The 55623-nt window shown below is 70.1% G+C and carries 53 protein-coding genes (2 of these 53 cut by a window edge); 21 read left to right on the top strand and 32 right to left on the bottom strand.

Annotated features, from left to right (window positions below):
* The 8 genes from ACIA8F_RS10150 to ACIA8F_RS10115 all read right to left on the bottom strand — a co-directional run.
* Window positions 1-903 carry the 5' portion of a hypothetical protein gene (locus tag ACIA8F_RS10150; RefSeq protein WP_399377812.1) on the bottom strand. The gene continues 123 nt to the left of window position 1, outside the view, so only the first 903 of its 1026 coding nucleotides appear in the window; it begins with the start codon at window positions 901-903; the stop codon falls past the left edge of the window.
* 51 nt (window positions 904-954) lie between these two features.
* On the bottom strand, window positions 955-1986 hold the full coding sequence (locus tag ACIA8F_RS10145; protein ID WP_399377811.1) for a serine hydrolase domain-containing protein: 1032 nt from the start codon (window positions 1984-1986) through the stop codon (window positions 955-957).
* An 88-nt stretch (window positions 1987-2074) separates the two neighbouring features.
* Entirely contained in the window at window positions 2075-3172 is a 1098-nt protein-coding gene (locus ACIA8F_RS10140; RefSeq protein WP_399377810.1) for a glycosyltransferase family 4 protein, read from the bottom strand.
* Window positions 3169-3705, bottom strand: coding sequence for a dCTP deaminase domain-containing protein (locus ACIA8F_RS10135; protein ID WP_399377809.1), 537 nt, complete (start codon window positions 3703-3705; stop codon window positions 3169-3171). The genes ACIA8F_RS10140 and ACIA8F_RS10135 overlap by 4 nt, the downstream gene beginning before the upstream one ends.
* Window positions 3702-4238 (bottom strand): dCTP deaminase, encoded by a 537-nt coding sequence (gene dcd / locus ACIA8F_RS10130; RefSeq protein WP_399377808.1) that lies wholly within the window; start codon window positions 4236-4238, stop codon window positions 3702-3704. The genes ACIA8F_RS10135 and dcd overlap by 4 nt, the downstream gene beginning before the upstream one ends.
* Window positions 4235-5455: a bifunctional metallophosphatase/5'-nucleotidase gene (locus tag ACIA8F_RS10125; protein ID WP_399377807.1), complete on the bottom strand. Its 1221-nt coding sequence runs from the start codon at window positions 5453-5455 to the stop codon at window positions 4235-4237. The genes dcd and ACIA8F_RS10125 overlap by 4 nt, the downstream gene beginning before the upstream one ends.
* Window positions 5452-6771 (bottom strand): UDP-N-acetylglucosamine 1-carboxyvinyltransferase, encoded by a 1320-nt coding sequence (locus tag ACIA8F_RS10120; protein WP_399377806.1) that lies wholly within the window; start codon window positions 6769-6771, stop codon window positions 5452-5454. Before ACIA8F_RS10120 ends, ACIA8F_RS10125 begins: the two co-directional genes overlap by 4 nt.
* A gap of 4 nt (window positions 6772-6775) precedes the next feature.
* A complete protein-coding gene (locus tag ACIA8F_RS10115) occupies window positions 6776-7216 on the bottom strand; it encodes an ATP-binding protein (RefSeq protein ID WP_399377805.1) in 441 nt (146 codons plus the stop codon).
* Between the two features lie 176 nt (window positions 7217-7392).
* On the opposite strand from ACIA8F_RS10115, the gene ACIA8F_RS10110 reads away from it, so the two are divergent.
* Together ACIA8F_RS10110 and ACIA8F_RS10105 are read left to right on the top strand one after the other, a co-directional pair.
* Complete coding sequence (locus ACIA8F_RS10110) at window positions 7393-8670, top strand: helix-turn-helix domain-containing protein (protein WP_399377872.1); 1278 nt, start codon at window positions 7393-7395, stop codon at window positions 8668-8670.
* Window positions 8667-9221, top strand: coding sequence for a flavoprotein (locus tag ACIA8F_RS10105; protein WP_399377804.1), 555 nt, complete (start codon window positions 8667-8669; stop codon window positions 9219-9221). The genes ACIA8F_RS10110 and ACIA8F_RS10105 overlap by 4 nt, the downstream gene beginning before the upstream one ends.
* A gap of 110 nt (window positions 9222-9331) precedes the next feature.
* Here ACIA8F_RS10105 and ACIA8F_RS10100 read toward each other — a convergent pair whose 3' ends face one another.
* The 5 genes from ACIA8F_RS10100 to ACIA8F_RS10080 all read right to left on the bottom strand — a co-directional run bounded on the left by ACIA8F_RS10100 (window position 9332) and on the right by ACIA8F_RS10080 (window position 14372).
* Window positions 9332-9715, bottom strand: a complete 384-nt coding sequence (locus ACIA8F_RS10100; protein ID WP_399377803.1) for a hypothetical protein — start codon at window positions 9713-9715, stop codon at window positions 9332-9334.
* A 113-nt stretch (window positions 9716-9828) separates the two neighbouring features.
* On the bottom strand, window positions 9829-11529 hold the full coding sequence (locus ACIA8F_RS10095) for a relaxase/mobilization nuclease domain-containing protein (protein WP_399377802.1): 1701 nt from the start codon (window positions 11527-11529) through the stop codon (window positions 9829-9831).
* A complete protein-coding gene (locus ACIA8F_RS10090) occupies window positions 11526-11882 on the bottom strand; it encodes a plasmid mobilization protein (protein ID WP_399377871.1) in 357 nt (118 codons plus the stop codon). Before ACIA8F_RS10090 ends, ACIA8F_RS10095 begins: the two co-directional genes overlap by 4 nt.
* Before the next feature lie 874 nt (window positions 11883-12756).
* Window positions 12757-13455: an ATP-binding protein gene (locus ACIA8F_RS10085; protein ID WP_399377801.1), complete on the bottom strand. Its 699-nt coding sequence runs from the start codon at window positions 13453-13455 to the stop codon at window positions 12757-12759.
* Entirely contained in the window at window positions 13452-14372 is a 921-nt protein-coding gene (locus ACIA8F_RS10080) for a hypothetical protein (protein ID WP_399377800.1), read from the bottom strand. Before ACIA8F_RS10080 ends, ACIA8F_RS10085 begins: the two co-directional genes overlap by 4 nt.
* Before the next feature lie 568 nt (window positions 14373-14940).
* Between ACIA8F_RS10080 and ACIA8F_RS10075 the strand changes: the two genes are divergently transcribed.
* From ACIA8F_RS10075 to ACIA8F_RS10065, 3 genes are all read left to right on the top strand, one after another.
* Window positions 14941-15192 (top strand): helix-turn-helix domain-containing protein, encoded by a 252-nt coding sequence (locus ACIA8F_RS10075; protein WP_399377799.1) that lies wholly within the window; start codon window positions 14941-14943, stop codon window positions 15190-15192.
* Between the two features lie 277 nt (window positions 15193-15469).
* A complete protein-coding gene (locus ACIA8F_RS10070) occupies window positions 15470-15706 on the top strand; it encodes a helix-turn-helix transcriptional regulator (RefSeq protein ID WP_399377798.1) in 237 nt (78 codons plus the stop codon).
* A 57-nt stretch (window positions 15707-15763) separates the two neighbouring features.
* Window positions 15764-17023 (top strand): tyrosine-type recombinase/integrase, encoded by a 1260-nt coding sequence (locus tag ACIA8F_RS10065; protein ID WP_399377797.1) that lies wholly within the window; start codon window positions 15764-15766, stop codon window positions 17021-17023.
* Here ACIA8F_RS10065 and ACIA8F_RS10060 read toward each other — a convergent pair.
* The 3 genes from ACIA8F_RS10060 to ACIA8F_RS10050 all read right to left on the bottom strand — a co-directional run bounded on the left by ACIA8F_RS10060 (window position 17008) and on the right by ACIA8F_RS10050 (window position 19758).
* On the bottom strand, window positions 17008-17592 hold the full coding sequence (locus ACIA8F_RS10060) for a hypothetical protein (RefSeq protein ID WP_399377796.1): 585 nt from the start codon (window positions 17590-17592) through the stop codon (window positions 17008-17010). The two genes, ACIA8F_RS10065 and ACIA8F_RS10060, sit on opposite strands and share 16 nt — an antisense overlap.
* Window positions 17593-17697: 105 nt before the next feature.
* Window positions 17698-18228 carry an SMI1/KNR4 family protein gene (locus ACIA8F_RS10055; RefSeq protein ID WP_399377795.1) on the bottom strand — a complete coding sequence of 177 codons (531 nt, stop codon included), beginning with the start codon at window positions 18226-18228 and terminating at the stop codon, window positions 17698-17700.
* A 327-nt stretch (window positions 18229-18555) separates the two neighbouring features.
* A complete protein-coding gene (locus ACIA8F_RS10050; RefSeq protein ID WP_399377794.1) occupies window positions 18556-19758 on the bottom strand; it encodes a magnesium and cobalt transport protein CorA in 1203 nt (400 codons plus the stop codon).
* Window positions 19759-20010: 252 nt separating this feature from the next.
* On the opposite strand from ACIA8F_RS10050, the gene ACIA8F_RS10045 reads away from it, so the two are divergent.
* Together ACIA8F_RS10045 and ACIA8F_RS10040 are read left to right on the top strand one after the other, a co-directional pair.
* Window positions 20011-21180: a winged helix DNA-binding domain-containing protein gene (locus tag ACIA8F_RS10045; RefSeq protein ID WP_399377793.1), complete on the top strand. Its 1170-nt coding sequence runs from the start codon at window positions 20011-20013 to the stop codon at window positions 21178-21180.
* Between the two features lie 316 nt (window positions 21181-21496).
* Window positions 21497-23047 carry an AMP-binding protein gene (locus ACIA8F_RS10040; protein WP_399377792.1) on the top strand — a complete coding sequence of 517 codons (1551 nt, stop codon included), beginning with the start codon at window positions 21497-21499 and terminating at the stop codon, window positions 23045-23047.
* Window positions 23048-23314: 267 nt separating this feature from the next.
* Here the strand turns inward: ACIA8F_RS10040 and ACIA8F_RS10035 are convergent, their stop codons facing one another.
* Complete coding sequence (locus ACIA8F_RS10035) at window positions 23315-23803, bottom strand: glutathione peroxidase (RefSeq protein ID WP_399377791.1); 489 nt, start codon at window positions 23801-23803, stop codon at window positions 23315-23317.
* 41 nt (window positions 23804-23844) lie between these two features.
* Window positions 23845-24711, bottom strand: coding sequence for a hypothetical protein (locus ACIA8F_RS10030; protein ID WP_399377790.1), 867 nt, complete (start codon window positions 24709-24711; stop codon window positions 23845-23847).
* Between the two features lie 276 nt (window positions 24712-24987).
* Here ACIA8F_RS10030 and gcl point away from each other — a divergent pair, with 276 nt between their 5' ends.
* The 3 genes from gcl to ACIA8F_RS10015 all read left to right on the top strand — a co-directional run bounded on the left by gcl (window position 24988) and on the right by ACIA8F_RS10015 (window position 28857).
* Window positions 24988-26769, top strand: a complete 1782-nt coding sequence (gene gcl, locus ACIA8F_RS10025; protein WP_399377870.1) for a glyoxylate carboligase — start codon at window positions 24988-24990, stop codon at window positions 26767-26769.
* Window positions 26770-26920: 151 nt separating this feature from the next.
* A complete protein-coding gene (locus tag ACIA8F_RS10020; RefSeq protein WP_399377789.1) occupies window positions 26921-27916 on the top strand; it encodes a phosphotransferase family protein in 996 nt (331 codons plus the stop codon).
* Between the two features lie 83 nt (window positions 27917-27999).
* Window positions 28000-28857, top strand: coding sequence for a hypothetical protein (locus ACIA8F_RS10015; protein WP_399377788.1), 858 nt, complete (start codon window positions 28000-28002; stop codon window positions 28855-28857).
* On the opposite strand, the gene ACIA8F_RS10010 is transcribed toward ACIA8F_RS10015, so the two are convergent.
* The 3 genes from ACIA8F_RS10010 to ACIA8F_RS10000 all read right to left on the bottom strand — a co-directional run bounded on the left by ACIA8F_RS10010 (window position 28785) and on the right by ACIA8F_RS10000 (window position 31085).
* Window positions 28785-29606 (bottom strand): aldo/keto reductase, encoded by an 822-nt coding sequence (locus ACIA8F_RS10010; RefSeq protein ID WP_399377787.1) that lies wholly within the window; start codon window positions 29604-29606, stop codon window positions 28785-28787. The two genes, ACIA8F_RS10015 and ACIA8F_RS10010, sit on opposite strands and share 73 nt — an antisense overlap.
* A 20-nt stretch (window positions 29607-29626) precedes the next feature.
* Complete coding sequence (locus ACIA8F_RS10005; protein ID WP_399377786.1) at window positions 29627-30838, bottom strand: JmjC domain-containing protein; 1212 nt, start codon at window positions 30836-30838, stop codon at window positions 29627-29629.
* A 91-nt stretch (window positions 30839-30929) separates the two neighbouring features.
* Window positions 30930-31085, bottom strand: a complete 156-nt coding sequence (locus tag ACIA8F_RS10000) for a hypothetical protein (RefSeq protein WP_399377785.1) — start codon at window positions 31083-31085, stop codon at window positions 30930-30932.
* A 744-nt stretch (window positions 31086-31829) separates the two neighbouring features.
* On the opposite strand from ACIA8F_RS10000, the gene ACIA8F_RS09995 reads away from it, so the two are divergent.
* Window positions 31830-33188 carry a hypothetical protein gene (locus ACIA8F_RS09995; protein ID WP_399377784.1) on the top strand — a complete coding sequence of 453 codons (1359 nt, stop codon included), beginning with the start codon at window positions 31830-31832 and terminating at the stop codon, window positions 33186-33188.
* On the opposite strand, the gene ACIA8F_RS09990 is transcribed toward ACIA8F_RS09995, so the two are convergent.
* The 4 genes from ACIA8F_RS09990 to ACIA8F_RS09975 all read right to left on the bottom strand — a co-directional run bounded on the left by ACIA8F_RS09990 (window position 33158) and on the right by ACIA8F_RS09975 (window position 37944).
* Window positions 33158-33691, bottom strand: coding sequence for an NUDIX hydrolase (locus ACIA8F_RS09990; protein ID WP_399377783.1), 534 nt, complete (start codon window positions 33689-33691; stop codon window positions 33158-33160). The genes ACIA8F_RS09995 and ACIA8F_RS09990 overlap by 31 nt on opposite strands.
* A gap of 743 nt (window positions 33692-34434) precedes the next feature.
* Window positions 34435-35892: a catalase gene (locus ACIA8F_RS09985; protein WP_327309190.1), complete on the bottom strand. Its 1458-nt coding sequence runs from the start codon at window positions 35890-35892 to the stop codon at window positions 34435-34437.
* A gap of 253 nt (window positions 35893-36145) precedes the next feature.
* The gene (locus ACIA8F_RS09980) at window positions 36146-37036 is read right to left on the bottom strand and encodes a 2-hydroxy-3-oxopropionate reductase (RefSeq protein ID WP_399377782.1); all 891 of its coding nucleotides are present in this window, start codon (window positions 37034-37036) and stop codon (window positions 36146-36148) included.
* A 74-nt stretch (window positions 37037-37110) separates the two neighbouring features.
* Window positions 37111-37944 carry a TIM barrel protein gene (locus tag ACIA8F_RS09975; RefSeq protein WP_243339126.1) on the bottom strand — a complete coding sequence of 278 codons (834 nt, stop codon included), beginning with the start codon at window positions 37942-37944 and terminating at the stop codon, window positions 37111-37113.
* A 181-nt stretch (window positions 37945-38125) separates the two neighbouring features.
* Here ACIA8F_RS09975 and ACIA8F_RS09970 point away from each other — a divergent pair, with 181 nt between their 5' ends.
* The 7 genes from ACIA8F_RS09970 (at window position 38126) to ACIA8F_RS09940 (ending at window position 44186) form a co-directional block, all read left to right on the top strand.
* A complete protein-coding gene (locus ACIA8F_RS09970; RefSeq protein ID WP_399377781.1) occupies window positions 38126-38377 on the top strand; it encodes a hypothetical protein in 252 nt (83 codons plus the stop codon).
* On the top strand, window positions 38374-38772 hold the full coding sequence (locus ACIA8F_RS09965; RefSeq protein ID WP_399377780.1) for a helix-turn-helix domain-containing protein: 399 nt from the start codon (window positions 38374-38376) through the stop codon (window positions 38770-38772). Before ACIA8F_RS09970 ends, ACIA8F_RS09965 begins: the two co-directional genes overlap by 4 nt.
* A 154-nt stretch (window positions 38773-38926) precedes the next feature.
* Window positions 38927-39442: a 2-oxo-4-hydroxy-4-carboxy-5-ureidoimidazoline decarboxylase gene (uraD, locus tag ACIA8F_RS09960; RefSeq protein ID WP_399377779.1), complete on the top strand. Its 516-nt coding sequence runs from the start codon at window positions 38927-38929 to the stop codon at window positions 39440-39442.
* Between the two features lie 8 nt (window positions 39443-39450).
* Window positions 39451-39843, top strand: a complete 393-nt coding sequence (gene uraH / locus ACIA8F_RS09955; RefSeq protein ID WP_250740538.1) for a hydroxyisourate hydrolase — start codon at window positions 39451-39453, stop codon at window positions 39841-39843.
* Between the two features lie 3 nt (window positions 39844-39846).
* Window positions 39847-40770, top strand: coding sequence for a factor-independent urate hydroxylase (pucL, locus tag ACIA8F_RS09950; protein WP_399377778.1), 924 nt, complete (start codon window positions 39847-39849; stop codon window positions 40768-40770).
* Window positions 40771-40978: 208 nt separating this feature from the next.
* Window positions 40979-42382, top strand: coding sequence for an 8-oxoguanine deaminase (locus tag ACIA8F_RS09945; RefSeq protein ID WP_266885243.1), 1404 nt, complete (start codon window positions 40979-40981; stop codon window positions 42380-42382).
* Between the two features lie 397 nt (window positions 42383-42779).
* Window positions 42780-44186 (top strand): nucleobase:cation symporter-2 family protein, encoded by a 1407-nt coding sequence (locus tag ACIA8F_RS09940; RefSeq protein ID WP_399377869.1) that lies wholly within the window; start codon window positions 42780-42782, stop codon window positions 44184-44186.
* Window positions 44187-44403: 217 nt separating this feature from the next.
* On the opposite strand, the gene ACIA8F_RS09935 is transcribed toward ACIA8F_RS09940, so the two are convergent.
* Complete coding sequence (locus ACIA8F_RS09935) at window positions 44404-45477, bottom strand: Lrp/AsnC family transcriptional regulator (protein WP_399377777.1); 1074 nt, start codon at window positions 45475-45477, stop codon at window positions 44404-44406.
* 127 nt (window positions 45478-45604) lie between these two features.
* Between ACIA8F_RS09935 and ACIA8F_RS09930 the strand changes: the two genes are divergently transcribed.
* Window positions 45605-47656, top strand: a complete 2052-nt coding sequence (locus tag ACIA8F_RS09930; protein WP_399377776.1) for an ATP-binding protein — start codon at window positions 45605-45607, stop codon at window positions 47654-47656.
* Between the two features lie 119 nt (window positions 47657-47775).
* On the top strand, window positions 47776-48168 hold the full coding sequence (locus ACIA8F_RS09925) for a VOC family protein (protein ID WP_399377775.1): 393 nt from the start codon (window positions 47776-47778) through the stop codon (window positions 48166-48168).
* A gap of 85 nt (window positions 48169-48253) precedes the next feature.
* Here the strand turns inward: ACIA8F_RS09925 and ACIA8F_RS09920 are convergent, their stop codons facing one another.
* The 4 genes from ACIA8F_RS09920 to ACIA8F_RS09905 form a co-directional block, all read right to left on the bottom strand.
* Window positions 48254-49432, bottom strand: coding sequence for a hypothetical protein (locus ACIA8F_RS09920; protein WP_399377868.1), 1179 nt, complete (start codon window positions 49430-49432; stop codon window positions 48254-48256).
* A 288-nt stretch (window positions 49433-49720) separates the two neighbouring features.
* The gene (gene aceB / locus ACIA8F_RS09915) at window positions 49721-51337 is read right to left on the bottom strand and encodes a malate synthase A (RefSeq protein ID WP_399377774.1); all 1617 of its coding nucleotides are present in this window, start codon (window positions 51335-51337) and stop codon (window positions 49721-49723) included.
* Between the two features lie 263 nt (window positions 51338-51600).
* On the bottom strand, window positions 51601-52257 hold the full coding sequence (locus ACIA8F_RS09910) for an NTP transferase domain-containing protein (protein ID WP_399377773.1): 657 nt from the start codon (window positions 52255-52257) through the stop codon (window positions 51601-51603).
* On the bottom strand, window positions 52179-52394 hold the full coding sequence (locus tag ACIA8F_RS09905; RefSeq protein WP_399377772.1) for a hypothetical protein: 216 nt from the start codon (window positions 52392-52394) through the stop codon (window positions 52179-52181). The genes ACIA8F_RS09910 and ACIA8F_RS09905 overlap by 79 nt, the downstream gene beginning before the upstream one ends.
* An 89-nt stretch (window positions 52395-52483) precedes the next feature.
* On the opposite strand from ACIA8F_RS09905, the gene ACIA8F_RS09900 reads away from it, so the two are divergent.
* The gene (locus tag ACIA8F_RS09900; RefSeq protein WP_399377771.1) at window positions 52484-53971 is read left to right on the top strand and encodes a PLP-dependent aminotransferase family protein; all 1488 of its coding nucleotides are present in this window, start codon (window positions 52484-52486) and stop codon (window positions 53969-53971) included.
* 223 nt (window positions 53972-54194) lie between these two features.
* Here ACIA8F_RS09900 and ACIA8F_RS09895 read toward each other — a convergent pair whose 3' ends face one another.
* A complete protein-coding gene (locus ACIA8F_RS09895; protein WP_254381158.1) occupies window positions 54195-54830 on the bottom strand; it encodes a response regulator transcription factor in 636 nt (211 codons plus the stop codon).
* Window positions 54827-55623, bottom strand: partial view of a sensor histidine kinase gene (locus ACIA8F_RS09890; RefSeq protein ID WP_399377770.1) — the 3' portion only. It continues 415 nt past the right edge of the window; only the last 797 of its 1212 coding nucleotides appear in the window; the start codon falls outside the window, past its right edge; its stop codon occupies window positions 54827-54829. The genes ACIA8F_RS09895 and ACIA8F_RS09890 overlap by 4 nt, the downstream gene beginning before the upstream one ends.

The following is a 55623-nucleotide window of genomic DNA, read 5'->3' as shown; positions in this document are numbered from 1 at the left end:
CAGGTACTTCGCGTCGACCACGCCTTCGTTGTGCGTGAAGACGTGACGTGCTGCCCAGGCAGCGAGGAGGCGGTCCCAGGTATCCGATGCGAGCGCGGTCCGCACATCCGGAAAGCCGGCGTCGGTGAAGAGCACGGCCATGTCCTCCAACCGCTGGAAGACGTTGCCTTTCCCGCGGAGCCGGGCATCTGCGTCATGCACGGAAGCCTTGAACAGGGAGGACGCCAAGATTTCGACGACCCCCACCACGTTCTCGATGGTGTCCACCCAGTTGTGTGAGAACACTCCCTGCTCACGAAGGGCAGCCTTGACATCTGCGGGAATCGCCTCGAGTGCGTCCAGGCGAGCGGTATCGGCCTGGAGGGCATCGAACGCGACCGACGCCGCCGGCAATTCGCCGCAGACGGGACAGTAGCGGTGCTCGCTGAAGACGGCGTACTTGACCCGGCAGCCAGGACAGGTTCGGATCCGTACCAGGCGCTCCTCGTCGATACCCGGAAGAGGGCTGGGGTAGAAGGGCTTCCCGGGCTTGTAGGAGAAGGACACCGGGCTTCTTCGCGAGCTCTTGCGGGCGAGGCCGCCGAAGATGTCCTGAAGTGACCGGCTGACGATCTGGGTGCCCAGATCCTCGGCGACGCGCAGCAGACGTTCCCGCTGCTGCCTGGTCATGAAGTCTGAATGGCCGCTGTGGTGGCCGCAGTAGACGCACCATAGCGTTAGGTCATCTGGAAGCCGTTCGTAGTCGTCTGCGTCGATACGGAAGGTCATCGTGCAGTGTGGGCACTCGCGGCCGAGGAAACCGTCGTCGTCGGTGGGTACGGTGACCTGGATCTCGAAGGAATCGCCTTGGTGCCCGAGTATGTGGGCACCCTCTGCCATACGGAACTCTTCGTTGTTCCACATGGCTGAATTGTGCCGCTGGGCGCTGACAGTTGGGGTTTTCGTACGCCTCGTCTATGAGATGGCGGAAGCGCAGTAGGCGTTGCGGATGCCGGTCAAGGGCTCGCGGTCGCGGTTGAAACGGAGCTTGTTGGTGAGGAGGACAGCCCATCTGCCCTGCTGCGGGCTGATCCACATGCCGGTGCCCGTGAAGCCGTAGTGGACCCAGATGTCCTGGTTGGGGTCGGTGCCGGGGGCGGGGTGCCAGAAGAGGCCGCGGGCGGGGGTGAGGTCGCCTGTGTGGAGGCGGAGTGAATCCTTGATCCAGGTCGGGCCGAAGGCGGTCTGGGTGGGGGCGAGCATGTGGCGGAGGAAGAGGGCGAGGTCGTCGAGGACCGAGAAGGTGCCGGCGATGCCGCAGACGCCGTCGAGGAGGCGGGCGGAGAAGTCGTGGGCGGTGCCCTTGAGGTGGGTGCCGGTGGTCTCGTCGTACTCGGTGGGGGCGCAGCGGGCCGCCTCGGCATCGGGGAGGGGGCCGAAGCGGGTCTGCGTCATACCCAGGGGGCGCCAGATGCGGTCGGTAGCGAGTTGGTCCAGGGGCTGGCCCGAGAGGTGCTCGGCGAGGTAGCCGAGGACGAGGGCGGCTCGGTCGGTGTACTCGACGGCTTCGCCCGGCGGGCGGTGGAGGGCCTCGTGGAGGACGCCGTCGCGGATGTCCTGGGGGTCGGTGCCGTAGAGGTTCTTCAGGTTGGCGCGCAGCGGCAGGCCAGCGGTGTGCGTGAGCAGGTGGTGGGCCGTGGCCCGGGCTAGGGGGTGGCCTGCGACTTCGTCCCAGAAGGTTCCCAGCGGAGTGTGGAGCTGGAGCTTGCCCTCTTCGACCAGGGTGCCGATCGTCGACCAGACGGCGAGGATCTTGGTGAGGCTGGCCACGTCGAAGACGGTGTCCAGCCGCATCGGCTCGTCCGAGTGGTCGGGGTCCAGGAGGCCGACGGCTCCGCTGGCCTCGATGCCGTCGGCGTTCCCGACCGCCCACACCGCGCCGGGGTAGACCTCGTCGCGTACGCCGGTTTGGAGGAGGTCTTCGATCCGGTCGGTGGTGTGGGTCATGGTCTCCCGATCGTCGTTGGCCCGCGGGTGGTCCGTTGGACAGGTTAGTGACGCGGCCGGGGCGGTGTCGGCTGCGCCACGGGTGGTGTCAGGCGAGCCGCCGGCCGAGGTCGGCGATGGCCGTGGCGGTGGTGCTGAGGGGGAAACGGGCGGCATTGGTGCGGCCGGATGCCCGGAGCATCTCCAGGAGGCCGGGCGTGGTGCGGAGGCGGTGAAGGTCGTGGGCGGCGGTGGTGGGGTTGGTGAAATCGGTGGCCAGGCCGGTGCCGGAGAGGGCTTCGCTGAGTCCGGGGACGGGTTGGTAGAGGACGGGGAGTCCGCAGGCCTGGGCTTCGAGGGCGACGAGGCCCATGGCCTCCAGGGTGGTGGAGGGCACGGCGAGTACGTCGTGGTCGGCGAAGGCCTTCCACAGTTGGGCGCGGCGGAACCAGCCGAGGTAGCGGACGTGGACGCCGAGCTGGCGGACGACCGGGGCGAGGTCGAGGAACTGGGCGCGCGGGGCGGCGATGCTCAGCTCGACCGAGCGGGTGGCCGCGACGGCTTGGAGGAGGGGTTCGAGGCCCTTCTCAGAACTGAGGCGGCCTGCGAAGAGGATCCGCAGGTGGCTGGCGGGACGTCGGGCGGGCCGGGGCGGCGGGCTGGTCAGGAGGCGGTCGGGGACGCCCCAGGGGATCTTCTCGATCTTGCGCCTGTCCGTCTTGGGGGCGAGCTTGAGCAGGCGGTCGGCCATGGCGCCGGTGGGGACGACGATCGCGTCGGCAGCGGAGGCGGTTTCGCGGAGAACGCGTAGCTGCGTGGTGTGGTTCTCGGCGTGCAGGAGGTCGGTGCCGTGGACGAAGGCGATCCGGGGGTGGGCGGGTAGGGCACGCAGGAGGGCGGGGGTGGCGCCGAAGGTCAGGTGGTGCAGGTGCAGCACGCTGATCTGGCGCGGGTCGATGGCGGACGTCATGGCGTGGCGCAGGTTGGTGACGTACCGGCTGAAGGCCTGACCGTCGAGGCACTTGCCGGACGCGTGCAGCAGGTCGATGCCGACCGGAGTGCGGGGTCGGGGGCCGTCGGGGGCGAGCATGAAGGCACGGGCGGGGATTGTCGGCTGGGTGCCGGCGTAGAGGTCGAGGAAGAGTTCGACGCTTCCGCCGGGGCTGGGGAACGGCAGGTCGAGAGCGGTGGCGACGATGCGGTTCACCGGCGGCCTCCGGGGTTCTCCTCGTAGAGGCGGGACGTCTCGATGCCCTCGCTGGTGCGGTACTTGAGGCCGTGTTGCTGGTAGCTGGCCGGGGAGCCGTGCGTGCGGAGGAAGACGAGCTTGCCGAAGGTCATGCCGGGCCGGACGCGTACGGGGCGGGTGGCTCGGATCTCCAGGGTCCAGCGGATCGCGTGGCCCGTGTGCCCGAGCGGGGCGGAGACGTGGACCCAGATGCCGAGGGAACCGGTGGTCCGGTCGCCGTTGAGGAGCTGGGCGTAGGCCTCGGAGCCCGTGCGCTCCAGGGTGTGGCCGAGGTAGAGGTGGCCGGGCTCCAGGACGTAGCCGTCGTCGGGGAGGGTGAGTTCGGAGAAGGCGGTGGTACTGGCGGCGTCGAGGTCGCCCTCGCAGACGCGGAGCGTGCTGCCCAGGCGCCAGTCGTACGCGTTGGGGGACAGGCGGTCCGGGTCGTACGGGTCGATGGTGATGCGGCCCGACTCGTGGGCGGCGGCGATGGCCGGTCCGGTGAGGATCACGAGGTCACCGCCGTGGCGTCGAGGTCGCGCCAGTACGAGGAGGGCTGGGGCCCGGAGGCCGCCTGGTACTTGCCCTCGTACAGGTCGATGGCGCCCTCGGAGACGAAGAACATGATCTGCCCGATCTTCATCCCGGCGTAGACGCGCACGGGGCGGGTCGGGGTGAGCATCAGCGTCCACTGGCCGTGGAAGCCGATGTCACCGATGGGTGCGGTGATCTCTACGAAGAGCCCCAGTCGGCCGACGGAGGACCGGCCGAAGAGCAGGGGGACGAAGAGGTCGGATCCCACTTCCTCCAAGGTGTGGCCGAGGTACAGCTCGCCGGGCTGCAGGACGTGGCCGCCGTCGCCGATCTCTGTGCGGCGGGTGGGGTTCGGCCGGTGGGCGTCGAGTTCCTCGTTGGTGTAGGTGAGCAGGGTCCCGCCCAGGCGGACGTTGTAGCTGTTCGGGTTGACCTGGGTCGGCATGAAGGGGGAGATGCGCAGCCGTCCGTCCTTCGAGGCGGAGGCGATCTCGGGTCCGGTGAGGATCACTGGTCGTGTCCGTTGGTCAGGATGCTCCTGATTGCCGAGCCGAGGTTGAGGCCGACGGGGTGGGATCGGCTGTCCAGACAGGTGTCGGCGAGGTAGTCGGTGGTCAGCACGCTCGTCAGACCGGCGGGGAGCGGATCGGGGAAGGCGATCAAGGGTCCCGCCCGCTCGGTGAGGTGAGTCAGCAGGGCAGTGGGGTCGTTGCGGAAGGTCGGCGCGACCTGAGCCTCGACCAGGCTGTTGTCGAACGGCTCGATGGCCAGCAGGTCTCCCACGGTGAGGACTGCGCCCAGTGGCGTCGTGCGCACGGCGGTCTCGTTGAGGACGACCGCCTCGCTGCCCAGTCCGCTGCACAGACGGCCGGCCAGTTCGCGGAGCAGGGCGTGGCGGTCGAGAGGTTTGTTCCGATAGGGCGCGACGAGACGACCCAGCGGCTCGGCCAGTTGTGCGTCGATGGAGGCGATCTGTTCACGGACGGAGGCCAGCTCGGTCGGCAGGACGGATCCCGAGGTGTCGGGGAAACTAGCGGTCCGTCCGACCCAGCCTTCGGGGGAGCGCTCGGCGACTGCGTAGCCGACGGCGAGTTCCTGGCCCTTGAGCACGAGGGTGCTGCCGACCCGTTCGGGTCCGGTGTGTTCGCTGTGGCAGTGGCCGGCGAAGACCACGTCCAGGAAGGGGCACGCCTCGGCGAGTTGGAGGTCCTGCTCGAAGCCGGAGTGGCTGAGGAGGACCCAGGAGTCGACCTTGTGGTGGTGCGCGAGCATCAGTTCGCGCAGAGTCTGGACGGGGTCGGTGACGCGGTGGGCGGACCGCTGCCCGGCCGGGATCGAGTTGAACGCCTGCAGGCCGATCACGGCCGTGACGGCGGTCCTTCGGCCCGCGATGTCCACGATGTGCAGACGTCGGAAGAGCGCGTGGCCGGTGGAGTCCTCGACGACGTTGGCGCATACGGTCCGCTGGCGGAGGCCAGCCTCGAAGTAGTGCGGCCAGCCGTGGTTCCCGGGAGCGACGACGTCGTACAGGGCGAGCAGGATGTCCTGTTCGAGCTGGCCCCGGCCGCGGCGGTAGTACCCGGTGCCCTCGAGGAAGTCGCCGCAGTCCACCAGCAGGCTGTCTGCGCGTGCCTGGTGGAGGTGCCCGAGCAGCGGGCCGCCGGCGCCGAGCGTGGAGTGGATGTCGGTGGTGGCCATGATCTGTCGTAGGGGACGGGCGGTGGTCATGGCGCGACCTCGCAGATGTCGGCGCCGAGGTGAAGGAGCTTGCCGGGCAGGTCGGCGTGGCCGCGGCGGAGCTGGTCGACTTCGCCGAGGGTGGTGATTCCGCGGGCGGTCAGCGCGGCGACCATGAGCGCGGAGCCGGTGCGGATGTCGGTGGCCTCGACCCCGGCTCCGGTGAGGCGTTGCGGGCCGGTCAGCCGGCATTCAGTGGGGGAGATCTCCTCGATCTCCGCGCCGAGCCGGGCCAGCTGGGGCAGCAGGTTCCCGTGGCGGCCGGGGTTGATGGAGTCGGCGAACAGGTGTGTGCCGGGCTGGCCGAGAGCCAGTGCCATCAGGGGAGGTTCGAAGTCGGCGTCCAGGCCGCCGGTGGCGAGCGTGGCGATGGCGCGAAGGGGACGGCCCGTCGGCCGGGCGGCGCTCCCGTCGACCAGGAGGACGTCCTCCCGTACCGCGGTGGGGATGCCCAGCCGTTGCAGGGCTGCCTGCAACGGCACCACATCCCGACCTTGGACGCCCTCGATGCGCGCGGTCCCACCGGTGGCGGCGACGGCGCAGGCCAGGGTGCCTGCCTCGATCTTGTCGCCCGGAACGCGCCAGGCCGGCATCTGGGCCGGTGAAGCCGCTGCCGGGCTCAGGTCCAGGACCTGTTCGCCGGCTCGGGCCTCCCATCCCGCCGAGCGCAGGGCGTCCAGCACGGTGAGGACTTCCGGCGACAGGTTCGGCCGACCGAGGCGCAGCGCACGGCCCGCGACGACCGTACGCAGGACGGCGACGACCGTCGCACCGCGCGACCGGAACGGCAACGTGTGGGAGACCGTTCCGGTGGCGGGTCGACCGGCCTCGACGTCATAGCCCTCGTCATGGACGGTTACGCGGTCGCCGAACGCCTCGTACACCTTGAAGTGCAGGTCCATGCCGCGCTCCCCGATCCGGCATCCCCCGGGCCAGGGCAGCCGGGCGTTCCCCTGGAGGGCAAGGAGTGCGGGCACCAGGTAGTACGACGCGCGGATCCGGGCGGCCGGGGCCAGGTCGAGTTCCGCGGGTACGACGTCAGGGGGCATGATCACCACGCTGTCGGGCCGTCCCACGGCCCGGGCGACGTGCCAGCCCGCCCCTTGGATCAAGGTGAGCATCCAGTGGACGTCGGCGCTGGCGGGGACGTTCTCCAGCTGGATGGTCCGGCGCACGGCTGCTGTGGCGGCCAGCAGCGGCAGGGCGGCGTTCTTGGAGCCGTCGACGGTGACCGAACCGGAGAGGGGGCTCCCCGGACGTACGGCGATGACCTCCGCGCTCGTCGCAAGAGCTCGATGGGGTGCCATGCGTTCAACTCCTTTGCAGGGAAGGTTGCGTGATGGATGGCGTGACCGAGGTGGGTACGGACAGATCGAGCTCGGCCCAGCAGGACTTGCCGCCGGCGCTGTGGTCGACGCCGTGCCGGTCGGCGAGTGCGTCGATGATCAGCAGCCCGCGGCCGTCCTCGGCGTCCGTCCGGGGTGGGCGTGCGTGGGGGAGGGCGGAGCTTCGGTCGCGGACCTCGAAGCGCAGTCGGCTTCCGCGCAGGCGAGCGGTCACGGAAGCGGCTCCGTTTCCCGCGTGCTGAACGGCGTTCGCCAGCAGTTCGCCGGCCACGGCTTCTGCTACGTACATGCCGTCGGTGCCGATGACCGTTCGCCAGCCTCTGATCTCGTTCATCACCTGGTGCCGGGCGCGAGCGGCGCCCTCGGGCGTACTCGTGACGGTCAGCGTGACCTCGTGCACTTCCATGACCAGCCTCCTGGAGGGGTGCGGTTCCACCAGGCAAGCGGGTCAGGAGGCAGCGGCGCGATGTGCCGCGCAGCCCCTGCATCGTTCATGCACGTTGTGCATGGTGGACAAGTTCCGTGCAGCTAGGCTCGGTTGAGCAGGCAGGATCGGTCTCGGCAGAAGGGGCCGTGGCGGAGATGGTCGACACGCAGGGCGAGGCGCACCGGATCGGTGAACTGATCCGCCGGGCTCGGGTCTTACAGGGCCGCTCACAAGCGGACGTGGCCCGCGAGCTCGGATACCACCAGTCGAAGATCAGCCGACTGGAGGGCGGACGCGGAACGGACGACATCCGGGTTCTGCGCGACGTCGCCCGCATCCTGCGCATTCCCCCGGCCCGACTCGGTCTGGCGGAGGCCGCCCCGGAAGCCGATCCCCACGATCCGGAGACAGAGGAAATGCTGCGCCGCCGTACCTTCCTTGCCGCCAGCGTCACCGCGCTCACAGCCTCGGTCGCGCCGACGGCTGCGCACCCCGCGCTCGTCCAGGCGCTCCTGCCCGGGACGCCGACGGCTCCGACGACGGAAGCACCGGAGTCCGGGGAACTACGAAACCGGGCCACGGCCATCCGGCGCCTCTGGAGCACGTGCGACTACGCGGAGCTGGAGCGGACCCTTCCCGGCCTGATCACCGATCTTCGCCGCTGCATCGCCGACTCCCCGCAGGCTGAGGAGCTTCCCCGCTTCCTGGCCACGGCCTACCAGACCTCGGCCAGCCTCCTGCTGAAGCAGGGAGACCCCGGCACGGCGTGGCTCGCCGTCGGGCGCGCGATGGCCGAGGCCGAACGCTCGGGTGATCCGCTCGTCCTCGCTGCCAGCGTCCGCCTCCATGCGCACGTCCTGGTCCGCGAACACCACGCCGGCCAGGCCGTCACGCTGATCAAGCACACAGCTTCACAACTCGCCGGTGCGTACGACCGGCAGCCCCACCACCACCTCTCCGTGCTCGGGTTGCTGCTACTGCGCGGAGTCACGGCTGCCAGCAGGGCCGGGGACCGCGCTGCCACCGCAGAGTTCCTGGCCGAGGCCAAGGAGGTGGCGAAGTACGTCGCCCTGGACCACCCCGACGCCTGGGCCAACTTCAGCCCCACCAACGTGGCCCTCCACGAGGTCAGCGCGGCCGTGTCCTTCGGCGACGCGGGCGTCGCCATCGACATCGCCCGTCCGCTCATGCGCCGCCACATCCCGGTTCCCGAGCGCCGGGCCGCCCTATGGGTGGAAGCCGCCCGTGCCTACGCGCAGCAGGGCCGCCTCGCCGACGGCTACCAGGCCCTGCGGATCGCGGAGACCTGCGCAGCCCAGGAGATACGACGCCCAGCCGTCCGGGACCTGGTCGCCGACATGGCAGCGCGCGACCGTCGGCGTACGCTGCCAGAGCTCCACCACTTCAGCCGCCGACTGGGAGTACCCGCGTGACCGAGCCGCAGCGCAAGCCCTTCCTGTACGTCGTCGTCTGCGCGGCCGGGATCGCGGGCGACGTCGGCAAGCTGATCGACGCCGCGCACGAGCGGAACTGGGACGTCGGCGTCGTCGCCACCCCACAGGCGCTTCCCTTCCTCGATGTCGCCGCGATCGAGGAGCGGACCCGTTACCCCGTCCGCTCCGCCTGGCGCGCGCCCGGGGACGCACGGTCCTTCCCACCCGCCGATGCGATCGCCGTAGCCCCGGCCACCTTCAACACGGTCAACAAGTGGGCGGCAGGCTTCGCGGACAACCTCGCCCTCGGCATCCTCTGCGAGGCGCCGGGCATGGGCACCCCCACCGCCGTCCTGCCCTACGTGAACACCGCCCTCGCAGCCCACCGCGCGTACCAACGCAGCCTCGCCGAGCTGCGTGAGATGGGCGTCCTGGTCGGGAGCTACGATCCACACCGTCCGAAGTCCGGCGGTGGCGCCGACCGCTTCCGCTGGGAGGAAGCCGTTGACCTCCTGGCTCCGTTGCTGGCGGCAGCGGCCGCCCACCACTGATCCTGCGACTGCCAGTGGGTATGGCCTGTCGGCCTTGCACATCGCGAATGCCTGCGACCGGTGACCGGGAGGTACCTGGTCACCGGCCGCAGGCTGCTGTTCCGGGCCCGTCAGTCCTCGTAGGAGAGGTAGATGCCGCCGTCCGGAGCGGCTATGGCGCACAGGCGCTCGTACTCGGCGCGGTCTTCCTCGGTCATGTGCGGGAGTACGTCCATGACCATGCGGGCTTCGGGGTGCCGGGCGAAGTACGAGAACAGGAGCTCGGTGAGGGCCTCCACGGCGGTGCCCTGTTCGAGGGCAGCCGCAGCGTTGCGGGCACTCAGGGCGGCTGTGGCTTCGAGTTCGGCGTGCGTGGCCTGGAGGGCGGTCGCCTGTTCGGCTCGGGTGAAGGGGCGCCCGTCACGGTGGGACCAGGTGCTGGTGTCGGGCCGGTGCTTGAAGTCCGAGTCCATCAGCAGGGCGATGACTTCGATGCGCAGTTCGGTTTCGGGCATGCGGAGGTTCCTTTACGGGACGGGGTTGGTGGTGATGTTTTCAATGCTCCGGAAAATCCCCGGTTTGGCTGACCGGGGATCGTCGGCTATGTAGGGAAGGACGCGTTCTGCCGTCAGCGCCGGCGGGCGGCGCTGTTCGCGGCCTTCAGAGCCGGTTGTGTGGTCGGCATGTGCCGGGGGAGTGATGCCGCGGGATCGGCAGGCAGGTACGCGAGACGGCGGAGACGCCAGACGAGGACGTCGCTGACGGAGGTGGCGCTGTCCAGCTCCCGGTGCCGCGTGGCCTCTGCGAGGAGGTGGGCCGGGTTGTGGCCTGCGGCCTGGGTATCGGCGAGGGTCGCTGCCAGGGCGGGCCAGCCCGGCTCGGCCAGAACTTGTTCGGCAATCTCGGGCAGCGCCTGGCGTAGGACGGCTGCCTGTCGTCGCTGCAGTGGCAGGGAGCGGCCTCGCTGGTGGAGCACGGACATCGGCTGGGCGGCCGCGATCTCGTAGGCGGCGCGCAGGTGTTCGGCAGCTTGATGGGCGGCTTCGGCTTGCTGGGCGTGGTGCTTCCTGGCGTGCCACTTCGCCGCCGCGGTGACGAGGAAGAACGCGGTGTCGATGAGCATGGCGGTGGTGGCGCCGTCCTCTCCGCGACCGAGGGCCGGTCCGCTGTGGACGAGGTCGTACGCGGCCTGGCGCAGGGCGTGGTCGTGCCCGCGTACGGCGCGGATGTGGGAGCGCGAGGCCCGCTCGAACGCGAAGGCTGCATCACGGAGTTCTCGTCGGGTGTGGGCGGCGGAGGTGTCGGCGAGCGCGTCGAGGACCTCGCCGGCGGCGGCGATCTGGGCTGCTGCCGTGCCGTCGTCACCGCGATCGATGAGCAGCAGTGACTGCCAGGTCGCTGCGGTGGCGCGGCGGCGCGCGTACGCCGGGCCGGTCACCGGCGGGAGAACGGGCTGCTCCGGTGAGACGCCCTCGTCCGAGGAGGGTTCTGCCAGCAGGATCCAGCGTTCGCGGATGCGGGGCAGGGAGAGGTCGGGGGCGAGCTTGGATCCCGAGTAGAAGACGGGCTCGCCGTGCTTGTTTCGGTCGTCGGGCAGGGCCACGGTGTAGCCGAGGAGGTCCCCGGACGGTGCCACGCGCTGCTTTACGAGGACACCGGCATGGGTGAGGCGGCCGAAGAACTCCTCCTCGCTCCGGGCACCGGCCGCCGCGCGTCGGACGCTCTCGCGCAGTTCCTCCCTCGGGGTGCGTTCCCCCTGGTGGCGGTCGGCTTTGTGGCGCTCGGCGCTGGTGGGGCGCTGGGCTGCGGTTCCGTCACCGGTGTTGAGGCGGCGCAGGCCGTAGTCGGCCTCGATGAGACGGGCTTCGGCCTGGGAGCGCTTGGCTTCGTTGTGGCGGCGGGGCCGGCGGCCGTCCTCGCGGACGGTGGTGGCGATGATGTGGATGTGGTCGTCGGCGTGCCGGACGGCTGCCCAGCGACAGGCGGCGGTGTCGCCCTCGGGGGCTATGCCGGTGGCGGCAACCATCCGGCGGGCGATGTCGTCCCACTGTTCGTCGGCGAGGATCGGGTCCTCGGGCGCGGCACGTACGGACAGGTGCCACACGTGCTCGGTGGGGCGCCGCGACTTAGGAAGGGCTTCGACGGGCTGGTCGAGGAGCCTTTGCAGGTCCGCGTAAGTGGCTTTCGGGTTCCGTCCGGGGTCGGGGGCGAGGCTGTCCCAGGCCGCCACGAGGTGCGGGTCGGTGTGTTCCTCGTGGGTGCCGGGGCCGTAGAGGTAGCGGATCAGGCCGATGGTGCGGGTGCCCATCTTGTGGATGCGGGGGATCATCCGGTGGGAGTCTCCGTCTCTACGTAGCGCTGGGTGAAGTCGTCCACGCGCTCGGCGGTCCGCTGGACGGCGTCGAGGACCGCCTTGGCGTGTGGGGCGTCGGCGCCGGAGTTCAGGACGGTGGCGACCTGGTTGAGGTTGTTGCCGATCAGGCCGAGAGCCCGGCGCAGCGCGAACAGCTCCCTGACCATGTCCCGGTGGGTGGCGATCTCGGCTTCGGTGTGGTCGAGGTCGCGGGCAGCCTTCAGAGCGGTGTGGGCGAGGAAGCCGGCGATGCTCATGTGACAGGCAGACGCGGCGTGGGTGAGGAGCTGGAACTCGTCGTCGTTCATGCGGCAGCTGGGCTGATGTATGCGCTTCTTCTCGGCGAGCAGGCGTTCACGCTGGCGCGCGTGCGATGTCGTGGGGGTGGTGTGCGTGCAACGGGGTGTGTGGCAGGTGTGTTGTCCCTCCGATTCGTGGTGCGATCCGGCCTTGGCCGCGTCCCGAAGGACCGGCACCCCCTGGTGCCGGTCTGCTCCCGCCACCCCTGGGGCGGGGGAGCCCAGAGCAGTGCTCCCGACGGGAGCAATGCTCTGGGTACAACTTGCTCCTCCTGAGGCTGGAAGCGAGGGCATGTGCTCGTCGTGGCTGGGACCGTCGTGCGGTGGGTTGTGCATGCATGTCCTTGAAGCGGTAGAGGCTGGTTGTGTGAAGGGGCTGTTGGGCGGGGTCGACCGGTTGGGGACCGCTCGCTCGTGACGCGAGACGCTGCCGGTGCTGTCCGGGGACCGGGCGGGGACGGTCCCCCCGTTTCGGGGAGGCGCTCGGTCCCCGGCGGCAGGGGCGTGGGGGACCGGTCCCGTCTCGGTCCCCGTAGTCGTGGGTGGGGACGGTCCCCGACGTGGTGACCTGACGGTCCCCGAACCGCCGCAGGGTGGTCCCGGATGGTGGGGACCGTGGGGACGGTCCCCACTGAGTCGGGGGACGTCAGGCGGGGGTGACCTGCGGAAACAGAGTTGGGGACCGGTCCCCGTGGTGGCCGGCGCGCGCAACGCAATCAGGGGACGGTCCCCGATCGACTGCTGTCGGTTCCCTCCCGGGGGAGGGCGCTGTCAGGCGGGGACCGGGGCCAGGTTGGGGACCGTGACAGGGACGGGGACCGGGATGGGACGGTCCCCGAACGGCTCGGGTCAGTGGTTCGGTCCCCACGATGACGGGGACCGACCTGGGTGGGGACCGTGGGGGTCAGGAGCCCGAGGGCTGGGCGCGTCGGCGGTCCGGGCCGGTGAGGATGACGCGGGTGGTCATCTCTGCCAGGCGGGAGGCGACGCGGTCTCCGACTGCGTTGCGGAGTTCCGCGATCGGCAGGTTGGTGGTGATCAGGGTCGGGAGCATCTCGGTGTAGCGGCGGTTGATCAGCCGGTACGTCAGCTCCTCCGTCCAATCGGACTGCTTGGCCGCGCCGAGGTCGTCCAGGATCAGCAGCGGGCACCGGCCGAGCTCCTGGATTTCCCGTTCGGGGTCGTGGCTGGGGCGGGGTCGGAGCTGGGCGTAGAGGTCGGCGGAGGTGACCGCCTGCCAGCGCAGGCGGACTCCGGCGGCCAGCAGCGAGCGGACGGCTCCGTACGCCTGGTGGGTCTTGCCGATGCCGGTGGGCCCGGCGATCAGCAGCGAGGGGCCGTAGGCGATGCCCCGGGTCCCGGCCGGTCCGTTCCGTCCGGCGTGGGTGACCGCCTCCACCCAGCCCAGGACTTCGGGTTGGGTGGCGAGTGCTTCGCGGTAGCGGGGCGGGATGCGACGATCGGCGAGTTCAAGGGCGGTCACCGGCTCCATCGTGGGCCCGGCGGGGGCGGCGTCGGGGTCGATGCCCTTGGCGGCGAGGATGGCCTGGAGACGGGCTGCCAGGGCGCCAGCACGCTGGGGTTCGCGGATCGCGGTGGTCACAGCTGGCCTCCGTAAGCGGCCTCGGCGTCAACGGGGTTGGTGTAAGGCTGAGGGGTTCGGCGCGCGCCAGCAGCGGCCTGCGGCGGGTTCATGGCCTCGTTGACCAAGCTGGGCAGCAGGCTCGGGTAGAGGCTCTTGAGGCGCATGCGGTCGACCCCGGCTCGGATGTGGTCCGGGTCGATGCCTTCGTGCAGCAACTTGCTGATCTCCCGGCCGACATGGCCCAAGACCTTCTCCGGAGGACGCTTCCCGCACGCGGCGGCGTACTCGGCGACCAGTTGCTGGGCCGTTGCGGTCTGCGGTGTGGCGGAGGCGCTCGCGCCTCCCAACGGAGATCCTAGATCCATGATCCTAGGTCCTAGATCCGGACCGTGAGGGCTCGGCGCAGGCTCCCGCACTTCCTGCTGATGCTCCACGGAGGGCTCACTGAACCCGTTCTGACCTGCGGATACGGGGACCATCGAAGCGGCATGAGGTGTGGGTACGAGCTCCGGGGCGGGTGCCTGATGGTGCACGGACGCCTCACGGAGCCCTACCTGCGCCAGCGGTGAAGTCAGGGGTACCCGGCCGCCGTCGTGGTAGGGGCAGTTCGGGTGCCGGACACCGCTGGGGCGGTTGACCTTCTGGTGCTTGGAGAAGGTCACGATGTGCAGGTACCGCTTGCCGTCCTCGCCTTCGTACCGGCAGATGAGTTCATTGCCGGCGAGCTGGGTGAGGTCGTCCTCGACCTCGATCGGGCCGTGTTCGGGGCGCAGGGACCACAAGAGGCCTGCGATGACGGCGGACTGGTCACGGAACCGGCCGTGGTCGTCGGCCTGGGTGAGCAGACCGAAGAACGTCCGCTCCGCGGTGATGCTGACGGCGGCCAGCGATTCGGAGCTGAAGGCTTCCGGCTTGATGGTGCGGATGCGTGCCATGCCTATCGCCCCGCCTTCGTCTGCTGCTGGGACGGCGACGCCATGGTGGGCGCAGGTGTGCGGACGGCTGCTTCGGCCGTACTGTTGGGCATAGACGTTCCTCAGATCCGTTCAGGAGTGGGCGGTTTGGACAAGGGACTCCCATCGGCTCTCGGCGCTGCAACGCTGGGAGCCGATTCCTTTGTCAGGGGTGCTTACCCAAGACAGCCACACCCAGCCCGCGGAAGTCCAGCGAATCCGCACTCGAAAAGCGTCAGAGCGCATCGCTGATCGCGAACGTCTTCACAGTAAGGGCGAATCCCCGGTTGACCAAAAAGTCGACGGCGCAGGGAGAGCGGCGAAGATCGCACCCCGAAAGCCATTGACCGGGGTAGGCGAGGCGATCTATGTTTCCGCCGCCCGGAGCCACTGATGGTGTGCGTACCTCTGTGGTCCGAGATGGGTCGTAGTTCCGCAATGGCTGTCTATGCGGGAATCGCCAGTTCGTTCTCCGCGAAACGGGCCCCAAAGTCCCATGTCTGGGCTTCCGCGATTACGAGAACCCGGGAACCCGAGCTACAACAGACGCATGCCCCGAAGAGCTACGGAAATCGGTCCCGCCGGAGAACGGACCGCCGGTGCCATCGAGCGCCTGCGCACCTCGCGCAGGTTCGCCCAGCGCGAGCTCGCTGCCCGTGTCACCGAGCTCGGCCACCCCATGACCAACACCATGCTGTCCCGCATCGAACGCACCCGCCGGCGCTGCGACGTGGATGACCTCGTCGCCATTGCGGCCGCCCTCGGTGTCTCCCCACTCGCCTTGCTCCAGCCCGCGACGTAGGGGTCCGGGGTGGGTGCGCTGTGACGCCGCCCCGGCTTATACCCGACGATCCCCGGTCAGCCAAACCGGGGATTCTCCAGACCATAGAAGTAGTCCGCTCCACCTGCCTGTCAGCAAGTGGGGGCGGACTCGTCATGCCCGATGTCCGTCGCCACAGGTTGTTGACGGAAGATCCCGAAGGTTTCGATACGTGCGAAGTGTTGCTTGTGACAGTGAATTGCTGGCGAATGTCCGTATGTCTCCCCGTGTGTCGCCGCTGGGGAGGGGTTTTCTGAACGTGCGTGAAGCCGCCGAATATCTGGGGCTGTCGCCCGCCACCCTTTACGTGTGGCGGCACCGTCGCCAAGGTCCGCCGAGTTTTCGGATGGGGCGGAGCGGACGTGTGATGTACCGGATCGAAACGCTTGACGAGTGGATCCGGGAACAGGAGCAGGCGGACTCCCGCAGTAACACTTCCCTGAATCCGGTGAATGCCGCCCCGCAGCGCCGCGCCGGGTACGCGGCCACGGCCTGACCGATCTATCCGGGCTTACCATCCGCCTTACGTCCAACCCTTACCCCGAGGAATTTTTTGGCCGGCTATATCGAAGACCGTTGGATCAAAAAGAAGAAGGATCCCGTCACGGGGAAGCGTGAGCGTACGACCCGTTACGGCAAGGGGTCCCGATATCGTGTCGCTGGAATCCCGGGCGTCCGGGACATGTCGTTCGACGTGCTGGAGGACGCCAAGGGATGGCTCCGGCGGTCTGGCATCGACAGCGAACGGGGCGAGTTCGTCGACCCGCGCGACGGCTCCATCACCTTGACGGACTTCGTCACGCGCCACTGGCGCGCCGGCGTTCGCGGCGCGCCCGGCACGGTCAAACGAGTTGACGAGCGTGTACGACTCCACATCCTTCCGCACCTCGGTGCGGTGGCGCTGCGCGACGTGTCGGCGACCGTCCTGCGCGGCTACATAGCCACGCTCGAAGGCGAGTGCTCTCCGCGGTACGCCCGGCAGATCCTCACCTCGCTGTCGAACATCTTCGAGACCGCGATCGACGACAAGCGCCTCGTCCGCAACCCGATGCGGGCCAAGACGGTGCGTTGGCCCAAGGCGCCGGACGAGGATCGTGACGCGTGGCCGCTGGCAACGGCGCAGCGGGTGCGGGACGTGATCAATCCTCGCTACCGGATCGCGGTCGTCGTCGCGCTGGGGTGTGGGCTGCGCCAGGGAGAGGTGTTCGGGCTGTCGCCGAGGGACATCGACTTCGAACGCGGTGTCATCCGGGTGCGCAGGCAGGTGCAACTTCTCTCAGGGCGCCTCTACTTCGCCCTGCCCAAGGGCGGCAAGACGCGCATCGTCGACATGCCTCGGTCGGTGGCCACGGAACTGGCCGCGTACTTCCTCGACCATCCGGCGGTCGACGTCGAGCTCCCCTGGGGCGGACCGGAGCCCGACCGGGAGAAGCAGAGCTTCCCGCTCGTCCTCACGACGACGTACGGCAACGCCATCCGCGCCAACATCTTCAACGACGAGGCCTGGAAGCCGGCCCTCGCCGCGGCCGGAGTCATTCCCGTACGGGAGAAGGGTGCGCGGTGGAAGGCTTCGCGCAAGGACGGCTTCCACGTGCTCCGGCACACCTACGCCTCGGTCCTCCTCGAAGCGGGCGAGTCCATCGTCACGCTCGCCCGGTGGCTCGGTCACTCAAGTCCGACCATCACCCTCGACCACTACGCCCACTTCATGCCGGAGGCCGGCGGCAAGGGACGCGCGGCCATCGACGCACTGCTCGGCACGGTGCCCGAGTACGTACCTGAGGGCCTCGTCTCCTCTCACGGCAGCATCTGAGAGCCCGTACCGACAGCGGTCGCCTGCGCCCGGCAATGTTCCAGCCCCGCCGTTACCTCCGCCTGGTCCGGGCTGTCCTCGGTCGCCAGAAGTTCCCCGGCCGTAACCATGGCCGCCCAGAACTCGGGAGGTGAGCCCCGCCCGTCCCGGAACCGGGTCTGCGCGAAGAGCAGGAAGATCTTCGTGAGCTCCCCGGTTCGAAACCAGGGGATCATGCCGCCAGGAAAGCCTCCGCGGGCGCAGGCGGCAGTCCACAACAGGTTGCGGATCCGCTCGCCGCGACCGTCCAGCACTTGGTCCACGACGAACACGTGCCCACAGGCGAGGAGCATGGCGACGATGTCTTCCTCTCCCGCCTCGAACTCGTCGAAGAGGGGCCGTGCCTCGTGGATTCGAGCTTCGGCGTCCGGCCGGGACACTCCCAGGGCCAGACATAGGGCCAACGCGCAGGCGTCCCAGTCACCGGTGCGCGCGGCCAGTTCGGCGAAGACCTCCTCCTCGCCCTGTCCGGCGGCCAGCATCTCGCGGGCCTCCAGAACGAGCGCGTCCCCGCCTTCCCCGTGCTTCATGGCCAGAGGCTACAGCGATGCTCGAACGCGACAGAGGGGCGCGGTGACTTGAGCGTTCCGTCATTCCCGTGATTCCGGCTGGTCGTGCAGGTGACGACGCTGGGTTCAGCGGCAGAGGTCCATGATGGTGTCGTCGAAGTCGGGGAACTCCCGGGTCGCCAGCTCGATCACGGCTGCCGCCGACCGGCGCTGGTGCGGTGCGAATCCTTGGGCGATGGCTGCCAGCTCCGGATTGTGCTGCGCCTTCCAGTCCGGCTCGTAGGACGTGGCGGCTTCCCAGGGGCCGAAGCCGTCGGCCAGTAGCCACAGGAAGTCGCCCAGGTCGCGTGCTACGACACCGGTCTCGCCCTCCGAGCCGAGGAAGACGATGGGCTGCTCGGCCAGAGGGCGGCTCGGGCGGATGAGCCAGATCGCCGCGTACCCGCCCGTGCCGTCTTGTCCGAACACGCGGAAGTCGTTGCCGTCCAGTTCGCTGTTCCCGGTCCATGCCTGGAACCAGTCGGTGGTCTCGGCAGCGGACAGGAAGGCCGGGAAGGGTTCGAAGTCGACCCCGGTCTTCCCGTCGGCGTAGTCGAATCGAACGGCCATCGCGGTGGCGAGCGCGGCGGGGAACTGGCGGTCATCGGTGGGCTTCACGGAGACAGGCTAGACAGGGGGTCGGCATCGACGCCCCACGGGCAAGGTCGTTGGACGACTGCCGGCTTGTAATCGTCGGGGGAGACAGGACAGGCCTGGTCGCGACAACGGGTGGCACAGCATCTGCTGTGCCACCCGTTGTCGTTACCCTCCGCAATCGCGTGCCGTCGAAGGTGGTCGGCGGTGCGGGAGGGCTGGCCCCAAGGTGCGGGGGAGCGCCCGGCATGGGCGGGCTGCGGATTCTCCCCAGATTCTCCCCAGGGGGTCCTGCGGGCTACTTCTCAGCGTTCGCAGGAGCTAAGTTGATCAATGGTGCTGCTGTGTGGTCTACAGCCAGTCGCGCTTCTTGAAGATGACGTACAGGCTGACGCAGACCACTGCCATCAGCAGGATCGCGAAGGGGTACCCGCCTGACCACTTCAGTTCCGGCATGTCTTCGAAGTTCATGCCGTAGATGGTTCCCACGAGTGTGGGTGCAAACAGGATGGCGGCCCAGGAGGAGATCTTCTTGATCTCCTCGTTCTGCTCGAAGCCGGCCTCGGCCAAGGCGCGCATTTCGGCGTTCTGTTGTTGGGAGACCAGGGTGGCGTTGACCGTCAGGATTTCGGTCAGGGCTTGGCGGAAGCCGTCCACGCGTTCGCTGGTGTGGGTGACGTGGTCGGCTACGTCGCGGAGGTAGCGCTGGAGTTCCTCGTCCGTGCCGTACTTGGCGAAGCCGGCCATCAGGCTGTGGAGCATGCCTACCAGGGGGCGGGTGGCGCGTTGGAACTCGACCATTTCCCGGGAGAGTTCGTAGATGCGGCGGGAGACCTCGGGGTCGCCGCTGAAGACCTCGGTCTCGATCTCGTCCATGTCGATCTGGACGCCCTCGACCACGGGGGCGTAGCCGTCGACCACCGCGTCGAGGATGGCGTACAGGGCGGCTTCCGGGCCGAGGGAGAGGAGTTCGGGGGACTCCTCCATGCGGCGGCGGACCGCCGAGAGGTCCGGGGCCGCGCCGTGGCGGACCGTGATCAGGAAGTCGGGGCCGACGAAGACGTGCAGCTCGCCGAAGTCGACCTCCTCCAGTGCGTCGAGGTAGCGGGCGGCCCGCAGCACGACGAAGAGGGTGTCTCCGTAGCGTTCGAGCTTGGGGCGCTGGTGGGCCTCCAGGGCGTCTTCGACCGCGAGCGGGTGGAGGTTGAACTCATCGGCCAGGGAGTGGAGTTCGGACTCGGTGGGGCGGTGCAGGCCGATCCAGGCCATGCCGTCGGGCTGTTCGCGGAGCCGTCGGAAGGTGTCCGCGAGGGTGGTGGGCGAGGCGACCCGGACTCCGTCGCGGTAGACCGCGGAGTCGATCACGCTGCGGTGGTCCGCGGGGGTCGGCGCCGGCGGGGCCGGCTTCGGGGCCCGTGGGGGTACGGCCGGGGGAGTGGAGGAGGGGGCGGCCGGGCGTCGCCAGCCCGCTCGCTTCGCGGGCCCGGCGCCTGCGCCGGGCGTGGAGGCGGACGGGGACGGGGACGAGGGGTGACGGTCTGGTCGCTCCGACATCGCAGGTCAGCTCCCGGTCGAACGGGTGTTTATGTGTTTGCGGGCAAGGTGCAGCATATCCGGGTGAATGGATCCTGGGGTTCGCGTGATTCCGCGTGATTTCCTGTGCATTCGTGTCAGTTCGTATGAGTTTGTACCGGTCCGTGTCCGTCCGTGCGGGTCTCTAGAGGTCCGTTCCGGTCCGTGCGCGCAGGTGGGGCCGGTTCGGAGTTGCGGACACAGGATGTCCGCATGGCTCGCTACGTTGCTGTCATGGCCTCCAAGACGACGCGTCCCGTACTCGGCACCCGTGCGCTGAACCGCGCCACGCTCGCCCGCCAGCTGCTCCTGACCCGCGCCGAGATGTCGGCGCAGGCCGCCACGGCGCACCTGCTGGGTCTCCAGGCACAGAACGTGAAGCCGCCCTACTTCCAGCTCCACGCCCGTCTCGCCGGATTCGGGCCGGCCGAGCTCGCGGGGCTGATGGAGTCCCGGCAGGTGGTCCGGATGGTCACCATGAGGTCCACCATCCACACCCACACCGTCCACGACGCGCGCACCCTGCGCCCCCTGGTGCAGCCCGCCCGCGACCGGGAGATCAACTACTTCCGCAAGGGCCTGGTCGGAGTCGACCTGGACAGGCTGGCCGAGCGCGCGCGGGCGTTCGTGGAGGCCGAACCGCGGACCATGGCGGAGATACGGGAGGAACTGCTCAAGGAGTGGCCCGGCGCCGACCCGCAGTCGCTGTCCGTCGCCGCGCGCTGCCGGCTGCCGCTCGTCCAGGTCACCCCCCGCGGGGTCTGGGGGAAGAGCGGGCAGGTCCGCCTCACCACCTTGAGCGAGTGGGTGGGAGAGGAAGGGGAGGGAGAGGGGGAGAGGGAAGGGGGAGTCGGGGAGGCGGGCGGGATCGATGACCTCGTTCTGCGGTATCTCGGGGCCTTCGGGCCCGCATCCGTCAAGGACATGCAGACGTGGGCCGGGCTCACCCGGCTGCGCGAGGCCTTCGAGCGGCTCCGGCCCGGCCTGGAGGTGTTCCAGGACGAGAACGGCGTCGAGCTGTTCGACCTCCCCGACGGGCCCCGCCCCGACGCCGGGCAGCCGGCCCCGCCCCGCTTCCTTCCGGAGTTCGACAACCTCCTCCTCTCCCACGCCGACCGCTCCCGGGTGATCGCGCCCGAGTTGAAGGGGAGCAGCTGGTCCGGCAACCAGGCCCACTGCACGCTGCTCCTCGACGGCTTCCTCGCCGGGCTCTGGAAGCTGGAGGGCGGGAGGGGAGCGGGGGCGCTCACCGTCGAGCTGTTCTCCGCCGTCTCCAAGGCCGGTAAGGCGGAGATCGTGGCCGAGGGGGAGGCCCTCCTCGCCGCCATGGGCGACAGCTCGGGCGACAGCTCGGGTGAGGGCTCGGCGGGTGGCGCCGTCCGTTTCGGGTCCATCCGCGGCTGAGGAGAGGGCTCGGCTGAAGAGCGGGCGCAGCTGAGGAGCGGGCGCGGCTGAGGAGCGGGCGCGGCTGAGGAGCGGGCGCGGCTGAGCCACCAGGGCGGGGCGGATCCCGGCCGGCCCCTTCCCGTTCCCGCCGCGCTCTGGTGGCCCGTACGTCCGACACGGCACGATGCCTGGCACGACCGAGATCACCCGCGATCGTTCTCGTTCGTGACGGGCCGCTCGACCGCCGGCCACCGGTACCGACCGCTTGCGGACGGGGCGGGCGGCGGCACGTGGGCCAGGCAGCTGTTCGGGATCAGGGACCTAGGAGAGAGCAATGCGGATTCCCATGACCGTCACGGACTTCCTCGACCGGGCGGAGCTGGGGTTCTCATCCAGCCCGGGCGTGGTGGACGAGCCCGACCAGCCGGCTCCACCGGTCCCCGATGCGACGTACGGGAGGCTCGGCGAGCGCGTACGGGCCTGGCAGGCGGGGTTCGACGCGCTGGGGGTCGGCGAGGGCGAGCGGGTGGCCGTGGTCAGCCACAATTCCGCCCGGCTCCTGGAGCTGCTGTTCGCGGTGCCGATGAGCGGGCGCGTCTGCGTACCGGTCAACTTCCGGCTCAAGCCGGAGGAGGTCGACTACGTGGTCCGGCAGAGCGGGGCCTCGGTACTGCTCGTCGACCCGGAACTGGACGAGGCGCTGTCCGGCGTCAAGGCCCGCCACCGCTTCGTCCTGGGGCCCGAGACGGACACGGGGCTGATGCGCTTCGGGGTGGAGCCGCGGCCCTGGTCGCACCCGGACGAGGACGCGACCGCGACGATCAACTACACCTCCGGGACCACCGCCCGCCCCAAGGGCGTGCAGCTGACCCACCGCAACATCTGGGTGAACGGGCTCACCTTCGGCCTGCACACCCGGGTCTGGGAGCGTGACGTCTACATGCACACGCTGCCGATGTTCCACTGCAACGGCTGGGGCATGCCCTTCGTGATGGCCGGGCTCGGCGTCAAGCAGGTCGTGCTGCGCAAGATCGACGGCGCCGAGATCCTGCGCCGCGTCGAGGAACACGGCGTCACGCTGATGTGCGGGGCGCCCGCCGTCTGGAACACCGTGCTGGACGCGGCGGCGAGCTGGGAGGGCGAGATCCCGGGCCGCGACCGGGTACGCGTCGTCTGCGCGGGCGCCCCGCCGCCGAGCCGGACGATCCAGCGCATGGGCGAGGAGCTCGGCTGGGAGTTCACCCAGATCTACGGCCTCACCGAGACCTCGCCGCTGCTCACCTTCAACCGGACCAGTCCGGCCGACGCGGAGCTGCCCGCCGAGGAGCGGGCGCGTCGGCTCTCCCGTGCGGGGCTGCCCGCGCTGGGGGTCAAGCTGCGGGTCTCCGAGGACGGCGAGGTCCTGGCCAGGTCGAACGTGGTGCTGGAGGGGTACTGGGACAAGCCGGAGGAGACCGCGGCCGCCCTGCGGGACGGCTGGTTCCACACCGGCGACGGCGGCACGGTCGACGAGGCCGACGGCCATCTGACGATCTCCGACCGGAAGAAGGACGTGATCATCACCGGCGGCGAGAACGTGTCGTCGATCGAGGTGGAGGACGCGATCTTCAGCCATCCGGCGGTCGCGGAGGTCGCCGTCATCGGTGTGCCGCACGAGAAGTGGGGCGAGACGATCAAGGCCCTCGTGGTCCTCGCCGAGGGAGTCGACGCAGAGGCCGTCCAGGAGGCGGAGATCATCGCCCACTGCAAGCAGCGACTGGCCGGGTACAAGGCCCCGACGACGGTCGAGTTCCGCGACACCATCCCGCGTACGGCCACCGGCAAGATCCAGAAGTTCAAGCTCCGCGAGCCGTACTGGTCGGACCAGGAGCGGCAGGTGAACTGACCCCCACCCCGGGTGGCCGGGGGAAACGGCCGGGGGGGGGGGGGGGGGGGGGGGGGGGGGGGCGGCGCGCGCGGGCCGCCCGCCCCCCCCCCCCCCCGCCCCGCGCGCCCCCCCCCCCCCCCCCGCGACCCCCCACCCACCACCCAGGGCCGCCCCCGGGCCGGCCCCGCCCCCCCCCCCCCCCCGGGGGGGCGGGGGCCCCCCGGGGGGGGGCGCGGCGGGGGCGCCCCCCCCCCCCCCCCCCCCCCCCCCCCGGGCCCGGCGGTACTAGGCCGGGAGGTGCGCCTCGATCGCGGCGATGACCTCGGGGGCCTCGGGCTCGGTGCGCGGGCGGAAGCGGGCCACGACCTCGCCGGCGGGGGAGATCAGGAACTTCTCGAAGTTCCAGGTGATGTCACCGGCCTCGCCCTCCGCGTCCGGGGTCTTCACGAGCTCCTTGTAGAGCGGGTGCCGGTTCTCGCCGTTGACGTCGGACTTCTCCAGCATCGGGAAGGTGACGCCGAAGCCGGCCGCGCAGAACGTCTGGATGTCGTCGGCGTTGCCGGGCTCCTGGCCGCCGAACTGGTTGCAGGGGACACCGATGACGGTGAAGCCCTTCTCCTCGTACGCGAACTGCAGGCGGGCCAGACCCGAGTACTGAGGGGTGAGGCCGCACTGCGAGGCGGTGTTCACGAGCAGGATCGCCTTGCCCTTGTGCGCGGCGAGGCTGGTGGGCTCGTCGGACAGGGTGGTCAGCGGGATGTCGTACAGGCTCATCAAGCTCTCCTCGGCAGGCAAACGCACGTAGTACCCCGAGCCTAGGCCCCCATGGCGAGGAGGTCTTCCGCCGGGTCGTTGACCGGCTGGGGCATGCCCGTGAGGTCCATCACGAAGAGGGGTATCCCGAGGTCGTCCGCGCGGCCGCGGGCGTCGTGCGTGTATCCGGCGAGGGAGAAGTAGACGCTGGTGGCGCAGGCCGTGAGCCCGTTCAGCCAGACGCACTCCACCGCCCGCAGCCCGGCCGGAGCCGTGGTCGGGTCCACCTGGGCGACCAGGCCGGGAGCCCGCAGGTCCACCGCCGTCGACGGGAGCGGCCGCCCGTCGGGCTGGCGCACGTCCTGGAAGCCGAGCCAGCGCAGGTACAGCGCGGCGGTGACCACTGCGTCCCGGGCGGTCCGGATGGTCACGGGCCGGAAGGCGGGGCGGGGCACCGCGGGGTCGGCCGGGGCCGGGCCGACGGGCGGCGGTCCCGGCCGCCCCTGCGACTTCGCCCCGCGAGCGGAAGGCGGCGGCGGAGAGGACGGCGGAGAGGACGGCGAGGGGGACGGCGAGGGGGACGGCGAGGGGGACCCCGGCGGAGGAGAGGAAGGAACGGGAAGCGGAGGCCCAAGAGGAGCGCGCGCACCCCCGCCCACCGGCTCCAGCGGATGCACCGGAACCAGCACCACCGTCCCGCACGAGGTGCACCCCACCTCCGGGTGCGGCCACTCGCTCTCCCGCCCGCAGGCCCCGCACCGCACCGCGACCCAGCTCTGCGTCCAGGTGCGGTGGGTCAGCTCCCGGGGCGGCGACGTCAGGTCCAGGGGAGGGGCGACCGGGTTCCCGCAGGCGCAGGGGAACACCGGGACGGCGTAGCCGTTCTCGCGCAGGCACGCCGGGCAGCGCACCGGTACCGCATCCGCCATCAGAACCGGACCCCCTCGTCGCTCTTCGTCGCTGTGCGTAGCACCATGCTCCACCACCTGCCACCTGAGGGAGGGCCGGACCCCCGATTTTCGGCCCAGCCCTGGTTTTTCGTACAACTCACTGCCCGAGGCGCGGCTTTTGGTGGGTTCCGAGGTGCCGTACCGCCTTGACGTTGCGGGGAGTCGCCGCTTAGCTTGTTCCGTATAGCAGAACAAAACTTCCGGATTACGGAAAAGCCTGACCCGCCAGACCCGCAGGAGAACTCGATGCCTCGTATGACAGCCGCCGCCGCTGCAGTGGAGATCCTCAAGCTCGAGGGTGTCGAACAAGCGTTCGGCGTCCCCGGTGCTGCGATCAACCCGTTCTACCGCGAGCTCAAGAACGTGGGTGGGATCGCGCACACCCTGGCCCGCCACGTCGAGGGTGCCTCGCACATGGCCGAGGGTTACACCCGCGCCAAGGCCGGCAACATCGGCGTCTGCATCGGTACCTCGGGCCCGGCCGGCACCGACATGATCACCGGCCTGTACTCCGCGATCGCGGACTCCATCCCGATCCTGTGCATCACCGGTCAGGCTCCGGTCTCGAAGCTCCACAAGGAGGACTTCCAGGCCGTCGACATCGCCTCGATCGCCAAGCCGGTCACCAAGAAGGCGACGACCGTTCTGGAGGCCGCCCAGGTTCCGGGCGTGTTCCAGGAGGCCTTCCACCTGATGCGCTCCGGCCGTCCGGGCCCGGTCCTGATCGACCTCCCGATCGACGTCCAGCTGACCGAGATCGAGTTCGACCCCGAGACCTACTCGCCGCTGCCGGTCTACAAGCCGAGCGCCACCCGCGCCCAGGCCCGCAAGGCCCTGCAGTTCCTGCTCGACTCCGAGCGCCCGCTGATCGTCGCCGGTGGCGGCATCATCAACGCCGACGCCTCCGACCTGCTGGTCGAGTTCGCCGAGCTGACGAACGTCCCGGTCATCTCCACCCTCATGGGCTGGGGCGTCATCCCGGACGACCACGAGCTGGCCGCCGGCATGGTCGGTGTCCAGACCTCGCACCGCTACGGCAACGCGACGTTCCTCGAGTCGGACTTCGTCTTCGGCATCGGCAACCGCTGGGCCAACCGCCACACCGGCTACAACCTCGACGCCTACACCAAGGGCCGCAAGTTCGTCCACGTCGACATCGAGCCGACCCAGATCGGCAAGATCTTCGCCCCGGACTTCGGCATCGCCTCGGACGCCAAGGCGGCCCTGGAGCTCTTCGTCGAGATCGCCAAGGAGCTCAAGGCCGAGGGCAAGCTGCCCGACTTCAGCGCCTGGGCCGCCTCCGCCCAGGAGCGCAAGGCCACGCTGCTGCGCCGCACGCACTTCGACAACATCCCCATGAAGCCGCAGCGCGTCTACGAGGAGATGAACAAGGCGTTCGGCCCCGAGACCCGCTACGTCACCACCATCGGTCTGTCCCAGATCGCCGGTGCGCAGATGCTGCACGTCTACAAGCCGCGCAACTGGATCAACTGCGGCCAGGCCGGCCCCCTCGGCTGGACCATCCCGGCCGCGATCGGTGCCGCCACCGCGGACCCGGAGACCCCGATCGTCGCCCTGTCCGGCGACTACGACTTCCAGTTCATGATCGAGGAGCTGGCGGTCGCCGCCCAGCACAAGGTCCCCTACGTCCACGTCCTCGTGAACAACGCCTACCTGGGCCTGATCCGTCAGGCGCAGGGCGGTCTGGGCATCAACTTCGAGGTCAACCTCGAGTTCGAGAACATCAACACCCCCGAGCTGGGTGTCTACGGCGTCGACCACGTCAAGGTCGCCGAGGGCCTGGGCGTCAAGGCGATCCGCGTCACCGACCCGGACAAGCTGGGCGAGGCCTTCGAGACGGCCAAGAAGTGGGCCCAGGAGCACCAGGTCCCGGTCGTCGTCGAGGCCATCCTCGAGCGCATCACCAACATCTCGATGAGCAAGACGGTCGACATGAGCGACGTCACCGAGTTCGAAGAGCTCGCGACCGAGCTGGAGCACGCTCCGACCGCGATCCGCAACACCCTCTCGGCCTAGTCCCATCAGGCTGGTCTAGCACCACCGAACGGCCCCCGTCCCTCCTCCAGGAGGAACGGGGGCCGTTCCGCGTTCCCCAGGGGTCCGAGGTCCCGCCCCCGTCCCACCGGGCGGCACGCCCGCGCGCTCATCCGCGGTGTAGGTTCGCCCGATGCGCAGATTCGCGGAGGCCGAGGACCTGTCAGGACCGGTGCGGGACGCCCTGGGAGCGGAGTGCCGGATCGCCGGCGCCGATCGCCTGCGGGGCGGGAGCAAGAAGGGCGTGTACCGGGTCCGGCTCACGGGAGCCGCGACACCGAGCGTGATCGTCTACAGCTGGGCCGACGAGGAGAACTTCTGGCCCGGCGGAGCCGCGGGGCAGGGGACCGACGGAACGGACCCGTTCGCCCCCGCCTCCGGCCTGGAGCCGTTCCTGGCCGCGCAACGGCTGCTGCACGAACTCGGGGCCCGCGTACCCCGGCTGCTGCTGGCGGACGGCAGCCGGCAGCGGTACGCGGCCGACGTGGCGGTGGTGGAGGACGTCCCCGGGGGCACGCTGGAAGCCCTCTTCCGCACCGACCCGGCCACGGCGCGGAAGGCCCTGTCCGGCCTGGCCCGGACCCTGGGCCTGATGCACGGCACCCTCGCCCCCCGCTACGGCAGGGTGGACCTGCTGGAGCGCGGAGGCACCGCCCTCGGCAGCTCCTGCGAGCAGCTGGTCCTCGACCGGGCCCTGCGCGACCTCGGGGAAGCGGCGGGCCGCGACGGCAGGATCAGTGCGGCCCACGGCAGGCTCGACGGCCGGCTGCGGACCCTCCGGTCACGGGTGGCGCCCCGCACGGAACACGGCCTGATCCACGGGGAACTGGGCCCGGACCACGTCCTGGTGACCGAGGACGGGGAAGCGGTCCTCATCGACATCGAGGGCCTCATGTACTTTGACGTCGAGTGGGAGCACGTCTTCCTCCGACTGCGCTTCCAGCAGCGCTACGAGGCCCTGACGCGGCCGGCCCTCGATCCCCGGCGCCTCGACCTCTACACGCTGGCCATGCGCCTCTCCCTGGTGGCCGGCCCGCTGCGGCTCCTCGACGGAGACTTCCCCGACCGGGAGTTCATGGCAGCCATCGCCGAACACAACCTCAAGGAGACACTGGCCCTGCTCCCGTAGTTCGATCCGGTGCCTCCACGGCGAGCGAGTCGTATCGGCAGGCACGCTCCTGTTACGGTCGTCCGTCCGCCGAGGAGGTCGTGATGACTGTTTCCCTGCCTGTCGCTGCCCAAGTGGATCTACGCCGTGAGCCGGTGGACGACGTAGTGGCGCGCGTGGAGAAGGCTCTGCACGTGCGATTGGACAGGCAAGAGCTGGTGCGCAAGCGGCGTTCCCTGGGCGGCCGGACGGATCGGGGAACGTGGGTGCGTATCGAGCGGCGGGGGTTCGAGCGGATCGGCCCGCAGGGCTGGAACGGGACCGAGGCCGCTGCCGTACTGCAAGGGGTCGCGATGCCCGAGTGGTACCAGGGTGTGGCGTGGCGCGAGCCGGGCGAGCCGGTGATGTGGCGCGCGGATGAGTTGGAGCTGATTCCGTCGCCGTCTGTTGGCAAGGGCGCTCTGGTGCTCGAGGACCCGGGCTTGCCGGACAAGTGGTGGGAGGCTTTGAACGCTTCGCTGGACGCGCTTGCCTCACAGGAGACGCCGCGGATCGCGACGCCGGACACGGTGACGATCACGCAGCAGCAGGTGACCCAGACCCTCGGGGCAGTCTTCCCCGGGGTGGGCGATACGCGGATCGAGCGGTGGGCGCCGGCTCATGCAGATCTGACCTGGGCCAACGTGATGGGACCGGAGTTCTCCCTCATCGACTGGGAGGACTGGGGCATGGCGCCCCGGGGCCTGGACGCCGCAACGCTGTGGGGCAACGCGCTTGCCGTCCCGGGTCTCGCGGACCGTGTCCACCGTGAGCGGCGTACGGACTTGGAGAGCCGGGACGGCAAGTTGATGTCCCTGTTCTTCCTGTCGAAGATCGTCGGACCCTATGCCTACGAAGAGGATCCGCTGCTGGCGCCGGCCCGGAGGGAGGCCGAGCGCCTGGTGGCGGAGCTCCAGTGCTGACGGTGTCCGTGGAGGGCCCGCAGGTACTGACTGACGGCGGCGGTGTCCACCTCCGTGCCCAGGGCCTGGAACAACTGGGCCAGGTGCCTGGGGTCGTCGGTGCCGACCGCCATCGCGGAGGCGGTGGGCAGGTGGAACGCGGTCCGGAATGCCGCCTGTATGCGGGACAGATCACTGTGACTCGGTTGCAGGAACGGCCGGGGGTCGAATTCCTCCCACACTTTCCGGTGGCCGCCGCCGAAGGGGCTCATGCCCCAGGTTCTGCCCGGCTGCCAGGCCGTGCGCAAGGCGGTTGTGGCGTCGAGTAAGTCGACGCTTACGAGGAATCCGGCCCGGACCATCAGGACGTCCGGGGACGGCAGGTCGTCCACCCGGACCGTCCCGAGTGGCCGGGTATCCCAGGAGGCCACACCCCAAGCGCGGCACAGACCGTGGCGGGCTGCGTCGGTCAGGGCAGTGCAGGCATTGCCGAGGAGGGTGTGGCCATCGGCAGTGGACAGGCCATCGAGGGTCCGCTCGGGGTTGTGGAGGAGCACGGTGTCAGGTTCCCTGCCGAGTTCTCGGGCCGCTCGCTCGACGGCCAGCCGCAGCCGGACCGGATCGAGGGAGTGCTCCGCACCTCCAGCGCTCGGGAAGAAGCCCACCTTCGTGGAGAGGATGAACCTTGGCAGCAGATCGGCGGCCGTCTCGGCCAGCACCGTGTGCGAGCGGAAGCCGAGGTAGGGAGCCGCAGTGTCCAGGGCGGTCACGCCGAGGTCGAGTGCGGCCGTCAGGATGTCGCGGTGGTGACGAGACCGGTGTAGGCCGAGGACAAGGCGGGGGTCAGCTCCGTGCACAGTTCCTCCTTCACCAGGATCTCGGCGAGCTGTTCCACGTCCAGGCCGGTCTTCTCGGTGGCGTCGGCGATGTCGACGGGGTGGCCGCTCAGCAGCAGGGCGAGGGCGGGGTACGCCTTGCCGGCGAACGTGAGCTTCCTTCCCGCGGCGAGCACGTCCACGGTGTCGTGGTGCTGCTCGATCACGGGCTCGAAGTCGGTGACGCACACGACGGCCGAGGGCTGGCCGAACAGGCCGGTGGCCGGGACGTGCCGGGCGGCCAGGCGTTCCCGCTCGCGGGCATCGAAGAAGTCCTGCGGAGTCAGCTTCGTAGCCATCTCGGCGACGGCGTCGGTCAGGAGCTGCTGTTGTCCCTCCCACTGGCCGGGGGAGTTCCAGCGGTCCAGGTCGTACCGGAACAGGTCCTGCGTGCGGGCCTGGTCGGCGAGCCAGGCCAGCCAGTTCACGCCGACGCGCTTCACGATGCCGAAGGTGGCGTGGAGGCTGTAGCCGTCGCCCTGGTCGTCCCGGGTGGCCTGGTGCCAGAAGCCGCGCGGGATGTGCATCACGTCGCCGGGCTCCATGACGCCCTGCCACACGATTTCCTCGCTGGGCTCCGCGTTGGGGGCGGAGTCGCGGTACATCGGAACCTTGCGCGAGTTGCCGCGGACTTGCCAGCTCTTGCGGCCGGCGAGCTGGACGATCACGGTGTCGTGGTCGTCCCAGTGGAGCTTGAAGCCGCTGGCGTCCTGGGTGGTCAGGTAGGCGTTCACCTGCACCAGCTCGCGGGCCCACCACTGGAGCGCACGGCAGGTGGCCTCCATGGCCGGGTCGAAGAAGTCGACCTCGTCCAGGACCATGGTGCAGCCCTCGCGCATCAGCCCGCCGACGCGGCGCATGTCGGCCATGGGGATGGCCTGTCCCCGCCGGGTGACGGAGGGCTGGATGTAGCGGCCGGGGTGCAGTTCGGCCCCGTCCTGGAAGATGCGGAACTGGGGTGTGGTGACGCTGCGGCGCATCACCAGGTCCAGCAGCTTCATGGGATTGAGCAGGCGATCGAGCAGATCAAGGTCCCCGATCGTTCCCCGGGCGAATGAGGCTCCGAGTGCACCGGGCCCGTCCCAGCCGAGGGCCTTCTCCAATGCGCTGATGAAGTGGTGCTCCACGTGTTCCTCCGGTCGGCGTCATAGCGGGTGAAGGCCGGGGGCCCGCCGCGGATGACGGGCCCCCGGGTGGTGCTGTGGCGTGCTGGCGGGACTACTCCTGCGGGAGGTTCAGACCGTCGCGGTTCTCACCGTCGTCGCCCGCGGAGGTGCCGGTGGAATCGGACTCCGCCGCCGCAGCGGTGAAACGATCCTGGACCTTGATCAGGCTCTCGACGCGGATCAGCAGGTCTTCCTTCTGCACTGCCATGTATGTCTCCATCTCCTGGAAGTCCAGGGCCGACGGATGCCGGCCCAGCCCGATGGGGCGTGCCTCACCAGCCCCTTTGTTCCCGGGCCGGTGAGGAGACGGGGGTGGCGCGAGGCCACGGATCGAGCGAAGGCGGGATTCGTGCCGGAAGCCGGTTGCCGGTTAGCGGCCGGGGTCACCAGCGATGGCCAGGGTGACCACCAGGACGGTGACGGCGGCGGCGTAGAGGAGCACGGTGAGCTGTTGGCGCCAGCCCCGCGGAGCTCGACCACGTCCCCGGGAATCCCGTTCTAAGGGAGTTTTCAACTTCGGAAGGCGGCCACTACGCCGACCCCGGCGCGATGGATGCCGGCTGAAGGGAACGGACCGACGACGAGGTACCGCCACAGCGGGGGCATTCGCACGGGGGATAGCGGCCGGGGTTGGAGAGGATGTCGAACGGGTCGCCTTCCAGGACCCGCGAGCGCGGCGACCATGTCCGGCCCGAGTCCCGCGATACCCGGATGCTCATCAGGACGCGGGGCTCTATGCCCAGGTCAGGGGTTGCCCCGAGGGCCGTTCGCTCTATGTCAGGAGTGTCCGCCGAATCGTTCAAGGCAGTCGTCCTCGGTCGCTTCGCCATGTCCAGAAGGATCGCGATCAGGACGACGAGCCAGAAAGGCCCAGCGGATTACCCAACTTGGGTAACATCACGGTCGGTTGAGACTTTGAAGCGATCCGTAGTCTTCCTCCGGAGCGTGCCCGATGCCCGAGACACGTCGTACGAAGGAACTACCAGTAAGCCTGCTCACCGAGCCCGAGATGATCGACGCGTGCCGCGTGCGCGACTTTGCGAGGGTCTTTCGCCTGGTCAAGACTCGGGCAGGTATCTACCCGTCGATGATCGCGCGGCAGTGCGAGCTGACGCCGAGCCGAGTGGGCGAGGTGATCGCGGGTCAGCGACAGCTCCTCCACATGGAAGTGATCGAGCGGATCGCTGATGGATTGCGCATCCCGGGGCACATGCTCGGGCTTGCCCGCCGTACGTGGGAGACGCCGGCCGTCTTGGCCGTGGCCGAGCGGGAACGGCCGGAGTTCGGTCACGTGCCCGTTGAGCCGAAGCTCCTCAGCGCCTTACCGGGCGTGGAGGTGGACAGCATCCTGGCCCTGGCCGCCGGGACCAACCCGAGCCCATCCACACTGCACGCTCTACGTTCCTCGATCGAAGACTACTGGCGTCGCGACGACGAGCACGGGGGCGAGACGCTCCGGCCTGCTGTCGTCGGCCAGCTGCGATACGTCGAAGGGCTGCTGAAGGACCAGCGACCCACGCCGATCCAGCACGGCCTGTACGGCATCGCGGCGGAGCTGGCGCGGTTGACCGGGTGGACGTACTTCGATGCCCGGCAGTACCACCAGGCTCGCGCGTACTTCTCGGAGGCTCTGCAACTGGCCAGGGAGATTGACGACCATCCCTTCATGGCCAACGTCCTGGCCTGCATGAGCCTGCAAGCGACCTACCAGGACAAGCCGGCGGACGCGCTTGCACTGGTGTCTGCTGCCCAGGACCAGGCCAGAGCGGCCACGGGGACGACGCCGAGAGTTCGAGCCATGCTGGCCATGCGTGAGGCGTTCGCCCACGCGACCTTGGGCGACCGGACAGCGACCCACACCGCGATCTCCGAGGCGCACGGTCAGTACGACCAGATCAAGGCGGACGACCCGGACCCGGCATGGGTGACGTACTTCGATGAGCCGAAGCTCATCGTGGACACGGGCATCGCACACGGCCGTCTTGGCGAGGCGGCGATCGCAGAACCGTTGATCGCGGATGCGCTGGAGCGGGAGGACCCTGCGAACCAGCGGGGTAGGGCGCTACATGCCTTCTGGTTGGCCCGTACTCAGCTCCAGCGGGGCAAGCTCGACCAGGCGTGCCATACGGCGATCGAGGCGCTGGTGCCCGCCTCGGCCGTTTCGTCCGAGCGGGTGACCGGGCACCTTCGCGAGTTCTACGAGCAGCTTGCGCCGTATCGCGAGGTGCCGGCCGCGGTCGCCTTCGAGGCACGCCTACGATCGATGCTTTCCCCGCAGGGTCAGCGAACCCCTTCGTCCATCAGGACGTAGAGGAGGCCGACCAGAGAGCCGCTGCTGACGATCTCGCGGCGGTCGATCATGCCCCGGATGTTCGCCAGCGGTATCCACTCGATTCGGTCCGACTCGTTCTTCTCCGTCGGCGGCCCGTCGTACGTGGCGCTGTCGGCGCGGAACAGGTGGTGCTGGGAGTCGGTGATGCCGTTCGCCGGTTCGGCGTAGATCAGCGGCTTCATTGGACCAGGACGCCAGCCGGTCTCTTCGAGGACTTCACGGGCAGCGGCCTCGCCGGGCGTCTCGTCCGCCTCGACCAAGCCCATGGGCAGTTCCCAGGCCCACGCGTCCGTGATGAAGCGGTGGCGCCACATCATCAGGACCTCTTGGCGGTCGTTGATGACAGCGGCCACGGCCAGATGACGGAGCTTGACGACGTGGTGTTCCCAGCGGTGTCCGTCCGGCGTCTCGATGTCGGTGAGCCACAGGTTCACCCACTTGTTCTCGTAGATCGGACGTTCCCCGTGGATCTTCCACTGCATCGCTGCGGCCCCTCTCGCTGGGCCTCCAGCATCGCAGAGCGGCGGCCAACCAGGGCTAGCTTCGCCCAGGATTTACGTCAGGCTGACGAATATGGCGGGGCGGCGGGGCTGGGACCTGAACTCGGCAGCTTGGCTCCCGGCTCATGACGTAGAGCGCGTGAGTGTGTCCCGGTGGACCAGATGTGGACTGCGAATCAGCCCGCGGCACATGGTCGGGCAACCTCTGGGCGCATGACAAAGAGCCGAGTCACGGGACCGTCCGTGACTCGGCTCTTTGAGTGTGTGCTGCTTGTTACCGCCCGACGGTGCGAGGCTGGCGCGACAGGACGTTCGCACCGCCGGGCGGAGTTGTGGTGGCGTCGGGCGGAACCCGACGGCCGGAGGCCGGCGCAGCCGGCCCGATGCCCGCGCAGCGGTGTGAGGACGGCGTCCAGGAGAGGCCGTTCGCACCGCCGGGCGGAGAGGGTGGGGGAGGTTCTTCCTCTATATAGGGGGCTCTGTGCGTGGCCCCTATATAGAGGAGAGGTTTGGCTGGGACCGTGGCGAACGGCGACGAGAACTCCGGCTTCGTCTCCCTCAGGTCAAGAGACGGGCCTCGGAACCCATTACCACCGCACTGGCTCGCACGCTCGCCACGGTCCTCGTCCTGCCCTCACCGCGTACCACCCCTCATCCGGGTCCGCGGTGCGGGCTCAGCACCCGGATCCTGACCTCCCGTCAGGATCCCGGCGCAGCTTTTCGGCTCAGGCGTCGCGCAGGGCGCGGACGGCCTCCTCGACGCGCTTGCCGTAGTCGGCGTCGGCGGCGTGGAAGTGAGCCAGGTTCTTCTCGATGACGTCCTCGAGGGTGACCTGAGACAGGCCGCCGGCGATGGTCGCCACCAGACGCTGCTTCTCGGCCTCCGACATCAGGCGGTAGAGCTCACCGGCCTGGAAGAAGTCGTCGTCCTTGGTGTGGGCAGGAGCCTCGTGGGTGCCCGTGTAGCCGGAGACGGCCTTCGGGGCGCCCAGCGCCAGACCGGTCTCGGCCGGACCCTGGTGCGAGTTGGGCTCGTAGTTCTTGTCGTGGCGCGAGCCGTTGCGCAGCGCCATGACGCCGTCGCGGCCGTAGTTGTCGGCCTTGGTCGCCTTCGGGGCGTTCACCGGGATCAGGGTGTGGTTCACACCGAGGCGGTAGCGCTGGGCGTCGGCGTACGCGAAGAGGCGGCCCTGGAGCATCTTGTCCGGCGAGGCGGTGATGCCCGGGACGAAGTTGTTCGGGGAGAACGCGGCCTGCTCGACCTCGGCGAAGACGTTGTCCGGGTTGCGGTCGAGGACCAGACGGCCCACGCGCTGCAGCGGGTAGTCGCTGTGCGGCCACACCTTGGTGAGGTCGAACGGGTTGAAGCGGTAGTCCGCGGCCTCGGAGGCCGGCATGACCTGGACGTACAGGGTCCAGCTCGGGTTCACGCCGCGCTCGATGGCCTGCAGCAGGTCGGTCTGGTGCGAGTTGGCGTCGGAGCCGACGAGCTCGGCGGCCTGCTCGCCCGACAGGCAGCGGATGCCCTGGTTCGTCTTGAAGTGGTACTTGACGAAGAAGGCCTCGCCCTGGGCGTTGGTCCACTGGTACGTGTGGGAGCCGTAGCCGTTCATGTGACGGTACGACGCCGGGATACCGCGGTCACCCATCAGCCAGGTGATCTGGTGCGTCGCCTCGGGGGCGTGCGCCCAGAAGTCCCAGACGTTGTCCGCTTCCTGCTTGCCCGTGAAGGGGTCGCGCTTCTGCGAGTGGATGAAGTCGGGGAACTTGATCGGGTCCTTGATGAAGAACACCGGGGTGTTGTTGCCGACGAGGTCGTAGTTGCCCTCTTCGGTGTAGAACTTCAGCGCGAAGCCGCGCGGGTCGCGGACCGCGTCCGCACCACCCAGCGAGTCGGCCACGGTGGAGAACCGCAGGAAGGTCTCGGTCTTCTTGCCGACCGTGTTCAGGAACGCGGCGCTGGTGTACGCGGTGACGTCGTCGGTCACCTCGAAGTGGCCGTACGCGGCCGAGCCGCGGGCGTGCACCACGCGCTCCGGGATGCGCTCGCGGTTGAAGCGGGCGAGCTTCTCCAGGAGCTGCTGGTCCTGGATCAGCAGGGGGCCACCGACGCCGGCGGTAGCGGAGTTCTGGTTGTCGGCGACCGGGGCGCCAGACTCGGTCGTCAGCGTGCGCTTCGACATGGTGACCTTCCGTACGGGGAACTGCTGACGGAATCCGTCTTCCGTCATGCGGAACAGCCTAATTTCGGCATGAACTCGACGTCAACAGTTTGTTGAAAGAAAGAGGAGGGGAGAGGTGATCCGGACGGTGCCGGCACTTGGGCGCGACAGGACAGGTGTCAGCACCGGCACCATCCGGAAACTCAGGGCCCCGCGAGCGGGGCGGGCGGCAGCCCTGTGATCGGTACGAACGGGCCGCCTATCCGAGCGGAGCTCAGATCTGGGCGCCGGAGAGGCGCTCGACCGCGCGGAGCAGCGCGGAGTGGTCCAGGCCACCGTCACCCTGGGCGCGCAGCGAGGCGACCAGCTGGGCGACGACCGCGCCGACCGGGAGGGCCGCACCGACGTTGCGGGCGGCGTCGGTGACGATGCCCATGTCCTTGTGGTGCAGGTCGATCCGGAAACCGGGCTTGAAGTCGCGGTTCAGGAAGTTGGCCTTCTTGCGGGTCAGGACCGTGGAGCCGGCCAGACCGCCGTTGAGCACGTCCAGAGCGGCTTCGAGGTTCACGCCCGACTTCTCGAGGAAGACGACGGCCTCGGCGCACGCCTGGATGTTCACCGCGACGATGAGCTGGTTGGCAGCCTTCACCGTCTGGCCGGAGCCGTGCGGGCCGCACAGGACGATGACCTTGCCGAGGGCCTCGAGGATCGGGAGGGCCTCGTCGAAGTCGGCCTGCTCGCCACCCACCATGATCGACAGGACGGCCTCGATGGCACCGGCCTCGCCGCCGGACACCGGGGCGTCGATGACGCGGATGCCCTTCTCGGCGGCGTTCTTCGCCAGGTCGATCGAGGTCTGCGGGGTGATCGACGACATGTCGATGATCAGCGCGCCGGACTTGGCGTTCTCGAGGATGCCGTTCTCGCCGTAGGCGATGGCCTCGACCTGCGGGGAGGCGGGCACCATCGTGATGACGACGTCGGCGTCCTTGACGGCCTCGGCGATCGAACCGGCCGCGGAGCCGCCGGCCGCGGCGAGGCGGTCCAGCTTGTCCTGCTCCAGCGTGAAGCCGGTGACCGAGTAACCGGCCTTCAGGAGGTTCTCGGCCATGGGGGAGCCCATGATGCCAAGGCCGACCCATGCGATCTTGGGGAGGTTGCTCATGATGAGGGTCCTTCTCTTAATGCTTCGTACGAAAAGTTCGTCTGGTGCCTGGCTGTTCGCCCGGACTTTTCCGCTTACTTCGCGGCGCGGGCCTCGGCGGGCAGCCACGCGAAGGAGGCGGCGGCGTCGGCGGCCTTGTACTCGAGACCGACAAAGCCCTGGTAGCCGGCCTTCTGGAGCTGGTCGAGCAGCTCTTCGAGGGGCAGCTCGCCGGTGCCGGGGGCACCTCGTCCCGGCTTGTCCGCAATCTGGACGTGTCCGGTCTTGGCGGCGTACTTTTCGATGACCTCGGAGAGGTCCTCATCGTTCATCGCCAGGTGGTACAGGTCGAGCAGGAACTTGGCGTTCCCGAGGCCGGTGGCCTCGTTCACCTTGTCCACTACCTCGATGCCGGCCGGGGCGCTCACCAGGGGGTAGAGCGGCGACTCGGGCTTGTTCAGGGTCTCGATCAGGAGGATCGCGCCGACGCGGTCCGCGGCCTGAGCCGCCACGACCAGGTTCTTGAGGGCGAGCTCGTCCTGAACGGCCGGGTCCACGCCTTCGACGCGGTTGCCGTAGAGGGCGTTCAGCGCCTTGCAGCCGACCGAGGCGGCGAAGTCCGCAGCCACGTTGATGTTGGCGTTGAAGCGCTCCGACTCCTCACCGGGAACCGATACCGCACCGCGGTCCGGCCCCGGCAGCTGGCCGGCGTAGAAGTTCAGGCCCACCAGCTGGGTGCCGGCGTCCTCAAGAGCGGTCTTGAGGGCGTCGAGCTCCTCCTGAGCGGGGGTGGGGGTCTCGATCCAGGGCCACCACAGCTCGACCGCCGTGAAGCCCGCTGCGGCGGCAGCCGCGGGACGCTCCAGGAGCGGGAGTTCCGTGAAGAGGATCGAAAGATTTACATCGAAGCGCTGGTCCGTGTATCCCATGAGGGGTGTGCGCTCCTTCCGTATTGCGGAAGTTAGTTTCTGCCTGATGGAAGACTGCAAGCAGGGCGGCCCGGTTGTCAAGTACCGCCTCCCGAAAAGTCCGGCCCGTCCGTCGCCCGACCGCCACCCCTCAAGGGGGCGCTATCGCGCCACTCCTTCCAGTCCCGGTAGCTTGAGCGGCGTGCGATTGAGAGTGGAGTTCACGACCGAGCCCTTCGATCTAGAAGAGGCCCCTGCCCATGCCGTAGCCGCTCGCGAGGTCATTCAGACGGCCCAGCTCGACGCGGTGGATGTCGGCCCGTTCGGCAATACGGCCGAGGGGGAGTCCGAAGCGGTGCTGACCGCGGTCACCGCGCTGCTGCGCAACTCCCTGGACGCCGGAGCCACCCGCGTCTCGCTCCAGGTCAACGTGATCGGAGAGGAGACGCCATGACCGAGCCCCGGGACCATCCGTTCGTCGCCGCGGTCAAGCCGCTGGTGGACGCGATGGGCGGCGAGCTGATGGATCCGTCCCTGGCCGAGCCCGACGACGTCGTGCTGGCCTGGGAGGGTCAGGACCTGCTGGCGGTGCGGCTTCCGCAGCTGTCCGACTCGCTGGACCACATCCTGGCCGCGCTGGAGCGCCGGCACGGCGTACCGTTGTCCCAGCTCGACCGGAAGTCCAAGCAGGACGTCGTACGGATACTGGAGGCGCGCGGCGCCTTCTCGGTCCGGCACGGTGTGGAGACGGTCGCGGGGGCCCTGGGCGTGAGTCGCTTCACGGTCTACAACTACTTGAACAGGGACTCGAACACCCCCAAAGGGTCCGGAGCGACCAACCAAGAGTGAATCCTGAATGACCCACCGTGACGAGCCGCCGCCCAATTCACCCGGGCGGCGGCTTTTGTGTACGGGAAGTTTCAACAAAGTGTTGACGCCGTGTTGTCGAGGGCGTTAGCTATGCGCAGCCCGTCAAAGCAACAACAGGCCACGGAGGCCTACCGTGACTTCGAGTCCGACCCCGGGTCTCACCCGGTTCAACGCCTTGGACGACAGCGCGGCCACGGCCGAACTGCACGAGGTGTGTGCCAGCTCGGCATGGGGCAGCAAGCTGCTCGCCCAGCGCCCCTTCACCACCGTCGACACCCTGTTCTCCGCGAACGAGGCCGCCATGGCCGAGCTCACCGCGGAGGACCTGGGCGAGGCGATGGGCGGTCACGCGCCGATCGGCCGGCCGAAGCCGGGAGACCCGACCTCCGCCCGCGAGCAGCGCGGCATGGCCGGTGCCTCTGAGGAGCTCAAGACCGAGCTCCTCGAACTGAACCTGGCGTACCAGGACAAGTTCGGCCACGTCTTCCTCATCTGCGCCACCGGTGCGACCGGTGAGTTCATGCGGGACGCGGTCAAGGTCCGGATCGAGAATTCGCCGGAACAGGAGCGGGAAATCGCTCGTGGCGAGCTCGTCAAGATCAACCGGATTCGGCTGACCCGTCTCGTGGAATCCGCAGAAGGAGAGTAAGACCGAGCATGAGCACTGAGACCACCGCGTCGGTGTCCACGCACATCCTGGACACCAGCATCGGAAAGCCCGCCGAAGGCGTCGCGATCTCCCTGTCGGCCCGTACGGGTCTGGACGGCGAGTGGGCGGCCCTGGGCGGATCCGCCACCGATGCCGACGGGCGCTGCAAGGACCTGCCGGCGCTGCCGGAGGGCACCACCCACGTGCGCCTCGACTTCGAGACCGAGACGTACTTCTCCAAGAAGCAAGCCGCCGAGGCACAGCAGGACGCCCCCCGCGTAAGGGACAGCGGTGCGTTCTTCCCCGAGGTCACCATCACCTTCGCGGTGAACCCGGGCGAGCACTATCACGTACCGCTGCTGCTCAACCCGTTCGGCTACTCCGTTTACCGAGGGAGCTAGCACATGGCCACCATTCTGGGCCAGAACCAGTACGGCAAAGCAGAGAACCGCGTAGTCAAGATCACGCGGGACGGCGACACCCACCACATCAAGGACCTGAACGTCTCGGTCGCCCTCTCGGGCGACATGGACGACGTCCACTACTCCGGCTCGAACGCCAACGTCCTTCCGACGGACACCACCAAGAACACGGTGTACGCGTTCGCCAAGGAGTACGGCATCGAGTCCGCCGAGCAGTTCGGCATCCACCTGGCGCGTTGGTTCGTCAACAGCCAGGAGCCGATCCAGAAGGCCCGCATCCGGATCGAGGAGTACTCCTGGTCCCGGATCGCGACCTCGGACGCGAACTCCAAGTTCATCGGCTCCGACGAGGTGAACCACTCCTTCGTCCGCGAGGGCATGGAGACCCGGGTCACCCAGATCACGTACGACGGCAAGAACTGGGAGGTCATCTCCGGCCTCAAGGACCTGACCGTCATGAACTCCACGAACTCCGAGTTCTGGGGTTACGTGAAGGACAAGTACACGACCCTGAAGGAGGCCTACGACCGCATCCTGGCGACCCAGGTTTCGGCTCGCTGGCGCTTCGCCTGGTCGGATGACGAGCAGCGGATGCCCAACTGGGAGAAGTCCTACGCCGAGACCCGGAAGCACATGCTCCAGGCCTTCGCGGAGACCTACTCCCTGTCGCTGCAGCAGACCCTGTACCAGATGGGTTCGCGCATCATCAACCACCGTTTGGAGATCGACGAGGTTCGCTTCTCGCTCCCGAACAAGCACCACTTCCTCGTCGACCTCGAGCCCTTCGGTCTCAAGAACGACAACGAGGTCTACTTCGCCGCGGACCGCCCCTACGGTCTGATCGAGGCGACGGTCCTCCGCGACGGCGTAGACGCCCGTATCCCCGTGGACATGACCAACCTCTGATGTGGCACGCGCGTCCCGGGGCTCCGCAGTGGCCCCGGGGCGGCGCGACACCTGTCAGCACTCTCAACACTTTCAACTTCCTGAATCGGCACCCGGACGCACCACACGGGGCGGCAGTACTGTCAGCTGTCAAGGCCCCCGGCTCCGGCACTCAAATCCCCTGGGTTTTGCCGTGCCCGCACCGCCACTGAAAGCACGAGGAAGTCCCATGGCAGCATCGGCAGCCAATGACAGCGCCGTAGAGCGCATCGTCATCGAAAACTGTGCGATTGCGACCGTCGACGCCAACGACACCGAGTACGCCTCGGGTCACGTGGTGCTCGCCGGTAACAAGATCGAGTTCGTCGGCGCGGGCAAGGCCCCCGAGAACCTCGAGAACGTCGTCCGTCGCATCGACGGCACCGGGCACCTCGTGACTCCCGGTCTGGTCAACACGCACCACCACTTCTACCAGTGGATCACGCGTGGTCTGGCCACCGACCACAACCTCTTCAACTGGCTGGTCGCGCTGTACCCGACGTGGGCGCGCATCGACGAGCAGATGACGTACACGGCCGCGCAGGGCTCCCTCGCCGCGATGGCCAAGGGTGGCGTCACCACCGCGATGGACCACCACTACGTCTTCCCCAAGGGTTCGGGCGACCTCTCCGGGTCGATCATCCGCGCCGCGTCCGAGATGGGCGTCCGCTTCACCCTCGCCCGCGGTTCGATGGACCGCAGCGAGAAGGACGGCGGCCTGCCCCCGGACCACGCGGTCGAGACCCTCGAAGGTGCCCTCGCGGACACCGAGGCGACCGTGAAGAAGTACCACGACTCCTCCTTCGACGCGATGACCCAGGTCGCCGTCGCCCCGTGCTCCCCCTTCTCGGTCTCCACCGAGCTGCTGAAGCAGGGCGCCGAGATGGCCCGCCGGCTGGGTGTGCGCATGCACACGCACGGCTCGGAGACCGTCGAGGAAGAGCAGTTCTGCAAGGAACTGTTCGGCATGGGCCCGACCGACTACTTCGAGTCGACCGGCTGGCTCGGCGAGGACGTGTGGATGGCGCACAGCGTCCACATGAACGACTCCGACATCGCCGCGTTCGCCCGTACCAAGACCGGTGTCGCGCACTGCCCGTCCTCCAACGCCCGTCTGGCCGCCGGCATCGCCCGCGTCCCGGACATGCTCGCCGCCGGTGTCCCGGTCGGCCTCGGCGTGGACGGCACCGCCTCGAACGAGTCCGGTGAGCTGCACACCGAGCTGCGCAACGCGCTGCTCATCAACCGCCTGAACCCGGTCCACCGCGAGCGCGCGCTCAACGCCCGCCAGGCCCTGCGCCTCGGTACCTTCGGTGGCGCCCAGGTCCTCGGCCGCGCCTCGAACATCGGTTCGCTGGAGGTCGGCAAGTGCGCCGACCTGGTGCTCTGGAACCTGAACACCCTCCTGCACTCCTCGATCGCCGACCCGGTCACGGCGCTGGTCTTCGGTGCGGCCGCCCCGGTGACCGCCTCGTTCGTCAACGGCAAGCAGATCGTCGAGAACAACCGTCTGCTCTTCGCCGACGAGGACGCCATCGCCGTGTCCACGCGCGAAGAGGCCCAGCGCCTGGCGCGGATCTCCGCGCAGGCCTGATCCCACGGAGTCCGGCCGGGGGGGACGGCCCCCGGCCGGCGGCCGCGGACCCGAGCGGGGTCCGTGGCAGCCGTTCCCGGGTAGCGCCCGAGGATTTTCCTGGGGCGCCCCGGGGGCGGTGACTCGTGCCAGTAGCCCTGTGCTCCGTACGACGTGCCCCGCAGCCCGCGTACCGCGCCATCGCTACGGCACCTCCAGCTCCCTTTCGACTTCCTTACCGGCGGCCCCTCGGCCGCCCGTGCGCGGGAACGCCTCGGGCGAATCGTTTCCGCACCCTTTGGGACAAGCATTTCGCAGCACCCCCACAACTCCATACAGGCTCGACTCGCACAGCTTTCGCACCACCTCCCAGACACATCACGTCCCTGCCGGCGTGTTTAACAGTTCGGAGGAAGCCGTGGCCCAGGCGCCCAGGTTTCGCAAAGACGCAGTCGCAGTACCGCAGGCCGAAGGCGACTCAGGGGTGAAACACCCGGTCGACGAGACCTTGCCCCCGCTGAAGATGTTCACCAGCGGGCTCCAGCACGTAGCCGCCATGTACGCGGGCGTCGTCGCCCCACCCATGATCGTCGGACCGGCCGTCGGCCTCTCCGCCACCGAGACCGCCTTCCTGATGGGCGCCTCGCTCTTCACCGCAGGACTCGCCACCCTCCTCCAGACCCTCGGTTTCTGGAAGATCGGCGCCAAGCTCCCCTTCGTCAACGGCGTTTCCTTCGCCGGTGTGACCCCGATGATCGCCATCGGAAAGGGGGAGGGCGACAATGCGATCCCGGTCATCTTCGGCGCGATCATCGTCGCCGGAATCCTCGGCTTCTTCGCCGCCCCCTATTTCGGCAAACTGGTCCGGTTCTTCCCGCCGGTCGTCACCGGTACGGTCATCACCCTGATCGGCGTCTCCCTGCTGCCCGTGGCCTTCAACTGGTCGCAGGGCGGGAACAGCCACGCCACCGACTACGGCTCGATGAAGAACATCGCCATGGCCGCCGTCACCCTCATGATCGTGCTGCTGATGCGCAAGTTCCTGCGCGGATTCCTCCAGCAGATCTCCATCCTGCTCGGCCTGGTCGCCGGCACGCTCATCGCGCTGCCGCTCGGCATGACGAACTTCGACGCCGTCCGGAACGCCGACTTCATCGGCTTCCCGACCCCGTTCCACTTCGGGGCGCCGCAGTTCCAGGTCGCCGCGATCATCTCCATGTGCATCGTGATGCTGGTGTGCATGACCGAGTCCACCGCCGACATCCTCGCGCTGGGCAAGATCGTCGGCCGTCCGGCGGACGCGAAGACCATCGAGGGCGGCCTGCGCGCCGACACCCTGGGCAGCGCGCTCAGCCCGCTGTTCAACGGGTTCATGTGCAGCGCCTTCGCGCAGAACATCGGGCTGGTCGCCATGACCAAGGTCCGCAGCCGGTTCGTCGTCGCGGCCGGCGGCGGCATCCTGATCCTGCTCGGCCTGTGTCCCATCGCCGCCTCCGTCATCGGAGTCGTACCGCTGCCGGTCCTCGGCGGCGCGGGCATCGTGCTCTTCGGCTCCGTGGCCGCCAGCGGCATCCAGACCCTGGCCGGCGCGGCCATGGAGAAGGGCGAGAACGCCCTGATCGTCGCCGCCTCGCTCGGCATAGGCCTGATCCCGATCGCGGCCCCCGGCTTCTACCACGCCTTCCCCGAGGACCTGTTGGTCGTCCTCGACTCCGGCATCAGCACCGGCTGCGTCGTGGCCATCGTGCTGAACCTCGCCTTCAACCACCTCGGTGCCAAGAAGGGCGCGGCCTCGGCCGCCCCGGATCCGGTACTGGTGCACTGACCGGGCCGTCCCGGCCGGTGAGCGCCGACCGGGCCGCCCTTCGGCCCGGGCCGCACCGAGCGGCCACTGCCCGGCCCCCGCAAGGGTTACGGCGGTGCGTACGTCACCCACTGCGGGGCTGGCGTCCGCACCGCCGTACGCGTTCTTCCGGTGCCGTCCGCGTCGTCCCGTGCTCCGCGGCTCACGAGTGCTCCGCGCCTCACGCGTGCTCCGCGGCTCACACGTGGTCGGGGCCGGGACCGCCGGGGACCGGGTCGGACCAGATGTCCGGGGAGACCGTGCGCACGCGGTGGCCGCGCCGGTCCAGTTCCTGGGCTTCGGCCTTGCGGACCTGCAGGGCCACCGCCGAGTCCGTGATGCGCAGGCCCGGCAGCCGCCGGGTGAGCTCCGCCGTGTACCGGGAGAGGTCCTCCACCGTGCGCAGCCTGGCGCTGATCAGGAAGTTCCAGGGGCCGCTGACGGACATGCAGATACGGGTCTCGCGCAGCCCCGCCGCGACCGCCGCGCAGTCGGCGAGCTCGAACTCGGAGGCCTCCGCCCACAGCGTCGCCGACACCGGCCAGCCCGACAGGGCGGAGGCCAGCGCGCAGCTGTAGCGCAGGCTCTGCCCGGCCTCCAGCCGCGCCAGCCGGCGCCGTACGGTCGACTCGCTCATGGCGAACTCCCGGGCCAGGGAGGCCACGGTGCGCCGCGCGTCCGAGGCCAGGGCCAGGACCAGCGGCCGGTCCTCCTCCTGGAGCGGCGCCACCGCGGGCCGGTCCGGGGCGGCGGAGGCCGCCGGCCGCCGGGTCCTGCGGGTCAGCAGGCCCATCTGGCCCGGGGTCAGCTGGTCCAGGCGCCAGCGGTCGGGGGCGTAGTGCACCGCCGTCACCATCGAGGTGCGGGTGCCGACCACGCCCGGGATCCGCTGCACCCGGGAGGACAGGTAGGCGTACAGCGTCGGCAGGTCGGGAACCGCCACGAAGACGAGCAGGTCCCGGCTCCCGGTGGTGTGCTCGACCCCCAGCGCGTGCGCATCCGCCACGAGGACGGACCCCACCGAGGACGAGGTGCCCGCGGTGCACGTGACCTCCACCCACGCCATGCAGGGCGTCGTGGCGCCGGTGCGCAGCCCGAGTCCGCTCAGCCACGCCTCGCCGGACCCGGTGAGCCGCTCCCAGCGGCGCGCCAGAGTGTCCGGGCGCGCACCGAGGACCGGCCCCAGCAGTTCCCAGCTCGCGCGGGGTGCGAGCTGGAGCGCGTGGACGAGTGCCCGGTCCGTGTCGTCGATGGCGGAAATGGCCGAGTTCATACCCTCCCCTTGGTGGTTCTCCCGGTCGGTGACGGGACGACGGGATGATGAGCCGATCATCTCTCCTTGGGCGTTCACCTGTTGACCACATGACGGTGCGCACGAGTCGGACGGTGCAGGAGGACGTGTGGGGGAGGCCGGCGCGGGCGTGCGGCAGGCGGTGCCCGCCGAATTGTCGAGCTTCATCGGGCGCGAGCTGGAGCTCGCCGCCCTCGCCGCCCTGCTCGCCACGGAACGCCTGGTCACGCTCACCGGACCGGCCGGCATCGGCAAGACCCGGCTCGCGGTGCGCACCGTCCGCAGCCTGGGCGACGGGGACGGCCCGGAGGTCGTCTGGGCCGAGCTCGCGGGCCTGCCCGAGCGGTGCCGGGACGCTCTCCGGGAGGAGCTGGCCCACCGCCTCGCCGGGCGGGACGTGCTGCTCGTGCTCGACGGCTGCGAACAGCTCGGGGATTCCGCTGCGGGGCTCGCGGCCGAGCTGCTGCGGCTGCCGGGGCTGCGGATTCTGGCCACCTCGCAGCGCCGCCTGCGGATCGCGGGGGAGGCGGTGCTCGCCGTACCGCCGCTCTCGGTGCCGACCGCACCCTCCGTACAGCCGTTGCCCCCGCCCCGGCCGGTCCTGCCGGGGCACGGGGCGCCCGGTCCGGCCCGGCGGTTCCCGGCGGCCGACGTCGCCGGCTATGCGGCCGTACGGCTCTTCGCGGAGCGGGCGCGCGGCGCGGACCCCTTCTTCGAGCTGACCGACCGCAACGCGGACGCCGTGGCCGCGCTGTGCCGGGCGCTCGACGGGATCCCCGGGGCACTGGAGCTCGCGGCGGGGCGCTCCCACCAGTACGCGCCCGCGCAGGCCCTGCGCAGGCTCGGCTCCGACCCGCTGGGCTTCCTCGCCGGGGGCGCGGGCCGCAGCACCCGGGGCGACGCCGAACGCTCGCTCCGGCTGGCCTCGCCCGCCGAACGCCTGCTCTGGGAGCGGCTCTCCGTCTTCGCGGGCTCCTTCGACCAGGCGGCCGTCGCCGAGGTGTGCGGCTTCGGGGCGCTCACGGCGGACACCGCCGTCGAGGCCCTGCTCCGGCTGGCCCCGGGCCTGCTCGCGGACGCCGGGCCGGGTCGCTACCGGCTGCCGCTGTCCGTACGGGCGTACGCGGCCCGGCGGCTGGCGCACGGACCCGCCGGGGACGGCGCGACGACGGCGCGGCGCCACCGCGAACGCTGCCGGGGAGTGGCGGAGCGGGCCGCGCGGCTGTGGCGCGCCGGTGCGCAGTGCGAGGCGCGCGCCCTCGCGCTGCGGGAACTCCCCGAGCTGCGCGCGGCGATGAACCCGCTCGCCGCCGGCGGGCCGGGCGCGGCCCTGGAGATCGCGGTGTCCCTGTGGTTCCTGTGGTCCGCGTGCGGAATGGCGGCCGAGGGGCGCAGGCACGTGGAGCGCGCCCTGGCCGTGCACCCGGCGCCCCGGCCCGCCCGGGCGCTGTGGCTGGCGGCGTGGCTGGTCGCCGCCTCCGGGGAGCCGGACGGCGCGGACCCCCTGCTGGTGGAGGCCTGGACGGAGGCCGTGCACGAGGGGGAGGACGCCTGCCTGGCGTACCTCGCGCACCTGCGCGGCACGATCGCGCTGTGGGAGCACCGGTACGAGGACGCCGCGGCGGAATACCGGGAGGGGCTCGAACTCCTGCCCGCGGAGCCCGGGTTCGGTCCGGGTCGCGAAGCCCTGCACGCCGCGCACACCCTCGCGCTGGCCCGTACCGACCCGGCCGCGGTTCCGGTCGAGGACGGCGTGCCGGGCGGCCCGGGTGCCTCGCCCGGCGGGCCGGCCGACCCCTGGGCCCGGTCCTGGGCGAGCTGCGCCCACGCCCTGGTCCGGCGCCACGAGGGCCGCCCGGGGCGGGCCCGTACCGAACTGCTCGGCGCGCTGCGCACCCAGTGCGCGCTGGACGACTCCCTCGGGCAGGCCTTCTCGGCGGAACTCCTCGCCGAACTCGAAGCGGACCGGGGCCGCTTCGCCGAAGCCGCCCGCCTCCTCGGCGCGGCCTCCCGGACCCGCCCGCAGGCGGCCCCGTCCCCCCGGGTCCAGCACACCGTCCGCGCCCACCTCACCGCGCAGGCCTTCCGCGCGGCCTACGCGGCGGGCGCCCGCACACCGCTGCGCGACCTGCTGCCGGACCTGGCGCACGTGCCGGACTGACGGGGCGGGCAGGCGGGCGGGCCCCGGGGCCGGGACGATCGCCCGATGTCCCGGTCGACGGCCGCCGGCCGCAGGAGGAGCATGGAAGCAGGGGCGCGCGACGCATCGAGGGAGCGGTCATGTTTGCGGAGAGCAAGGCCTACAGCGGGTTCTCGGTCGACGACCTCGGGAGGGCCAAGGAGTTCTACGGCGGCACGCTCGGGCTCCGGGTCACCGAGGAGGAGGCGATGCCGGTCCTGCGGCTGCACCTCCCGGGCGGCACGCAGGTACTGGTCTACCCGAAGGACGACCACGAGCCCGCGACCTTCACGATCCTCAATTTCACCGTGGACGACATCGACAAGGCCGTCGACGAGCTCACCGCCCGGGGCATCGGCCTGGAGCGCTACGAGGGCTTCGACGCCGACGACCGGGGCATCGTCCGCTCCACCGAGCGCGGCATGCCGTCCATCGCCTGGTTCAAGGACCCAGCGGGCAACATCCTGTCCGTCCTCGACGAGTCCGCCTCATAGGGCGCCCCGCCGCGGCAGGGCCGCAAGGCCCCTGCCGCGGCGGAACACTTCTACGGCACCCCGTAGCCGCGGACCTCGTGCGGAACTACTGCGTCGGTGTGAGGTACATCCCGCTCTGATCGGCCCCGGCGGTGTTCTTGCAGCCGAACCCGCTGCCCGCCGGCTGCGCCACGACCAGGGCCAGGCAGCGGCCGGCCGCGAGCTGCCCGAAGTAGTTCGGGTGCATGGACTCCTGGACCAGCCCCTGCGTCTCGCTGCTGTCGATCCAGCGCGCCCACTCGCTCGTCTTCGCCGAGGCCGGCGCCGCGGTGGTCACCTGCTTGCTCGCCTTCGCGCACACCTCGCGCCCCTGCATCATGTCCTTCAGGTCCAGGAACTGCGCGCCCTTGGCCGCGGCGACCGCCTTCAGGCGCCCGGCGATCTGCGGCACGAGCGAGTCCCGCGCCCAGTCGGAGTCCCTGTTCCAGAAGGGACACCCGCCGGTGTTGAGCCGGCTCCAGTCGCTCTGGGTGTACCGGTTCTCCGCGCCGCGCGGGATCGGTGACGGATAGGACTGCAGCACGATCCGGTACGAGGAGTCCGCGTACCCGGCGCCGCGCATGACGGCCCGCACCTCGTCCACGGACTTCCCGACGCCGGCCATCACCCCGTCGATCTTCGCGTCCACACCCTCCTGCTGATCGTCGTAGCAGTAGGAACCCCAGAGCACGAAGTCGTACGCGCACTCCTTGATGATGTCGGCGAAGCCGAGGTCGTTGCCGCCGATGGACAGCGCGATGACCTTGACGTTGTTGCTCGCGGCCACGGCGGCGAGCTGATCGGCCTGCGGGGCCTCGCCCTTGAAGGCGACGCCCCCGTTGGAGGCGCGGAACACGTTCTGCGAAACCGCCCCGGAGCAGGCCAGGTTGATGGCGACATCGGCGACGGGTCCGGCGCTCTTCACCTCGGCGGAGTCCGACCGGTGACAACCGCCCGCGGTGGCCCCGTAGACCTTGGCGGGGTCGTAGCTGCTGCCGCTCACCCAGGCCCGGTCGGTGCCGGTCCGGTTCCCGCTGTTGGTCAGGCTGTTGCCCTTCCAGCGCCCGGCCTCCCCGGAGATGTAGCTGTCGCCGAGGGACACCACCGCGGTGGGCCCGCTCCCGGGCCCGGCCACCGCCGCCCCGGCCCCTCCGGCGACCAGCGCCCCGGCACCGAGCACCACCGCCGTGCCGATCCCGGCCAGCCGTCGCACCCGACGGGCCCGGTCCATGCTGTAGCTGCGCATTCCGATCACTGCGGAACTCCTGCGGTCGGCCATGCGGATTCCGGGAACAACTCCGGCGCATGGCGGGGTAAGTGGGGGTTACCTCCGGCCGGTGGCAATCGGAAAGGTCCCACCCCGCGCGTTGTTACCGCTAGGTACAGGCAAGTTACGAACAAGTAACAACCGACCGGTCGTTCGGCGTCGGTCCGGCCGGGCGCACGACAGCGCCCCCGGAGCCGGAAGGCTTCGGGGGCGCTGTCGTACTGCCGGGGTTTTCGGCTGCTGTGCGATTCAGCCGAAGGCGGGGTGTCAGCCGATGAGCTGGTCGTACGCGGGGAGGGTGAGGAAGTCCGCGTAGTCGGCGTCGAGGGAGACCTGGAGCAGGAGGTCGTGGGCCTGCTGCCACTTGCCGGAGGTGAAGGCCTCCTCGCCGACCTCGGCGCGGATCGCGGCGAGTTCGGCGGCCGCGACCTCGCGGGCGAGGTCGGCGGTGGCGAGCTTGCCGTTTTCGAAGACCACGCCGGCGTTGATCCACTGCCAGATCTGCGAGCGCGAGATCTCGGCGGTGGCGGCGTCCTCCATCAGGCCGAAGATGCCGACGGCGCCGAGGCCGCGCAGCCACGCCTCGATGTAGCGGATGCCGACCTGGACGGCGTTGCGCAGGCCGTCGTACGTGGGCTTCGCGTCCAGGGAGTCGATCGCGATGAGTTCGCCGGCGGCGACGTGGACGTCCTCGCGGAGGCGGTCCTTCTGGTTGGGCTTCTCGCCCAGGACGGCGTCGAAGGAGGCCATCGCGATCGGGACCAGGTCGGGGTGGGCGACCCAGGAGCCGTCGAAGCCGTCGCCGGCCTCGCGGTCCTTGTCGGCCTTGACCTTCTCGAAGGCGACCTTGTTGATCTCCGCGTCCTTGCGGGACGGGATGAAGGCCGCCATGCCGCCGATGGCGTGCGCGCCGCGCTTGTGGCAGGTCTTGACCAGCAGTTCGGTGTACGCCCGCATGAAGGGGGCGGTCATCGTCACCGCGTTGCGGTCCGGCAGGACGAACTTCTCGCCGCCGTCACGGAAGTTCTTGACGATGGAGAAGAGGTAGTCCCAGCGGCCGGCGTTCAGGCCCGCCGCGTGGTCGCGCAGCTCGAAGAGGATCTCGTCCATCTCGTACGCGGCCGTGATCGTCTCGATCAGGACGGTCGCGCGGACCGTGCCCTGCGGGATGCCGACGTAGTCCTGCGCGAAGACGAAGATCTCGTTCCAGAGGCGCGCCTCCAGGTGGGACTCGGTCTTCGGCAGGTAGAAGTACGGGCCCTTGCCGAGCTCGATGAGGCGCTTGGCGTTGTGGAAGAAGTACAGGCCGAAGTCGACGAGGGAGCCGGAGGCCGGACCGCCCTCGAAGCTCAGGTGGCGCTCCTCCAGGTGCCAGCCGCGGGGGCGCATCACGACGGTGGCGAGCTCCCCGGCGGGCTTGAGGGCGTACGCCTTGCCCGTGCGGGCGTCGGTGAAGTCGATGCGGCGCTCGTAGGCGTCGATCAGGTTGAGCTGGCCGAGGACCACGTTCTCCCAGGTGGGAGCCGAGGCGTCCTCGAAGTCGGCGAGCCAGACCTTGGCGCCCGAGTTCAGGGCGTTGATGGTCATCTTGCGGTCCGTCGGACCGGTGATCTCCACACGGCGGTCGTTCAGCGCGGCCGGGGCCGGCGCCACCTTCCAGTCGCCCTCGCGGACCTGTGCGGTGTCCGGGAGGAAGTCGAGCGTGGAGGTGCGGGCGATCTCGGCGCGTCGCACGGAGCGGCGGGCGAGGAGCTCGGCGCGGCGGGGGGCGAACCGCCGGTGGAGCTCCGCGACGAAGGCGAGAGCCGCGTCGGTGAGGACCTCGTCCTGCCGGGGCAGGGGCTCGGCGTCGACGATGGCCAGCGACGGCGCTGGTGCGGACATATCTGTCACTCCTTCAGCGGCGGTGCCTGGCGGCCGCGGGGGAATGCTCGCGCGAGACGGCACGCAGTGCCGTCGGGTGTGGAGAGTTCCGGGATACGGTCGCGGGCGCCGTCTGGGGGTTCAGGGCGCTTCTGACCAGTGGATAGTAATTTCCTCATGGTGGAAGTTCAATGGTTTGTTGATGTCGAGATTCTCTGAGTCGACAGATTCCGGTTTCCGCCCGGTTCCCGGTGGCCCTCAGTGCCATCGCGATCACAGCCTGCTCAGGACAGTCGTGCCAGGTCGGGAGGGGTGTCGATGTCGAAGGCCTCCGCGATGTCACCGCATTCGACCAGCGTGAGCTCGTCCGCGTGCGCCGAGAGGTGCACCCGCGCGCCCTTGTCCCCCGTGGCCGTCGCCACGATGTCCGGCCAGCGGTCCGCGCCGAAGAGCACCGGATGCCCGCGCTCGCCGTCGTACGCCGCCGCCACCAGGCTCGCGGGGGAGCGGTAGGCGGCCCGCACCCGGGCCACCGCCTCCGGGCCGATGCCCGGCTGGTCCACCAGGGAGACCAGGGCCGCGCCGGCGCCCGTACCGGCCAGCGAGACGAGGCCGATCCGCAGGGAGGAGCCCATGCCCTCGGCCCAGTCCGGGTTGTCCGTCACCACGCAGCCGCTCAGGTCGGCGCGCTCGCGCACCTCGGCCGCGGAGGCGCCGAGCACCACGTGCAGCGGGCCGCAGCCCGCCTCGCGCAGGACCCGTACGGCGTTCTCCACCAGCGGGCGGCCCCGGTAGGTCAGCAGGGCCTTCGGGTGGCCGCCCAGGCGCCGGCCGCCGCCGGCCGCCAGGAGGAGACCGGCGATCACCGGGGGAGCGGAGGGGCCGGCCGGCGCCGCGAGCTCGTGGTGGTGCTGGTCGGGTGTGCTGCTGTGGCGTGACATGTCACCGATTCTCGCTCGCGCCGCAGGAGGCGTCGTACGGCGGCCAGCGCGGCCCCCACCCGCAGGGGTTCGGCGATCCGGTTCTCGGCGGCGGCGAGCAGGGCCCGTTCGTCACGGTCGGTCAGTCTCTGCGACATCGCGTCATCTTCCTTGCCAATCGGCGACCAATACGGCGAGTCTGGACCCGGATTGGCCTGGCAGGCAGAGCCAATCAGGGGAGGTTGGCATGGCAAACGGGCGAGTGGTCCAGACGGCGGACAGAACGATCGGCAGCCGCCAGCTCGCGGCCCTCCTCCCGGCGGAGGTACGGGCCCGCCCCGGCTACCGGGCCCTGGCCGACGCCGTCCGCACGCTGATCCTCGACGGCCGGATCGCCCTGCACGTGCGCCTGCCCGCCGAACGCGAGCTCGCCGAGGCGGTCGGCGCCAGCCGGGCCACCGTCACCGGCGCCTACGACCTCCTGCGCGAGAGCGGCTACGTCCGCAGCCGCCGCGGTTCCGGCACCTGGACCGAGCTCCCCGAAGGCCACCGCCCGGTCGGCGCGCACGCCATCGTCGGGGCCGGCGGCTACCACGCCGACGGCGACCCCGGCATCGACCTCGCCATCGCCGCCATGGGAGCCCCCGAGGACAGCCTCACCGAGGCCGTGACCTGGGCCGCGCCCAGGCTCCCGGCCTTCGCCCGCAGCCCCGGCTACCACCCCTTCGGGCTGCCCGACCTGCGGAGCGCCATCGCGGAGCGGTTCACCCGGCGGGGACTGGCGACCCGCCCCGGGCAGATCCTCGTCACCGCGGGGGCGCAGCAGGCGTTCGCGCTGGTGGTGAGCCTGCTGTGCGGGCCCGGCGACCGGGTGATGACCGAGAACCCGACCTACGTCAACGCCCTCGACGCGCTGCGCCACGCGCGGCTGCGCACCGGCTCGATCGCCGTCTCCGACGCGGGCTGGGACCTGGAGATCGCCGAGTCCGCGCTGCGCCAGACCGTCCCGAGGCTCGCCTACGTGATCCCCGACTTCCACAACCCGACGGGTGCGCTGATGCCGCAAGAGCAGCGGCTGCGGCTGCTCGCGGCGACCCGGCGGACCGGGACCTGGCTGGTGGTCGACGAGACCATCGCCGACATCGCGCTCGACGTGCCCGCGCCCGCCCCGCTGGCCTCGCTCGCCCCGAAGGGCGGGGCCGATCACGTGGTGACCATCGGCTCCCTGAGCAAGACCCACTGGGGCGGGCTGCGGGTCGGGTGGATCCGGGCCACCGCGAAGATGATCACGGAGCTGACGGCGGTACGGGTGGCGGCCGACATGACCGGCTCCGTCCTGGACCAGCTGGTCGCCCTCCCGCTGCTGGCGGGGCTGGAGCGGACGCTGCCCGCGCGGCTGGACCAGGTCCGGGGGCAGCGGGCGGCGCTGATCGCCTCGCTGGAGCGGTACACCCCGGAGTGGTCCTGGCAGGTGCCGCCCGGCGGACTCTCGCTCTGGGTGGACCTGGGGGAGCCGGTCAGCTCCGCGCTGGCGGACCGGGCGGCGGCGGCCGGGGTCAACATCGGGCGGGGCGCGCGGTTCGGGGTGGACCCCGGGACCTTCGAGCACCGGCTGCGGATTCCGTACACGCTGGGGGCGGAGCAGCTGGACGAGGGGGTGCGGAGGCTGGCGGAGGCGTTTCACGGGGGCGTGCCGTTGCCTTCGGCGGTGGAGCGGCCGTACTGGGTGGCGTAGCTGCGCTCCGGCTGGGGGCGTGCGGGTGGGTCGGCCCGACCCGGCGGGTGTCCCCCGACCCGTCGGGGCGGCCGGTTGCCCTGCGGGGCCGTCCCCTACCCGCCCTTCCACCGTTCCCCGGGCTGCGCCCGGACCCCTCCTGGGGCTCCGCCCCAGACCCCGGTCCTCAAACGCCGGACGGCTGGAAAGACCAGACCCCGGGCCTCTGCCGCGCACGGCGCGGTCACGGCGTTCGGATCAGGCGGCGGGTGGCGGCCGCGGCTACGGCCGAGGTGCGGGAGTCGACGCCGAGTTTGGCGTAGATGTGGACCAGGTGGGACTTGACCGTGGCCTGGCTCAGGAAGAGCTGCTTGGAGATCTGCTGGTTCGACAGGCCGTCCGCGACCAGCTGGAGGACCTCCAGTTCGCGCTTGGTCAGGGCTTCGGCGGGGGTGCGCATGCGGTCCATCAGGCGCAGGGCCACCGCCGGGGCCAGCGCGGACTGGCCGGCCGCCGCGGTGCGGACCGCCGCGGCCAGTTCCTCCGGCGGGGCGTCCTTGAGGAGGTAGCCCGAGGCGCCGGCCTCCACCGCCGCCAGGATGTCCGCGTCCGTGTCGTAGGTGGTCAGGACCAGCACCCGGGGCGACGGGGAACCGGCCGTGATCAGGGCCGTGGCCGCCGAGCCGTGCATGCCGCCGCCGGGGCCGAACTGGAGGTCCATCAGGACCACGTCGACCCCGGCGGAGCCGGCCAGCTCCACGGCCCGCTCCGCCGTGGCGGCCTCCGCCACCACCTCGAAGTCCGGCTCCGTGTCGAGCACCGCGCGCAGCCCGGCCCGGACCACCGGGTGGTCGTCGGCGAGGAGCAGCCGGATGGTCATGACAGGGCCTCCGCGGGCAGGGGAAGGGTGACGGCCACGGCGGTGCCCTGGCCGGGGGCGGATTCCACCGTGAACAGGCCGCTGAGGGTCTCGGCGCGCGAGCGCATCGCGGGCAGCCCGAAGCCGCCGTCGCCGGAGGGCGCGGACGTGGGGTCGAAGCCCTGGCCGTCGTCGACGATGTCCAGGGTCACGGAGGAGTCCATGAAGGTCAGGGTGATCTCGGCGCGCCCGGCCTCCGCGTGCCGCACCACATTGGCCAGCGCCGACTGCGCGATCCGCAGCAGCGCCACCTCGTAGGGGGTCGGGAGGGGCCGCGCGGTGCCGCTGAGGGAGAAGCGGACCCGGGGGCCCGGAGCCCCCGAGCACAATCGCTCCAGCGCGGCCGGCAGCGACCCGTGCTCCAGGTCCGGAGGCGTGAGGGCCCGTACGAACCGACGCGCCTCGGCGAGGTTCTCCTGGGCGGCCTCCCGGGCCCGGCCGATGTGCGCAAGGGCGGCCGAACCCTCGGGCAGGCTGCGCTCCGCGGCCCGCAGGAGGAGCTGGATGGAGGACAGGCCCTGCGCCAGGGTGTCGTGGATCTCCCGGGCGAGCCGCTCCCGCTCCGCGAGGATCCCGGCGCTCCGCTCGGCCGCGGCCAGCTCCGCCCGGGTGGTGATGAGCTCCTCGATCAGTTCGCGGCGCCGCTCGCTCTCCCGGTACAGCGCCTGGTAGCCCAGTACGGTCGCCACCGCCACGGCGCCGCCCAGCAGCGGCCCGAGGAAGGCGCCCGGGGTCACCGCGCTGCTGTGCGCCA

Source organism: Streptomyces sp. NPDC051563, from assembly GCF_044454225.1.
Classification (GTDB): domain Bacteria; phylum Actinomycetota; class Actinomycetes; order Streptomycetales; family Streptomycetaceae; genus Streptomyces.
Note: the sequence above shows the minus strand (reverse complement) of the source record. Positions and strands in the feature narration are given on the sequence as shown.

What these genes read in the sequence shown, in the direction of transcription:
- ACIA8F_RS10145 (WP_399377811.1), bottom strand. Translation starts at nt 1,986, where the DNA reads ATGACCCACACCACCGACCGGATCGAAGACCTCCTCCAAACCGGCGTA.
- ACIA8F_RS10125 (WP_399377807.1), bottom strand. Translation starts at nt 5,455, where the DNA reads ATGACCACCGCCCGTCCCCTACGACAGATCATGGCCACCACCGACATC.
- ACIA8F_RS10120 (WP_399377806.1), bottom strand. Translation starts at nt 6,771, where the DNA reads ATGGCACCCCATCGAGCTCTTGCGACGAGCGCGGAGGTCATCGCCGTA.
- ACIA8F_RS10115 (WP_399377805.1), bottom strand. Translation starts at nt 7,216, where the DNA reads ATGGAAGTGCACGAGGTCACGCTGACCGTCACGAGTACGCCCGAGGGC.
- ACIA8F_RS10110 (WP_399377872.1), top strand. Translation starts at nt 7,393, where the DNA reads ATGGTCGACACGCAGGGCGAGGCGCACCGGATCGGTGAACTGATCCGC.
- ACIA8F_RS10100 (WP_399377803.1), bottom strand. Translation starts at nt 9,715, where the DNA reads ATGCCCGAAACCGAACTGCGCATCGAAGTCATCGCCCTGCTGATGGAC.
- ACIA8F_RS10095 (WP_399377802.1), bottom strand. Translation starts at nt 11,529, where the DNA reads ATGATCCCCCGCATCCACAAGATGGGCACCCGCACCATCGGCCTGATC.
- ACIA8F_RS10080 (WP_399377800.1), bottom strand. Translation starts at nt 14,372, where the DNA reads ATGGCACGCATCCGCACCATCAAGCCGGAAGCCTTCAGCTCCGAATCG.
- ACIA8F_RS10075 (WP_399377799.1), top strand. Translation starts at nt 14,941, where the DNA reads ATGCCCCGAAGAGCTACGGAAATCGGTCCCGCCGGAGAACGGACCGCC.
- ACIA8F_RS10060 (WP_399377796.1), bottom strand. Translation starts at nt 17,592, where the DNA reads ATGAAGCACGGGGAAGGCGGGGACGCGCTCGTTCTGGAGGCCCGCGAG.
- ACIA8F_RS10050 (WP_399377794.1), bottom strand. Translation starts at nt 19,758, where the DNA reads ATGTCGGAGCGACCAGACCGTCACCCCTCGTCCCCGTCCCCGTCCGCC.
- ACIA8F_RS10045 (WP_399377793.1), top strand. Translation starts at nt 20,011, where the DNA reads ATGGCCTCCAAGACGACGCGTCCCGTACTCGGCACCCGTGCGCTGAAC.
- ACIA8F_RS10040 (WP_399377792.1), top strand. Translation starts at nt 21,497, where the DNA reads ATGCGGATTCCCATGACCGTCACGGACTTCCTCGACCGGGCGGAGCTG.
- ACIA8F_RS10035 (WP_399377791.1), bottom strand. Translation starts at nt 23,803, where the DNA reads ATGAGCCTGTACGACATCCCGCTGACCACCCTGTCCGACGAGCCCACC.
- ACIA8F_RS10030 (WP_399377790.1), bottom strand. Translation starts at nt 24,711, where the DNA reads ATGGCGGATGCGGTACCGGTGCGCTGCCCGGCGTGCCTGCGCGAGAAC.
- gcl (WP_399377870.1), top strand. Translation starts at nt 24,988, where the DNA reads ATGACAGCCGCCGCCGCTGCAGTGGAGATCCTCAAGCTCGAGGGTGTC.
- ACIA8F_RS10020 (WP_399377789.1), top strand. Translation starts at nt 26,921, where the DNA reads ATGCGCAGATTCGCGGAGGCCGAGGACCTGTCAGGACCGGTGCGGGAC.
- ACIA8F_RS10015 (WP_399377788.1), top strand. Translation starts at nt 28,000, where the DNA reads ATGACTGTTTCCCTGCCTGTCGCTGCCCAAGTGGATCTACGCCGTGAG.
- ACIA8F_RS10000 (WP_399377785.1), bottom strand. Translation starts at nt 31,085, where the DNA reads ATGGCAGTGCAGAAGGAAGACCTGCTGATCCGCGTCGAGAGCCTGATC.
- ACIA8F_RS09995 (WP_399377784.1), top strand. Translation starts at nt 31,830, where the DNA reads ATGCCCGAGACACGTCGTACGAAGGAACTACCAGTAAGCCTGCTCACC.
- ACIA8F_RS09990 (WP_399377783.1), bottom strand. Translation starts at nt 33,691, where the DNA reads ATGCAGTGGAAGATCCACGGGGAACGTCCGATCTACGAGAACAAGTGG.
- ACIA8F_RS09985 (WP_327309190.1), bottom strand. Translation starts at nt 35,892, where the DNA reads ATGTCGAAGCGCACGCTGACGACCGAGTCTGGCGCCCCGGTCGCCGAC.
- ACIA8F_RS09980 (WP_399377782.1), bottom strand. Translation starts at nt 37,036, where the DNA reads ATGAGCAACCTCCCCAAGATCGCATGGGTCGGCCTTGGCATCATGGGC.
- ACIA8F_RS09975 (WP_243339126.1), bottom strand. Translation starts at nt 37,944, where the DNA reads ATGGGATACACGGACCAGCGCTTCGATGTAAATCTTTCGATCCTCTTC.
- ACIA8F_RS09965 (WP_399377780.1), top strand. Translation starts at nt 38,374, where the DNA reads ATGACCGAGCCCCGGGACCATCCGTTCGTCGCCGCGGTCAAGCCGCTG.
- uraH (WP_250740538.1), top strand. Translation starts at nt 39,451, where the DNA reads ATGAGCACTGAGACCACCGCGTCGGTGTCCACGCACATCCTGGACACC.
- pucL (WP_399377778.1), top strand. Translation starts at nt 39,847, where the DNA reads ATGGCCACCATTCTGGGCCAGAACCAGTACGGCAAAGCAGAGAACCGC.
- ACIA8F_RS09945 (WP_266885243.1), top strand. Translation starts at nt 40,979, where the DNA reads ATGGCAGCATCGGCAGCCAATGACAGCGCCGTAGAGCGCATCGTCATC.
- ACIA8F_RS09935 (WP_399377777.1), bottom strand. Translation starts at nt 45,477, where the DNA reads ATGAACTCGGCCATTTCCGCCATCGACGACACGGACCGGGCACTCGTC.
- ACIA8F_RS09925 (WP_399377775.1), top strand. Translation starts at nt 47,776, where the DNA reads ATGTTTGCGGAGAGCAAGGCCTACAGCGGGTTCTCGGTCGACGACCTC.
- ACIA8F_RS09920 (WP_399377868.1), bottom strand. Translation starts at nt 49,432, where the DNA reads ATGCGCAGCTACAGCATGGACCGGGCCCGTCGGGTGCGACGGCTGGCC.
- aceB (WP_399377774.1), bottom strand. Translation starts at nt 51,337, where the DNA reads ATGTCCGCACCAGCGCCGTCGCTGGCCATCGTCGACGCCGAGCCCCTG.
- ACIA8F_RS09910 (WP_399377773.1), bottom strand. Translation starts at nt 52,257, where the DNA reads ATGTCACGCCACAGCAGCACACCCGACCAGCACCACCACGAGCTCGCG.
- ACIA8F_RS09905 (WP_399377772.1), bottom strand. Translation starts at nt 52,394, where the DNA reads ATGTCGCAGAGACTGACCGACCGTGACGAACGGGCCCTGCTCGCCGCC.
- ACIA8F_RS09900 (WP_399377771.1), top strand. Translation starts at nt 52,484, where the DNA reads ATGGCAAACGGGCGAGTGGTCCAGACGGCGGACAGAACGATCGGCAGC.
- ACIA8F_RS09895 (WP_254381158.1), bottom strand. Translation starts at nt 54,830, where the DNA reads ATGACCATCCGGCTGCTCCTCGCCGACGACCACCCGGTGGTCCGGGCC.